This window comes from Cupriavidus sp. 05T42 (genome assembly GCF_056396345.1).
This window is the reverse complement of sequence record NZ_JBFTLH010000001.1, coordinates 403,701-461,371: the sequence shown is the minus strand read 5'-3', so window position 1 is coordinate 461,371 and position 57,671 is coordinate 403,701. Positions and strand designations below refer to the sequence as shown.

The 57,671-nt window shown below is 65.4% G+C and carries 51 protein-coding genes and 1 pseudogene (2 of these 52 cut by a window edge); 23 read left to right on the top strand and 29 right to left on the bottom strand.

Annotated elements, in window-relative coordinates:
- Positions 1-949, bottom strand: the 5' portion of a protein-coding gene (locus AC1EJR_RS02010; RefSeq protein ID WP_477113603.1) for a cytochrome P450. It extends 185 nt beyond the left edge of the window; only the first 949 of its 1,134 coding nucleotides appear in the window; the start codon lies at positions 947-949; its stop codon lies beyond the left edge, outside the window.
- Between the two features lie 268 nt (positions 950-1,217).
- Here AC1EJR_RS02010 and paoA point away from each other — a divergent pair, with 268 nt between their 5' ends.
- From paoA to paoC, 3 genes are read left to right on the top strand one after another with little or no spacing between them, the layout of a single operon-like run.
- Positions 1,218-1,880, top strand: coding sequence for an aldehyde dehydrogenase iron-sulfur subunit PaoA (gene paoA, locus AC1EJR_RS02005; RefSeq protein ID WP_092293538.1), 663 nt, complete (start codon positions 1,218-1,220; stop codon positions 1,878-1,880).
- Positions 1,877-2,827 carry an FAD binding domain-containing protein gene (locus AC1EJR_RS02000; RefSeq protein WP_454758033.1) on the top strand — a complete coding sequence of 317 codons (951 nt, stop codon included), beginning with the start codon at positions 1,877-1,879 and terminating at the stop codon, positions 2,825-2,827. Before paoA ends, AC1EJR_RS02000 begins: the two co-directional genes overlap by 4 nt.
- 16 nt (positions 2,828-2,843) lie before the next feature.
- A complete protein-coding gene (paoC, locus tag AC1EJR_RS01995; protein ID WP_477113602.1) occupies positions 2,844-5,051 on the top strand; it encodes an aldehyde oxidoreductase molybdenum-binding subunit PaoC in 2,208 nt (735 codons plus the stop codon).
- Positions 5,052-5,081: 30 nt separating this feature from the next.
- Here the strand turns inward: paoC and AC1EJR_RS01990 are convergent, their stop codons facing one another.
- Complete coding sequence (locus tag AC1EJR_RS01990) at positions 5,082-5,273, bottom strand: hypothetical protein (RefSeq protein ID WP_441591345.1); 192 nt, start codon at positions 5,271-5,273, stop codon at positions 5,082-5,084.
- A gap of 485 nt (positions 5,274-5,758) precedes the next feature.
- Here AC1EJR_RS01990 and AC1EJR_RS01985 point away from each other — a divergent pair, with 485 nt between their 5' ends.
- The 3 genes from AC1EJR_RS01985 to AC1EJR_RS01975 all read left to right on the top strand — a co-directional run bounded on the left by AC1EJR_RS01985 (position 5,759) and on the right by AC1EJR_RS01975 (position 10,635).
- Positions 5,759-8,824: an autotransporter outer membrane beta-barrel domain-containing protein gene (locus AC1EJR_RS01985; RefSeq protein ID WP_477146859.1), complete on the top strand. Its 3,066-nt coding sequence runs from the start codon at positions 5,759-5,761 to the stop codon at positions 8,822-8,824.
- A gap of 143 nt (positions 8,825-8,967) precedes the next feature.
- Positions 8,968-9,909 (top strand): hypothetical protein, encoded by a 942-nt coding sequence (locus AC1EJR_RS01980; RefSeq protein WP_143093876.1) that lies wholly within the window; start codon positions 8,968-8,970, stop codon positions 9,907-9,909.
- 78 nt (positions 9,910-9,987) lie between these two features.
- Entirely contained in the window at positions 9,988-10,635 is a 648-nt protein-coding gene (locus AC1EJR_RS01975; RefSeq protein ID WP_477146858.1) for a response regulator, read from the top strand.
- On the opposite strand, the gene AC1EJR_RS01970 is transcribed toward AC1EJR_RS01975, so the two are convergent.
- The gene (locus AC1EJR_RS01970) at positions 10,632-11,531 is read right to left on the bottom strand and encodes a LysR family transcriptional regulator (protein ID WP_092293549.1); all 900 of its coding nucleotides are present in this window, start codon (positions 11,529-11,531) and stop codon (positions 10,632-10,634) included. The two genes, AC1EJR_RS01975 and AC1EJR_RS01970, sit on opposite strands and share 4 nt — an antisense overlap.
- A gap of 93 nt (positions 11,532-11,624) precedes the next feature.
- Between AC1EJR_RS01970 and AC1EJR_RS01965 the strand changes: the two genes are divergently transcribed.
- Both AC1EJR_RS01965 and AC1EJR_RS01960 read left to right on the top strand, forming a co-directional pair.
- Entirely contained in the window at positions 11,625-12,839 is a 1,215-nt protein-coding gene (locus AC1EJR_RS01965) for a CaiB/BaiF CoA transferase family protein (protein ID WP_477113599.1), read from the top strand.
- Positions 12,840-12,875: 36 nt separating this feature from the next.
- Positions 12,876-13,874, top strand: a complete 999-nt coding sequence (locus AC1EJR_RS01960) for a Bug family tripartite tricarboxylate transporter substrate binding protein (RefSeq protein WP_092293553.1) — start codon at positions 12,876-12,878, stop codon at positions 13,872-13,874.
- 6 nt (positions 13,875-13,880) lie between these two features.
- On the opposite strand, the gene AC1EJR_RS01955 is transcribed toward AC1EJR_RS01960, so the two are convergent.
- Positions 13,881-14,849 carry a 5'-nucleotidase gene (locus AC1EJR_RS01955; protein WP_092293555.1) on the bottom strand — a complete coding sequence of 323 codons (969 nt, stop codon included), beginning with the start codon at positions 14,847-14,849 and terminating at the stop codon, positions 13,881-13,883.
- Positions 14,850-14,927: 78 nt separating this feature from the next.
- Positions 14,928-15,899 carry an AraC family transcriptional regulator gene (locus AC1EJR_RS01950; RefSeq protein WP_477105125.1) on the bottom strand — a complete coding sequence of 324 codons (972 nt, stop codon included), beginning with the start codon at positions 15,897-15,899 and terminating at the stop codon, positions 14,928-14,930.
- Between the two features lie 94 nt (positions 15,900-15,993).
- Between AC1EJR_RS01950 and AC1EJR_RS01945 the strand changes: the two genes are divergently transcribed.
- On the top strand, positions 15,994-16,827 hold the full coding sequence (locus AC1EJR_RS01945; protein ID WP_477113598.1) for an oxidoreductase: 834 nt from the start codon (positions 15,994-15,996) through the stop codon (positions 16,825-16,827).
- A 15-nt stretch (positions 16,828-16,842) separates the two neighbouring features.
- Here the strand turns inward: AC1EJR_RS01945 and AC1EJR_RS01940 are convergent, their stop codons facing one another.
- Together AC1EJR_RS01940 and AC1EJR_RS01935 are read right to left on the bottom strand one after the other, a co-directional pair.
- Positions 16,843-19,518 (bottom strand): excinuclease ABC subunit UvrA, encoded by a 2,676-nt coding sequence (locus tag AC1EJR_RS01940; RefSeq protein ID WP_477146857.1) that lies wholly within the window; start codon positions 19,516-19,518, stop codon positions 16,843-16,845.
- Positions 19,519-19,697: 179 nt separating this feature from the next.
- The gene (locus AC1EJR_RS01935; RefSeq protein WP_092293563.1) at positions 19,698-20,606 is read right to left on the bottom strand and encodes a LysR family transcriptional regulator; all 909 of its coding nucleotides are present in this window, start codon (positions 20,604-20,606) and stop codon (positions 19,698-19,700) included.
- A gap of 170 nt (positions 20,607-20,776) precedes the next feature.
- On the opposite strand from AC1EJR_RS01935, the gene AC1EJR_RS01930 reads away from it, so the two are divergent.
- Together AC1EJR_RS01930 and AC1EJR_RS01925 are read left to right on the top strand one after the other, a co-directional pair.
- Complete coding sequence (locus AC1EJR_RS01930; protein WP_477146856.1) at positions 20,777-21,454, top strand: hydrolase; 678 nt, start codon at positions 20,777-20,779, stop codon at positions 21,452-21,454.
- Positions 21,455-21,513: 59 nt separating this feature from the next.
- Positions 21,514-22,926 carry an alginate export family protein gene (locus AC1EJR_RS01925; protein ID WP_477146855.1) on the top strand — a complete coding sequence of 471 codons (1,413 nt, stop codon included), beginning with the start codon at positions 21,514-21,516 and terminating at the stop codon, positions 22,924-22,926.
- A gap of 277 nt (positions 22,927-23,203) precedes the next feature.
- Here AC1EJR_RS01925 and AC1EJR_RS01920 read toward each other — a convergent pair whose 3' ends face one another.
- The 11 genes from AC1EJR_RS01920 to AC1EJR_RS01870 all read right to left on the bottom strand — a co-directional run bounded on the left by AC1EJR_RS01920 (position 23,204) and on the right by AC1EJR_RS01870 (position 32,812).
- A complete protein-coding gene (locus AC1EJR_RS01920; RefSeq protein WP_477113596.1) occupies positions 23,204-23,947 on the bottom strand; it encodes a sulfite exporter TauE/SafE family protein in 744 nt (247 codons plus the stop codon).
- A gap of 14 nt (positions 23,948-23,961) precedes the next feature.
- Positions 23,962-25,056, bottom strand: coding sequence for a Bug family tripartite tricarboxylate transporter substrate binding protein (locus AC1EJR_RS01915; protein WP_092293571.1), 1,095 nt, complete (start codon positions 25,054-25,056; stop codon positions 23,962-23,964).
- A gap of 64 nt (positions 25,057-25,120) precedes the next feature.
- Positions 25,121-26,035 carry a LysR family transcriptional regulator gene (locus AC1EJR_RS01910; RefSeq protein WP_092293573.1) on the bottom strand — a complete coding sequence of 305 codons (915 nt, stop codon included), beginning with the start codon at positions 26,033-26,035 and terminating at the stop codon, positions 25,121-25,123.
- Between the two features lie 8 nt (positions 26,036-26,043).
- The gene (locus tag AC1EJR_RS01905) at positions 26,044-26,877 is read right to left on the bottom strand and encodes an amidohydrolase family protein (RefSeq protein WP_092293575.1); all 834 of its coding nucleotides are present in this window, start codon (positions 26,875-26,877) and stop codon (positions 26,044-26,046) included.
- A 35-nt stretch (positions 26,878-26,912) separates the two neighbouring features.
- Positions 26,913-27,596, bottom strand: a complete 684-nt coding sequence (locus AC1EJR_RS01900) for a fumarate hydratase C-terminal domain-containing protein (protein ID WP_441644952.1) — start codon at positions 27,594-27,596, stop codon at positions 26,913-26,915.
- Positions 27,590-28,525, bottom strand: a complete 936-nt coding sequence (locus AC1EJR_RS01895; protein WP_441591337.1) for a fumarate hydratase — start codon at positions 28,523-28,525, stop codon at positions 27,590-27,592. Before AC1EJR_RS01895 ends, AC1EJR_RS01900 begins: the two co-directional genes overlap by 7 nt.
- Before the next feature lie 12 nt (positions 28,526-28,537).
- The gene (locus AC1EJR_RS01890; RefSeq protein WP_477146854.1) at positions 28,538-30,286 is read right to left on the bottom strand and encodes an L-aspartate oxidase; all 1,749 of its coding nucleotides are present in this window, start codon (positions 30,284-30,286) and stop codon (positions 28,538-28,540) included.
- A gap of 1 nt (position 30,287) precedes the next feature.
- Entirely contained in the window at positions 30,288-30,635 is a 348-nt protein-coding gene (locus AC1EJR_RS01885) for a succinate dehydrogenase/fumarate reductase transmembrane subunit (protein ID WP_092293583.1), read from the bottom strand.
- On the bottom strand, positions 30,632-30,967 hold the full coding sequence (locus tag AC1EJR_RS01880) for a succinate dehydrogenase (protein WP_477113595.1): 336 nt from the start codon (positions 30,965-30,967) through the stop codon (positions 30,632-30,634). Before AC1EJR_RS01880 ends, AC1EJR_RS01885 begins: the two co-directional genes overlap by 4 nt.
- A gap of 2 nt (positions 30,968-30,969) precedes the next feature.
- Positions 30,970-31,704 carry a succinate dehydrogenase/fumarate reductase iron-sulfur subunit gene (locus AC1EJR_RS01875; protein ID WP_477146862.1) on the bottom strand — a complete coding sequence of 245 codons (735 nt, stop codon included), beginning with the start codon at positions 31,702-31,704 and terminating at the stop codon, positions 30,970-30,972.
- Positions 31,705-31,846: 142 nt separating this feature from the next.
- Positions 31,847-32,812 (bottom strand): LysR substrate-binding domain-containing protein, encoded by a 966-nt coding sequence (locus AC1EJR_RS01870; protein WP_477146853.1) that lies wholly within the window; start codon positions 32,810-32,812, stop codon positions 31,847-31,849.
- A gap of 188 nt (positions 32,813-33,000) precedes the next feature.
- On the opposite strand from AC1EJR_RS01870, the gene AC1EJR_RS01865 reads away from it, so the two are divergent.
- Positions 33,001-34,515 carry a CoA-acylating methylmalonate-semialdehyde dehydrogenase gene (locus tag AC1EJR_RS01865; protein ID WP_092293591.1) on the top strand — a complete coding sequence of 505 codons (1,515 nt, stop codon included), beginning with the start codon at positions 33,001-33,003 and terminating at the stop codon, positions 34,513-34,515.
- A 316-nt stretch (positions 34,516-34,831) separates the two neighbouring features.
- Here the strand turns inward: AC1EJR_RS01865 and AC1EJR_RS01860 are convergent, their stop codons facing one another.
- Entirely contained in the window at positions 34,832-35,698 is an 867-nt protein-coding gene (locus AC1EJR_RS01860) for a LysR substrate-binding domain-containing protein (protein ID WP_477113594.1), read from the bottom strand.
- Between the two features lie 125 nt (positions 35,699-35,823).
- Here AC1EJR_RS01860 and AC1EJR_RS01855 point away from each other — a divergent pair, with 125 nt between their 5' ends.
- The 7 genes from AC1EJR_RS01855 (at position 35,824) to AC1EJR_RS01825 (ending at position 44,801) form a co-directional block, all read left to right on the top strand.
- A complete protein-coding gene (locus tag AC1EJR_RS01855) occupies positions 35,824-36,411 on the top strand; it encodes a cysteine dioxygenase family protein (protein WP_477146852.1) in 588 nt (195 codons plus the stop codon).
- Positions 36,412-36,524: 113 nt separating this feature from the next.
- On the top strand, positions 36,525-38,138 hold the full coding sequence (locus AC1EJR_RS01850; RefSeq protein WP_477146851.1) for a rhodanese-like domain-containing protein: 1,614 nt from the start codon (positions 36,525-36,527) through the stop codon (positions 38,136-38,138).
- Between the two features lie 70 nt (positions 38,139-38,208).
- The gene (locus tag AC1EJR_RS01845; protein WP_477146850.1) at positions 38,209-39,210 is read left to right on the top strand and encodes a Bug family tripartite tricarboxylate transporter substrate binding protein; all 1,002 of its coding nucleotides are present in this window, start codon (positions 38,209-38,211) and stop codon (positions 39,208-39,210) included.
- Positions 39,211-39,290: 80 nt separating this feature from the next.
- Complete coding sequence (gene metC, locus AC1EJR_RS01840) at positions 39,291-40,514, top strand: cystathionine beta-lyase (protein ID WP_092293601.1); 1,224 nt, start codon at positions 39,291-39,293, stop codon at positions 40,512-40,514.
- Positions 40,498-41,523: a M14 family metallopeptidase gene (locus tag AC1EJR_RS01835; RefSeq protein ID WP_477146849.1), complete on the top strand. Its 1,026-nt coding sequence runs from the start codon at positions 40,498-40,500 to the stop codon at positions 41,521-41,523. Before metC ends, AC1EJR_RS01835 begins: the two co-directional genes overlap by 17 nt.
- Positions 41,524-41,581: 58 nt before the next feature.
- Entirely contained in the window at positions 41,582-42,550 is a 969-nt protein-coding gene (locus AC1EJR_RS01830; protein WP_441591329.1) for a Bug family tripartite tricarboxylate transporter substrate binding protein, read from the top strand.
- A 4-nt stretch (positions 42,551-42,554) separates the two neighbouring features.
- Entirely contained in the window at positions 42,555-44,801 is a 2,247-nt protein-coding gene (locus AC1EJR_RS01825; protein WP_477113592.1) for a molybdopterin-dependent oxidoreductase, read from the top strand.
- 67 nt (positions 44,802-44,868) lie between these two features.
- On the opposite strand, the pseudogene AC1EJR_RS01820 reads toward AC1EJR_RS01825, so the two are convergent.
- Together AC1EJR_RS01820 and AC1EJR_RS01815 are read right to left on the bottom strand one after the other, a co-directional pair.
- Positions 44,869-45,081: pseudogene (locus AC1EJR_RS01820) on the bottom strand (cupin domain-containing protein); the annotation flags it as partial.
- A 132-nt stretch (positions 45,082-45,213) separates the two neighbouring features.
- Positions 45,214-46,197, bottom strand: coding sequence for a LacI family DNA-binding transcriptional regulator (locus AC1EJR_RS01815; RefSeq protein WP_477113591.1), 984 nt, complete (start codon positions 46,195-46,197; stop codon positions 45,214-45,216).
- A 185-nt stretch (positions 46,198-46,382) separates the two neighbouring features.
- Between AC1EJR_RS01815 and AC1EJR_RS01810 the strand changes: the two genes are divergently transcribed.
- Positions 46,383-47,261 carry an isocitrate lyase/PEP mutase family protein gene (locus AC1EJR_RS01810; protein WP_477113590.1) on the top strand — a complete coding sequence of 293 codons (879 nt, stop codon included), beginning with the start codon at positions 46,383-46,385 and terminating at the stop codon, positions 47,259-47,261.
- 26 nt (positions 47,262-47,287) lie between these two features.
- A complete protein-coding gene (locus tag AC1EJR_RS01805) occupies positions 47,288-48,262 on the top strand; it encodes a Bug family tripartite tricarboxylate transporter substrate binding protein (RefSeq protein ID WP_477146848.1) in 975 nt (324 codons plus the stop codon).
- An 84-nt stretch (positions 48,263-48,346) separates the two neighbouring features.
- On the opposite strand, the gene AC1EJR_RS01800 is transcribed toward AC1EJR_RS01805, so the two are convergent.
- Entirely contained in the window at positions 48,347-48,766 is a 420-nt protein-coding gene (locus AC1EJR_RS01800; protein ID WP_255370773.1) for a hypothetical protein, read from the bottom strand.
- Positions 48,767-48,932: 166 nt separating this feature from the next.
- On the opposite strand from AC1EJR_RS01800, the gene AC1EJR_RS01795 reads away from it, so the two are divergent.
- The gene (locus AC1EJR_RS01795) at positions 48,933-49,334 is read left to right on the top strand and encodes a hypothetical protein (protein WP_441591325.1); all 402 of its coding nucleotides are present in this window, start codon (positions 48,933-48,935) and stop codon (positions 49,332-49,334) included.
- A 150-nt stretch (positions 49,335-49,484) separates the two neighbouring features.
- Here the strand turns inward: AC1EJR_RS01795 and AC1EJR_RS01790 are convergent, their stop codons facing one another.
- Positions 49,485-50,609 (bottom strand): porin, encoded by a 1,125-nt coding sequence (locus AC1EJR_RS01790; RefSeq protein ID WP_477146847.1) that lies wholly within the window; start codon positions 50,607-50,609, stop codon positions 49,485-49,487.
- A gap of 208 nt (positions 50,610-50,817) precedes the next feature.
- On the opposite strand from AC1EJR_RS01790, the gene AC1EJR_RS01785 reads away from it, so the two are divergent.
- Positions 50,818-51,453: a MarR family winged helix-turn-helix transcriptional regulator gene (locus tag AC1EJR_RS01785; RefSeq protein ID WP_092293617.1), complete on the top strand. Its 636-nt coding sequence runs from the start codon at positions 50,818-50,820 to the stop codon at positions 51,451-51,453.
- On the opposite strand, the gene AC1EJR_RS01780 is transcribed toward AC1EJR_RS01785, so the two are convergent.
- The 6 genes in view from AC1EJR_RS01780 to AC1EJR_RS01755 are tightly spaced (at most 33 nt apart) and all read right to left on the bottom strand, a layout consistent with a single transcriptional unit that may run on beyond the window.
- Positions 51,439-52,380 (bottom strand): hydroxymethylglutaryl-CoA lyase, encoded by a 942-nt coding sequence (locus tag AC1EJR_RS01780; RefSeq protein ID WP_477146846.1) that lies wholly within the window; start codon positions 52,378-52,380, stop codon positions 51,439-51,441. The two genes, AC1EJR_RS01785 and AC1EJR_RS01780, sit on opposite strands and share 15 nt — an antisense overlap.
- A 20-nt stretch (positions 52,381-52,400) precedes the next feature.
- Complete coding sequence (locus tag AC1EJR_RS01775) at positions 52,401-54,023, bottom strand: AMP-binding protein (RefSeq protein WP_454758051.1); 1,623 nt, start codon at positions 54,021-54,023, stop codon at positions 52,401-52,403.
- Positions 54,020-54,790, bottom strand: coding sequence for an enoyl-CoA hydratase/isomerase family protein (locus tag AC1EJR_RS01770; protein WP_477110627.1), 771 nt, complete (start codon positions 54,788-54,790; stop codon positions 54,020-54,022). The genes AC1EJR_RS01775 and AC1EJR_RS01770 overlap by 4 nt, the downstream gene beginning before the upstream one ends.
- A gap of 33 nt (positions 54,791-54,823) precedes the next feature.
- Complete coding sequence (locus AC1EJR_RS01765; protein ID WP_477113588.1) at positions 54,824-56,023, bottom strand: CaiB/BaiF CoA transferase family protein; 1,200 nt, start codon at positions 56,021-56,023, stop codon at positions 54,824-54,826.
- Positions 56,024-56,029: 6 nt separating this feature from the next.
- Entirely contained in the window at positions 56,030-56,761 is a 732-nt protein-coding gene (locus AC1EJR_RS01760; protein ID WP_092293628.1) for an enoyl-CoA hydratase/isomerase family protein, read from the bottom strand.
- Between the two features lie 12 nt (positions 56,762-56,773).
- Positions 56,774-57,671: the 3' portion of an NAD(P)H-dependent flavin oxidoreductase gene (locus AC1EJR_RS01755; RefSeq protein WP_477146845.1), read on the bottom strand. It continues 59 nt past the right edge of the window; the window shows 898 of its 957 coding nt (coding positions 60-957); its start codon lies off the right edge, out of view; the stop codon is at positions 56,774-56,776.

The following is a 57,671-nucleotide window of genomic DNA, read 5'->3' as shown; positions in this document are numbered from 1 at the left end:
CGGGGCGCGCCCCCGCCGGGTCGTGCGATGCGGCGGCCAGCAGCACCAGCACGGCATCGCCAGCCTTCAGGGATTCGCCGCAGAGCGTGGCGTCCGCCGCCAGGAAGCGGCGTGTGTTCTGCACCGGCGGATCGCTACGGGCAACGTCCGCGACCAGTTGATCGAGATCGCCCGATGCTTCGCCCAACCGCCCCAGCCGCACCAGCGTATTCCCAACCAGCCCGGCCGTGGCCTCGCACGCCTGGATCATCAGGCCGATGGCGTTGGCCAGCAGCGTGGCGGGGTCGATATCGGCGTCGATAGCGGTGTCGATAGCGGCCTGCGACATCGCCGCGAGCAAGCCGCCGGGGGCGGCATGCTCCCCCGCCCAGCGCGTCAGCCATTGCGCGGCCACGGCGCCCGCCTCCACATCGGCAGGCCGGGCGAGCGGTGACATGGCCGCGGCGAACGTCGCCACGAAGCCAGCCACCCGCGTGGACACATGGCCGGCTTCGTCCCGCTCCAGCGGCAGCCCGAGCAGGTCCGCCACGCAGAGCACGGGCAGCGTGAACATCCAGCGATTGGCCTCGTGGGCGTCGTCCGCCTCCACGCGCGGCAGGTGTGCGGCCAGCGCGCGGGCGCGGGTGCGGGCGTCCGGAAGGTCGATGCCGGCCATCGCCCGCATGACCACGGCCTTGAGCGCCGCATGGGGCGCGCCGTCGGTCATGCGCACCAGCCGGCTGAACAGGGCGCCCGCCGGGGTGCCGGCCAGCGCGGGCGGCACCGGCTGGGCCACCGGGCGGACCCGGCAGTCGGGATGGGCGAGGACCTCGGCGGCCGCGTCGGCGCTGGCGGCCACCCACAGGCCCAGCGCGGCATCGTGGTGGAACGGCCGCGTGGCGGCCAGGTGCCGGTAGTACGGATAGGGGTCGGGATCGGTAACGGCGGCAATCGGATCGGCAACGTACATGGGGGCGGCTCCGTGGCGAATGGATGCAGTGTGCGTCACGCCGTGCCGCCGATGCTTCATGGCGACGTGAAACGTCGAATGCCGGCGGGCAGGCCGGGCGAGGGCGCAGGCGGGCGCGGGCGGGCTCGGGCATGTTTTGTGCGCCGCTCTGCCCGCACTGGCAGCCGCCCCGCTCGGCCGGCCCGCGCCGTGTAATAACTGCGCGCAACCGTCGCTACATTGCAATTTCTGGCGTCCCCGCCCACGGACGATAACAAGGACCCCACCCATGGAAGACTTCCGCGACCATCAGCCTCTCAAGCTATCGCGGCGCGAACTGCTCAAGGCGAGCGCGGTCACGGTGACCGCCGCCGCCGTGCCGGGCGCCGCCACCGGCCAGCCCGCCGCCGCGCCCTCCCCCGCCACCACGCGCCCGCCCATCTCCCACAAGGTGTCGCTGATCGTCAACGGCCAGCGGCGCGACCTCGACCTCGACACCCGCACCACGCTGCTGGACGCCCTGCGCGAACACCTGCACCTGACCGGCACCAAGAAAGGCTGCGACCACGGCCAGTGCGGCGCGTGCACGGTCATCGTCGATGGGCGCCGGCTGAACTCCTGCCTGACGCTCGCCGTGATGCACCACGAGGCCAAGATCACGACGATCGAGGGTCTGGGCACGCCCGAGCGCATGCATCCGATGCAGGTGGCCTTCGTGAAGCATGACGGCTACCAGTGCGGCTATTGCACGCCCGGCCAGATCTGTTCCGCCGTGGCCGTGCTCGACGAGATCCAGGCCGGCATCCCGAGCCACGTCAGCGCGGACCTCAACGCGCGCCCGCCCCTGAGCGCCGAGGAGATCCGCGAGCGGATGAGCGGCAACATCTGCCGCTGCGGCGCCTATTCCAACATCCTCGACGCCATTGGCGACGTCGCCGGGAGAAAAGCATGATCCCCTTTACCTACGAACGCGCCCAGTCGCCGGCGCAGGCCGCCGCGTCCGCCACGCGCATCCCGGGCAGCCGCTTCATCGCGGGCGGCACCAATCTGCTCGATCTGATGAAACTCGGCATCGAGACCCCGCTGCACCTGATCGACGTGAACGGCCTGGCGCTGGACAAGATCGAGGCCACCTCCCAGGGCGGGCTGCGCATCGGCGCGCTGGTCCGCAACACCGACCTCGCCGCCGACCCGCGCGTGCGGCGCGACTACGGCGTGCTGGCGCGCGCGCTGCTGGCCGGCGCCTCCGGGCAGCTGCGCAACCGCGCCACCACGGCGGGCAACCTGCTGCAACGCACGCGCTGCCCCTATTTCTACGATACCGACCAGCCCTGCAACAAGCGCGTGCCGGGCAGCGGCTGCGCGGCCATCGGCGGCGTGACGCGGCAGCATGCGGTCATCGGCGCCAGCAATGCGTGCATCGCCACGCATCCGAGCGACATGGCCGTGGCGATGCGCGTGCTCGACGCCTCGGTGGAGACTGTCAACCCGAAGGGCGCCGTGCGCGTCATCCCGATCCTCGATTTCCACAAGCTGCCGGGCAACACGCCGCATATCGAGACCGCGCTGGAGCCGGGCGAGCTGATCACCGCCGTGACGCTGCCCCCGCCCATCGGCGGCGCGCAGTTGTACCGGAAGGTGCGCGACCGGGCCTCGTACGCGTTCGCGCTGGTGTCCGTGGCCGCCATCGTGCAGCGCGACGGCACCGGCCGCGTGGCCGTGGGCGGCGTGGCGCACCGGCCGTGGCGCCTGGAAGCCGCCGAGACCGAGTTGCCGCGCGGCGCCCAGGCCGTGACCCAGCGCCTGTTCGCGGACGCCCGGCCCACCCGCGACAACGCCTTCAAGGTGCCGCTGTTCCAGCGCACCCTCGCCGCCGTGCTGGCGCAGGCCCGCACCTGACCGGAGGAGACGGACGATGAAATTCGACACCCCCGCCACCACCAATCCGATCGACCAGCTTCGCGTGGTCGGCAAACCCACGGACCGTATCGACGGTCCCCACAAGGCCACCGGCACGGCGCCCTACGCCTACGAGCGGCACGACGTGGCGCGCAACCAGGCCTACGGCTATGTGCTGGGCGCCGGCATCGGACGCGGCCGCATCGTGTCGATGGACACCGCCACCGCGCGCCGCGCGCCCGGCGTGCTGGCCATCGTCACAGCCGCGAATGCCGGCAAGCTCGGCAAGGGCCAGCGCAATACCGCGAAGCTGCTCGGCGGCCCGGAGATCCAGCACTATCACCAGGCCGTGGCGCTGGTGGTAGCGGAGACCTTCGAGCAGGCCCGCGCGGCGGCGCAGATGATCCGCGTGCGCTATACCGCCGAGAAAGGCGCGTTCGACCTGGCCGCCGCGCGCGATACGGCCGTCGCGCCGAAGGGCGATGACTTTTCGGGCAAGCCGGAGACGGCCGTCGGCGACTTCGCCGGCAGCTTTGCGGCAGCGCCGGTGCAGCTGGACGCCACCTACACCACGCCCGACCAGTCGCACGCGATGATGGAGCCGCACGCCTCCATCGCCGCCTGGAACGGCGACAAGCTCACGTTGTGGACGGCCAACCAGATGATCGCCTGGGGCCGCGAAGACCTGGCGGCCACGCTCGGCATCCCCAAGGAGAACGTGCGCGTGATCTCGCCCTATATCGGCGGCGGCTTCGGCGGCAAGCTGTTCGTGCGGGCCGAGGCGCTGCTCGCGGCGCTGGGCGCGCGCGCGGCCAAGCGGCCCGTGAAGGTGGCGCTGACGCGGCCCCTGATGTTCAACAACACCACGCACCGGCCAGCGACGATCCAGCGCATCCGCATCGGCACCACGCGGGACGGCAAGATCACGGCCATCGCCCATGAAAGCTGGTCGGGCGACCTGCCCGGCGGCGGGCCCGAGACCGCCGTGCAGCAGACGCGCCTGCTCTACGCCGGCGCCAACCGGATGACCGCGCTGCGACTAGCCACGCTGGACCTGCCCGAAGGCAACGCCATGCGCGCGCCGGGCGAGGCGCCGGGCATGATGGCGCTGGAGATCGCCATCGACGAGATCGCCGAGAAGGTCGGCATCGACCCCGTGCAGTTCCGCATCCTCAACGACACGCAGGTCGATCCGGAGAAGCCGGCGCGGCCGTTCTCGCAGCGGCAGTTCGTCCAATGCCTGCGGCTGGGCGCCGAGCGCTTCGGCTGGCAGGCGCGCAATCCCAAACCCGGTGCGACCAAGGCGGGGCAATGGCTGGTCGGCATGGGCGTGGCGTCGGCCTTCCGGAACAACCTCGTCATGAAGTCCGGCGCGCGCGTGGGGGTGGACAAGGGCGGCCGGGTCATCGTGGAGACCGATATGACCGATATCGGCACGGGCAGCTATACGGTCATCGCCCAGACGGCGGCCGAGATGCTGGGCGTGCCGATCGAACAGGTGGTGGTGCGGCTGGGCGATTCGTCGTTCCCGGTGTCGGCGGGGTCCGGCGGGCAGTGGGGCGCCAACAGTTCGACGTCAGGCGTCTATGCCGCCTGCGTGAAGCTGCGCCAACTGCTGGCCGAGCGTGCCGGCCTGAGCGGCACGGACGCGGTGTTCGAGGGTGGCCAGATTCGCGCCGGGGGCCGCAGCGTGCCGCTGGCACAGGCGGCGGGGGACGGCGTGACCGCCGAGGACACCCTGGAATTCGGCGATCTCGACAAGAAGTACCAGCAATCGACCTTCGGCGCGCATTTCGTCGAGGTGGGCGTGGACATGGCAACCGCCGAGATCCGCGTGCGCCGCATGCTGGCCGTCTGCGCGGCGGGGCGGATCCTGAATCCGAAGTCGGCACGCAGCCAGGTGATCGGCGCCATGACGATGGGCGTGGGCGCCGCCTTGATGGAGGAACTTGCCATCGACAAGCGCGTGGGCTTTTTCGTCAATCACGACCTCGCCGGCTACGAGGTGCCCGTGCACGCCGATATTCCCCACCAGGACGTGATTTTCCTGGACGAGGTGGATCCCATTTCCTCGCCGATGAAAGCGAAGGGCGTGGGAGAACTCGGCATTTGCGGGGTGGGCGCGGCGGTGGCCAATGCCATCTACCACGCCACCGGCGTGCGGGTGCGCGACTACCCGATCACGCTGGACAAACTCCTGGCGGGGATGCCGGCGATGGCCTGATTCGTCGCCATATGCCCGTCCACCCGTCCGTCAGGCCTTGCGCGACGGACGGGCATTGCGCAGTGCCGAAGGCCGCACTTCCTGCAGCGATCGCAGCGAGCGCTGTGCGTCCTCCACCGCTTCGAGCCCCTCCCGCAGCCGCGTGCAGGCGTAGCCAAGGCGCGCCTGCACCTCGGTATCCAGTGAAGACAGACGCTCCAGGGCGTCCAGTTCCGTCTGCAAGTGGCCAATCATTCTTCGTAATTGCGCCGTGCTATGAGATGCGAGTGACTGGATGGCCATTCGTAATCCCCTGTGGCTAAGGATGCAAAATGAGAAGGGCAGTGCCCATCCTAATACCCTAGGGCGAGCCACCCAGAATTCCAGCGCTGTTACATATATGTTGGGAGCGCTCCCCGGGTAATCCGGCATTGCGCTGGGAGTGAGCAGCCCCTTTCGCTGTCAAGCCTGCTGGCTCTGTATTTCTTGCATGGTCGACCGGCACATGGATAATAAATGACAATCGCGAGATTGCGTTATGTCGATCGGGAAAATAAATATCAGACTCCGCAGGAAAATAAATCCCCCGTCCTGACGATAATCCACTTTCTCAACCCTCTCGCATCACATACACTGCCCTTCAAATCCACCCGATAATCCTCTGATAATCCAATATCACCCATTATCAAACATATTGGATTCAGTTTCCGATCCATGGGAAATTGCCGATGCCCGTTCCGTCCCGAGTTCGCATCGCTGTACTCCTGTTGTTCGCCACCGCCTTCCGGCCCCTTCATGCGACTGACCTGACKAGTTCGGAGGTGGGCTACAAGCTGAGCCGGGCCGACAATCCGTTCGTCGTGGTACCCGGCGCGATCATCGACACGCGTGGGAACGGCGCCGTTGCCATCGACGCATCGGGCAGCTCCGGCTGGGCACTGACCAACAACGGCACCGTCTATGGCGGCTACAACGCGGTGCACCTCCCCCTGGGCACCTTGACCAACTTCGGCGTGCTGGCGAGCCCCGGCACCACCGCGGTGGCGATGTTCGCTGGCGGCACCGTGGTGAACCACGCCGGCGCGGTGATCGCCGGCAAGCTCGACGGCATCTACCTCGGGCAGTCCGGCAGCATCGTGATCAATGCCGGCGACATCGCCGGCGACGTGTTCGACTACTCCAGCACGCAGGCCGCCATCCATTTCGCCGAGAGCGGCACCGTGGTCAATCTGGCGACGGGCCGCATCGTCGGGCATGCGCACGGCATCCTGGCCACGCCTGCCCTCACCCTCGACAACGCCGGCTTGATTGCGTCGGACGAGGGCGCAGCCATCGACCTGCACTCGGGCCCCAGCGCGCCGGCCTCCATCGTCAACAGCGGCACGATCAACGGGCGCAGCGGCGTGGCCATCGCCTTCGGCCCGGCGGACGACCGGCTCGAGATCACCGGCACCTCGCGGATCACCGGCGTCGTGGACGGTGGCGCGGCGGGCAGCGCCGGCAACATGCTGGTGCTCGGCGGCGCCGACGCTGGCAGCTTCGACCTCTCCGCGCTCGGCCCCGCCGCGCAGTACCGGAACTTCGGCATCCTCCAGAAGCAGGGCGCCAGCATCTGGACGCTGACGGGCGCGAACCTCGACGAGCAGGCGTGGCAGGTCGGCGGCGGCGRCTTCGTGGTGGCCGGGCAGCTCACCGGCAGCCTGACCGCCCAGCCCGGCGTCACCGGCCTCTATATAGAAGTGGCGCCGGGCGGAGCGCTCCAGTCGCCGACAACCAGCGCCATCACCCTCAACGGCGGGAGCCAGATCGTCAATGCCGGCACGATCACGGCCAGCGGCGCGGGCGTCCCGGCCATCCGGATCGGTGGCGCGGATGGTCCCGCCAGCGTAGTCAACCAGCCGGGGGCGACGATTGCCGGCAGCCAGGGGCCGGCCATCGTGGCGGGCGCCAACGTCGCCATCGTCAACGCGGGCACGCTGAGCGGCAGCGGCGTCGCCGTGCAGTTCACCGGGGCAAATAGCACGTTGACGCTCGATACCGGCAGCGCCTTATCGGGCGACCTCGACGGTGGCAACGGCGCCGGCAACGCCCTGATTCTGCAGGGCAGCGGCAGCCTGCCCGGCCGCGCCTATAGCTTCCCCAATTTTTATATGCGCGGCACGGACTGGTTGCTCGACGGCACCGMGGAGATCGGGACATCGGCCACGGTCGAGACCGGCACCCTGCGCGTGAACGGCACGCTCGCCAGCCCGGCCGTGGCGGTGTCGCCCGGCGCGGCGCTGGCCGGCACGGGCACGGTACAGGGCGCCGTCAGCGTGCAGGGCATCGTCGCGCCCGGGAACACCGTCTTGCCGACTACGCCGAGGGCGCCGCTGTCGGTCGGCACGCTGTCTGTCGTGGGCAGCTACAGCCACGCGGCCGGCGCCGTGTATCAGGTGGATGTCTCGCCCACCAGCAACGACCTGATCGACGTCACCGGCCCCGCCGCGCTGGCCGGCGGCATGGTGCAGGCCCGTCTGCGCGCGCTGTCGCTGCGTCCTGCCGATACGTACCGCATCCTGTCGGCCTCGGGCGGGCTGACCGGCACGTTCGCGGGCGTGACCACGCTCAATCCGTTCGCCACGCCGTCCCTGGCCTACGATGCCGGGAATGCCTACCTCGTGGTCGCACGCGGCTTCGCCCTGGCCGGCGGTACACCGAACGAGATCGCCGTGGAAACTGCCCTGGACCGCGACGCCTTCGCCGCAGGCACCAACAACGCGCCGAGCCGGGACTTCCTGTCGGTGGCGCTCGAACTGTTCAATCAGGAAGGTGCAGGAGCCTACGCGGCGATCGACCAGTTGAGCGCGGAAGCCTACGCCGCGCTGCCGAACGCCCACTACGCGGCGGCGCGGGCGGGCATGAACGCCATCGACACCCGGCTTGCGGACAACACCTGCACCGGCGCGGCACCGGCGGCGCGCTTCTGCGCATGGGCCACAGTGCTGGGCAACACCGGCCGCATCGGCGGGTATGACACGTGGCTGTCGCAGGACATCAACCTGGCGGGCGTCATGGCCGGGGTCGACTATCAATGGACGCCGGCGTTCACCGGCGGGATGGCATTCGGCTACCTCCACGGCAATACCTTCACCCACGGCCTGCCGGTGCACGGCCAGTTCGACAGCTATCAGGCCGTGCTCTATGGCCGCTACACGGCAGGCCGCTACTGGTTCCGGCAGGCACTGGGCTACGCGCGCAATATCGACGATATGCGTCGCGACATCACGTTCACCGAGGTGCCCCGCACGGCCACGGGCGGCGCGCACGGCAATCAGTTCTTCACCGCCCTGCGCACCGGCGTGGACCTGCCGCTGGCCCTGCCCGGCGTGCTGTCACCGTTTGCCGGCGCGGAGTTGCAGTCTGTGAAGTTGTCCGGCACGGTGGAATCCGGGGCGGACAGCGTCAACCTTGTGCTGCCTTCGCGCACGACGCATTCGGTCCGGTCGCTGCTCGGCACCGAGTKGCGCCATCTGTTCGACGGACCGGGCGGCGCGTGGCGTATCGACGCCGCGGCGGCCTGGGTCCACACCTTCGGCACGAACACGCTGGCTATCAATGCGCGCTACGCCGGCGCCCCCGCCACCGACTTCACGGTGCACGGCAGCGGCCAGAACCGCAATGCCGCTCAACTGCGGCTGGGCATGAGCGTCAGTCCCACGCCGCGTAGCCGATTGTCCATTCGCTACGACGGCGAACTCGGCACCCACGGCAGCACGCATGGCGGCGCGGTGGGCTTCTCCTATCACTGGTAGGTCCAGCGACTCGCAGATTATTCAAATCGATGTCGACGAAGGGGGTGGCCTGACAGCAGAGAGATTGCATTTTCAGGAAACAGCGATGGTGACATCACGGCTAAGCGGCTAACGTAGGCCAACGGTGTTCACACAGATCGCATATGCAAACAAATATTCCGCTGGAGGTTGAGACAGACCATCCGAGCCACCTCGGCACCCATCCCGCCGAGATGGAGGCTGCCCTGCTCAGGAATCGGTACTGCAAGACCATGGCCGAGTTCTTCGAAGCACCGGCCACCGTATCGCTATCGCGCGTGGCGCGGGCGATGTACCGACTGGGCCGGGTTCGCCAATGGCAGGCCATCAATGCCACCGCGCGCGGTGCGCCCGCGCCGAATACGGCCAGCCTGCGGTCCGGCGTGCTCGAAAGCCTGGCCGGCTCGCACGCCATGGTCGTGCACCGCAAGCACTGGTACGGCACCCACTATAACAAGACCGATCTGTCCGATCTGGCGCTCCAGGTGGCGATGCTGCTTGCGCTCGACTGGCGCGATCTGGCGGCGTTCGCGCTGCGGGAATGGTTTGGCGAGCACTCCGAACTCGACAATCTCTACCAGCCCACGCTCAGCGGCGTCACCGGCATGATCATCCGGGTGGCCGGGCAGGCGCTCGATGTCGAGGTGCCCGGGGCCGCGTTCCGCCCCACGGAATCGCCGCTTGCCGATATGGCCTTGCACTGGCGCGACAACGAAACCGCGTTCGTGGAACTGGCGCTACAACTGGCCGACCGCCATCTCGCGCAAAGCCACGGCCATTCGCCCACGGCACTCGCGGACTTCGACCAGCCCATCGAACAGGCCGTGCCGGTGGAACTGCTGATGCTGCTGCGCCTGCGCGGCTATGCGGCCACGCCGCGCTGGCTGGCCGTCCATCCGGCGCTGGCGCATCCGGCCGCGGTGCTGTGCACGGCGGCCTCCCCGGTGCCCTCGCAGCGCTGCGAACAGTTCGTCATGCAGATGGTCCGCCTCCTGCCCGAGTACCAGGCATTGCGCACGGCCCTCGCGGCGCAGCAGGCCAGCCTGCGCGCCAATCGTCCCCGATAGCTCTCCCCCTCACCCGCCGGCCGCCACGCGCCGGCGGGGCCTTGACCACGCCAGCATGACCTGTTCGGAGACAACGTTATGACCTTGATGGCCAATCGCATCGCCGTCGCAGACGACCACCCTCTCATCCTCAAGGCATTGCATGACTGCCTCGCCGCCACGCCTGGGTTCGAGGTGATCTGCGCATGCGCAAACGGCGGCGCGTTKATCCATGCGCTGGCCGATGCCGAAGTCGACATCATCGTGACAGACTTCGCCATGGGGCAGGCAGACCGCAGTGTCGACGGCTTCAACCTGCTGCGGCAGCTCATCGCGCGCCATCCCGACGCCCGCATCGTGGTGATCAGCGGCCAGATGAACCCGGGCATCGTGGCCCGTGCCATGCACCTCGGCGTGCGCGCGTTCGTCAGCAAGCAGGATGAACTCGACGAGGTGGTCCAGGCCTGCGTGCACGTGACCACCACGGACGAGTGCTTCTATTCCTCGACCATCCGCACGCTGCTGAACGCCTCCGGCGCCATGAAGAAGGCAGTCCACGACCTGACCCTGCGCGAGACGGAAGTGGTGCGCCTCTACGTCCAGGGCTTGCAGTTACAGGAGATCGCCACCCGGGTCGGGCGGTCGATCAGCACCGTCTCATCGCAGAAATCCACGGCCATGGACAAGCTCGGGGTCAAGAAGAACACCGACCTGATCCGCTACGCCTACGAACACGGTGTGATCTAGGCGCCGCGCCCTGCCGCGCGTTCCTGCAGGAACGCGATCAGCGTGGCCACGGCGCGCGTCTGGTAGCGCGCCGGCATGTAGAGCAGGTACATGGTGGTCCGGAGGAAAGATAAATCCTCCGGCGGCAGCGGCAGGCGCAGCAGCGCCCCCGTGGCGAGGTCCTGATCCACCATGTAGTGCGGCACCAGTCCCACCCCCAGCCCCTGGAGGATGGCATCGCGCAGGAAGAAGAAGTTCGCCGACATCAGCCTGGGCCGAATGTCGAGCTGCCGGCTTGCCGGGCCCGGCCTCCCCGCCGCGTGCAGCTTCTGGCCCGTCAGCTCCGAGGTGATCAGCGGCAGGTCCTTGAATTGCTCGAGGGTCTGCGGCATGCCGTAGGTGCGCACCAGATCCGGCGTCGCGCAGGCCACATATTCGACGTCGCCCAGGCTGCAGGCCACGGCGTTGGTGGGCGCGTCGCCCATCACGCGGACGGAGAAGTCCACCGCGCCCTTGATCAGGTCGTCGATGTCGTTGTCGAACACCACGTTCAGCGTGATGGCCGGATACAGGTTCATGAACGCGATGAACCACGCGGACATGGTGTGCTGGCCGAAGCCGCTCGGCACGCTGAGCCGGACCGTGCCGCTCAACCGCTTCCCCAGACTCTGGACCGACTCCTGCGCCGCCATCACTTCGTGGCGGATGGCCCGGGCATGCTCATACAACTGCCAGCCGAGTTCCGTCGGTTCCAGCTGCCGCGTGCTGCGTCGCAGCAATTCCGCGCCAATCTGCCGCTCGAAGTGGTTGAGGCGCTTGCTGACGTTGGCGCGGCTCATGCCGAGTTGCGCCGCGGCGCGGCTGAGATTGCCGGCCTCGATGATGTCCACGAGCAGGGACAGCCCGTTCAGGTCCATTGTCAACTTTCCGTAGTCATATGCGTTGCGGATTGGTAGCAATTGTCAAGCATACGGAACATATAGACAATGCGCTGACAGGAGACACAGACAATGGAATTACAGAATCAGGCCGCGCCGTTGCCGTTGGCAGGCGTGCGCATCCTTGACCTCTCGCGCGTACTGGCCGGGCCGATGTGTGCGATGGCGCTGGCAGACCTCGGCGCCGATGTCATCAAGGTCGAGCACCCCGCGCGCGGCGACGACACCCGAGACTGGGGCGTGCGGATCGGCACGCGCAATACCTCCTATTTCAATAGCGCCAACCGCAACAAGCGCTCGGTCACCCTGGACTTGCAGAGCGAAGAGGGCGTGCAGCTGGCGCGCCAGCTGGCCGCGCGCAGCGACGTGGTGATCCAGAACTTCAAGGTCGGTGGCGCCGAAAAGCTGGGCCTTGGCTACGAACAGCTCAGCGCGGACAATGCGGGCCTCGTCTATTGCTCGATCTCCGGCTACGCGCGCTTCACGCCGGAGGCCGAGCGTCCCGGCTACGACCTCGTGGTGCAGGGCGAAGCCGGCGTAATGGCCACCAACGGCGAGGCCGGGCAAGGTCCGCTGAAGTTTGGCGTCGCGGCCGTGGACATGTTCACCGGCATGTACGCCGGGCAGGCGATCCTGGCGGCGCTGTTCGCGCGCCACACCACCGGACGCGGACGCCATGTGCAGATGGCCCTCTATGACTGCGGGCTGATGATCACGTCGTACTACGGCATGGAAGCGCTGCTCAAGGCCGGCGATCCGCCGAAGTTCGGCAACGCCCATCCGTCCATCGTTCCTTACGGCGTCTTCGAGGCCGCCGACGGCCCGCTCGTGATMACCGTGGGTAACAACGGCCAGTTCCAGCGATTCTGCCGCGAAGTCATCGGTCGTCCCGAATGGGCGGAAGATCCGCAATTTGCGACGAACACGACGCGCTCGGCCCATCGCGACACCCTACTGGCCGCGCTGCGCGAGACCCTGCGGCGCTTCACCCGGGCCGAATTGCTGCAACGGCTGACCGCCGCGCAGATTCCGTGCGGCGAGGTGCTGGGCATGCTCGACGCGCTACAGTCCCAACGCACCGCCGACGCGGGGCTGCTGCACCATTTCCACGACACCGAGGCCGGCGCGCAGGCCGTGCTGGCCCCGCCCTATGCGATGGATGGCCAACGCCTGCCCGTGCGGCGCCCGCCGCCCCATATGGGCGAGCACACCACGGAAATCTTCAAGGAAGTGCTACAACTCGACGACAACGCTATCGCGGGCCTGCGATCCCGAGGCGTGATCTGATCCCGATATTTCGATTCAAAACTGGAGACAAAACCCATGACCAAGCTGCGACTCAGCCGCCGCCAGATCCTCAAGGCCGGCGCCGCGGCCTCCCTGGCATCGATGATGCCCGCCGTGCTCGCCAAGACCGGCTGGCCGGAGAAGTTCATCAAGATGACCGTCGCGTTCCCGGCGGGCGGCCCCACGGACACCGCCGCCCGGATCGTGGCCCAGAAGCTGTCGGAGCGGCTCGGGCAGCAGGTCATCATCGAGAACAAGCCGGGTGCGTCGGGTTCCATCGGCACGGCCAGCTTTATCAAGAGCCCGGCCGATGGCTACAGCCTGTCGATGTTCGGCATGCCGGCCCTGCTGGCACCGCTGATGTACAAGAACAACGCCTATGACGTGAAGAAGGACTTCCTGTCCGTGGCCACGGTCTATGTGCTGCCGATGGCCATCGTCATCAATCCCGCCGTGGTGCCCGGCGTGGAGACCCTGCCGGACCTGATCCGCTTCGCCAAGGCCAGCAAGACGCCGCTGAACTACACCAGCTCGGGCACCGGCAGCTTCGGGCACCTGGCCATGGAGCAGCTCAAGGACCTGGGCGGCTTCGACATGCAGCACGTGCCGTACCGCGGCAGTGCGCCGGCCGTTGCGGACCTGCTGGGCGGACAGGTGGGCATCATGTTCGCCGACGTAGTGGCCGCCCTGCCCCACATCCGCGCCGGCAAGCTCAAGGCGATCGCCCTGAGTTCGCCCAATGCCAAGGTACTGCTGACCGGCGTGAAGACGGTGTCCGAACAGGGCTTCCCGGGCTTCGACTTCGACTCCTGGGGCGGCCTGATCGCGCCGCTGGAGACGCCGCAGGCCATTGTGGACCGCATTGCCCGCGAGACCCGCGACATCGTCACCAGCGACAAGGAACTGCAGCAGAAGCTGGTAAGTGCCGGCGCCATCGCCTCGTTCCAGGACGGCAAGCAGATGCAGGCACGCCTGAACAAGGACTACGACCGCTGGAGCGCCATCGTCAAGGCGAAAAACATCACTGCCATGTAAGGCGAATTAAGCTGGCATCGCCCCGCCATCCACGGCCTCCGGGGAAAGCTGCTCGGCGTTTCGGATCCCGAACGGGATATGGACGCATGGCAGGGTCCCGGCGGCCGGTTCCAGATGCAGGCGCTGGTCGTCGAAAAAAATGTGCGGCTGGAGCACTTCCAGGACGAGCCGCTTCTCCACCCCGCCCAGAAAGAACGCCTCGTTGACCGAGATGCCCCAGTGGCGCATGGTGTTGACCACGCGTTCATGCGCCGGCGCGTTGCGCGCGGTGACGATCGCCACGCTCAACTTCTGCTTGTACTGCGGGTCCCGCTGCACGCGCTCGCTCTCGAGCGCCTGGATCACCGCCAGTTTCTTCAGGAACGGCGCCAGGGGTCCCGGATTGTGGGGGATGTCGATGTGTTTCTGCTCGTGCTGAAGGAATGCGTCGAGCTGGCCGTTGTGGAAAACGGCCTCGGCCGCATCGTCGGCAATCACCCCGTCAAAGTCGAAGGCCAGCCGTAGCTCGTCAGACTCCGTATCGGCGGGCAAGGTGCCAGCCAGAACCTGGCCGGCCGCATGCCCAGCCAGGATCGCCTGGCGGACATCGGTCTGATTTGCGGAAAGGAACAGGCTGATGTTCAGGGCTTCGATATAGCGCTGCGGCGCGCCGCCCTGCAGAAACAGGGCACGACTGATATCCAGCCCATGAGCCTTGATCGACTCCATCACCCGCATGCCGGTGTCGGGATCATTCCTGGAGAGCAGGATCACCTCCACCAGCGGATCACCCGGACGCAGTTCGTTGAGCGATAGCAGTCGTCGAATGAAGGGAAATGCCACGCCCGGGCGCAACGGCACGTGCTGGTGCTTGCGTTGGTAGTCGCGGTAGGCTTCCTCGCCGTCGCCGCGGAAAATCTTGTCGGACTCGTCGAGATCGAACAGCGCACTCGACGCGAGCCCCAGTACCAGCCGGTTGGTCAGATCGTAAGGCATAGGTGATTGTTGCTCGCAAGGGGTCAGGCCCCGCCGTGAAATCGAAAGATGCTAAGTCTATCCGGACAGCAAGCGCCATCAGTGCGAGGAGACGTACTCAGCGTCATGGAACACCGGGGGGACCGCAAACCCTTCTCGCATTCGCTTCGCCTCCGCCGCCGGGGTCAAGCCAAAAAGTCTTCTAAATTCTCTGCTGAATTGTGATGGACTTGTGTAGCCCACGGCACGGCCAGCCGCTTCTGCGGTCAGATCTTGACGCACCATTAGCAGGCGAGCCTGATGCAGGCGCGTCGACTTTAGATACTGCATGGGTGACGTCTGCGTGATCGCCTTGAAATGGCTGTGGAAGGTAGGAATACTCATGCCGGCTTCCAGTGCGAGTTGCGACAGGTCGAGCGGTTCCGCGTAGTCGGCGTGAATGCGGCGCAGCGCCCGGCCAATCTTTCCATACTGACCTTTCATCGCAAGCGCCTCTCGCATGGCGCTTCCCTGCTCCCCGGTGAGTACCCGGAAATACAGTTCTCGCAGCAGACCGGGACCCAACACGGCTGCCTCGAGCGGTCGGTTCATCGCCTCCAGGAAGCGCAATACCGATGCGCGCATGTCCGCATCCATTGGACTTGACATCATGGCCTGCGGTGGCTGCGCGCGCTCGGCCACCGACTGCCGGTCGATTTGCAGCATCAACTCGGCGGCGACCGCAAAATCCAGGTGCAAATACATCGCGAGAAGGGGATGCGCCGGCGTCGCGTCCGTCTCCATATCGAATGGAACGGGAACTGAGACGGCGAGGTAGTGCTGCGCGTCGTAGACATAGCGCTTGTCACCGAAGTAACCACGCTTGCGGCCCTGGCAAACGATGACAATTCCCGGATCGTAAAGAACCGGAGTACGCGACAAGGCGCGATCGGAGCGCAGTATTCGGACCCCGGGGAGCGCCGTGAGGTTGTATCCCTCGTTGTGCGCCAATGCGCCGAGCAGATCGACCAATCGTCGTTGCCCACCGTCTGACGAAGACGGATGATTACCCGTATCACTCTTCGAATACATAGTTTTAGGCAAGAAAAACAGGAGATTGGCGCTTATATCACTGACTTCTGCAGAATAACATGCGCTCTCCAGTCTACCGAACGGAGAAGCTCAAATGGCATCCAGCAAACGCTTGCTCATTACCGGCGTCAGCAGCGGCTTTGGTCGTGCGCTCGCTCAAGAGGCGCTAGCGGCCGGCCACCGCGTGGTCGGCACGGTGAGAAGCGCGCAAACGAAGCAAGACTTCGAAGCGCTATCCATCGACAGGGCTTTCGCCCGCATACTCGACGTGACCGAATTCGACGCCATCGACGGCGTCGTTGCGGAGATCGAATCGAACGTCGGCCCCATCGATGTCCTCGTCAACAACGCGGGCTACGGGCATGAGGGCATTCTGGAAGAGTCGCCTTTGTCCGAAATGCGCCGACAGTTCGACGTGAACGTGTTCGGCGCAGTCGCCATGGTGAAGGCCGTGCTGCCTTTCATGCGTGAACGCCGGCGCGGTCATGTTCTTAACATTACGTCTATGGGCGGCTACATCACGATGCCCGGTATTGCTTACTACTGTGGGAGCAAGTTTGCTCTGGAAGGCATCTCGGACGCGCTTGCCAAGGAACTGCAGCCCTTCGGTATTGCGGTTACCGCTGTCGCGCCGGGCTCGTTTCGCACCGACTGGGCGGGTCGATCGATGACCCGCACGCCACGCTCAATCCCCGACTACGACGCTATCTTCGAACCGGTTCGCGAGGCACGTATCGAGAAGAGCGGAAAGCAGTTGGGAGATCCCGCAAAGGCAGCGCGTGCGATGCTCGCCGTGATCGATGCAGATCAGCCGCCCGCGCATCTTCTGCTTGGTAGCGACGCACTCCAACTCGTGCGAAGCAAGCTGTCTGCTGCAGCAAGCGAACTCTGCGCCTGGGAACACGTCACAGTGTCGACCGACGGTTGAGCGGCCTTGAACGGGTCAACTCAATTCCTTTGCCAGATATTCGCCAGTGCGGCTCGTCGCCACGCTGGTGATATCKGTGGGGCGGCCGCTAGCCACGACGCGGCCGCCCTGCTCTCCGGCGCCCGGACCCATGTCGATCACCCAATCCGCCTGGGCCACGACACGCATGTCGTGCTCGACAACGACCACGGTATTGCCCGCATCCACCAGCTCCTGTAGTTGCAGGAGCAGGCGGTCCACATCGGCCGGATGCAGTCCGTTGGTGGGTTCGTCCAGCACGTAGAGCGTGTCGCCGCGCTGGGCGCGCTGCAGTTCGGTGGCCAGTTTGATCCGCTGTGCCTCGCCACCCGACAGCTCGGTGGCCGGCTGCCCCAATCGAAGGTATCCCAATCCGATGTCCTGCAACGCCTTCAGCGATCGCATCACCGAAGGCTCATCCGCAAAGACTTCGCATGCCGCATCGACGGTCAGGTCGAGGATCTCGGCAATATTCCGGCCTTGCCAGGTGATTTCCAGCGTCTGCGCCTGATAGCGCGTGCCGTGGCAGGCGGTACACGGCGCATACACACTCGGCAGGAACAGCAGCTCCACGCTGACGAAGCCCTCGCCTTCACATGTGGGGCAACGGCCTTGGGCGACGTTGAAGGAAAATCGTCCCGGCGTATAGCGCCGCTTGCGCGCGGCGGGGGTGTCGGCAAACAGCTTGCGGACATGATCGAACAGCCCGGTATAGGTAGCGAGGTTCGATCGCGGGGTGCGGCCAATGGGCTTCTGGTCGACGCGCACCAGACGGCGCACCGCCTCCAGGTCGCCCGCCACGCGCCCACTTGTCGGCATATCCGTCACCGCGAACAGTGGATCGCGCTCCTCGTCGGCATCGCTATCGTTGGCGCGGCCAAGATGCCGGTTCACCAACTCCGGCAGGGCCTGGCTGATCAGGCTCGACTTCCCCGATCCCGAGACGCCCGTCACCGCCACGAAGCACCCCAGTGGTATCGCCGCATCGATCTTGTGGAGATTGTTGCGAGCGACATGCACGAGCTTGAGCCACCCAGCGGGTTCGCGGGGTTCTCGCAGCGGCACCTGTTGCTCGCCAAACAGATACGCTGCGGTACGCGATGCCTGCACCGCGGCAAGCCCGTCGAGCGGCCCGCTGTAGAGCACGTGGCCGCCGCCCTCGCCAGCGGCCGGCCCCACGTCTACGATCCAGTCCGCGTGACGCATGGTCTGTGCGTCATGTTCGACCACGAACAGCGAGTTGCCGGCGGCCTTCAATCGTCGCAACGCCACCAGCAGCGCTTCGCCATCGGCGGGATGCAGCCCGGCCGAGGGCTCGTCGAGCACATAGACCACGCCGAACAGTTGGGAAGATAGCTGCGTGGCCAGCCGCAGCCGTTGCAATTCGCCCGATGACAGCGTCGGCGTGCTGCGGTCCAGCGACAGATACCCGAGCCCGAGATCGATGAGCGTGGAAACCCGCTCCATCAGCTCTTCCGCGATGCGCTGCGCGGCCAGCCGCTTTTCGTCGGAGAGGTTGGGCGTGCGTCGCACGTCGGGCGCCGCCTTGTGTGCGGATCCCCCTGCCGCCACGCGCCGCGCCGTGGCGGCGCGCATCGCCTTCGTGCTCAGCACCGCGCCGGAGATTGCCTCGGGGCTCGCCCACTCGCCGTGCGCAATCGGCCGCATGATCTCCGCCACGCGGGCAAGCGGAAGGTTCGCGAACGTGCCGATGTCCATGCCCGCAAACGTCACCGATAGCGCTTCCTTCTTGAGCCGCTTGCCGTGACAGGCCGGGCATTCGCGTCCAATCATGTATTGCGAAACGCGCTTCTTCATCAGCGCGCTCTGCGTCGTGGCGAAGGTCTGCAGAACATAGCGACGGGCGCCCGTGAACGTGCCCTGATAGCTCGGCTCCATCTTGCGCTTGAGCGCGGCGCGCACCTCCTTGGGCGTGAATCCTGCGTACACCGGCACCGTGGGCTGTTCTTCGGTGAACAGGATCCAGTCACGGTCCTTCTTCGGCAGCTCGCGCCACGGCTTGTCCACGTCGTAACCGAGCGTCACCAGGATGTCGCGCAGGTTCTGCCCGTGCCATGCGGGCGGCCACGCCGCGATGGCGCGCTCGCGTATCGACAAGGTATCGTCGGGCACCATCKACTGCTCGGTCACATCATAGATGCGCCCCAGACCATGGCACGTGGGGCAGGCGCCCTCCACCGTGTTGGGCGAGAAGTCCTCGGCGTACAGCATCGGCTGCCGGGACGGATAAGTGCCCGCGCGCGAATAGAGCATGCGGACAAGACTCCCCAGCGTGGCGACGCTTCCAACCGTGGAACGTGCATTCGGCGTACCGCGTTGCTGCTGGAGCGCGACGGCGGGCGGCAGCCCTTCGATCGCATCCACCTCCGGCACGCCAACCTGCTCGATCAGCCGTCTGGCATAGGGGGCCACCGACTCGAAGTAGCGCCGCTGCGCTTCCGCGTAAAGCGTACCGAATGCCAGGGAGGACTTGCCGGACCCCGAGACCCCGGTAAATACGACCAGCGCGTTGCGTGGGATATCGACATCGACGTTCTTGAGGTTGTGCTCACGGGCCCCGCGCACGCGGACGAAGTTGTCCGCCGCGTGACCGGACGCGGCCGGAAACGTGTCGTCGGGTGTCAGTGGGTGCCGGCGGTATTCATCCTTCATGCGATTTGTCTGTCTGAAAGCGGCGCCCTTGCAGAAATTTCCGACTGAATCTTCATCTTTCCTGCGGATCCGAGGGGGCGCTTGGCGATGGTCTCAACAAGGCAGGAAACATGCCAAATCGGATTGGAGTGAAGAGACCGCCGCAAAGACGCCTACTCGACATCTACTGCGGCCTGCCCCTACTCCTCGTCCATTTCGGCAAATCTCTCGACCAAAAACTCGATCAATGCGCGTACGGCTGGCAAAACGCCGCGCCGGGACGGGAATACGACGTGAAGCAGTTCGGCGCGAGGTGCCCAGTCCGGCAGGAGCCGTACCAGCTGCCCCGCGTTCAACTGCTCACGTACCATCATCACCGGCAGCTGGCCGATACCGACACCTGCCAGTGCTGCGGCTCGCAGTGCAATCATGTCGCCTGTCACCAGGCGCGGGCGATGTCGCACCACCGCCTGCGCCCCATCCGGACCAAACAGCGTCCAGGCGTATTCCGCCTGCGTTGCGCCCAGTGCAAGGCTTGGCAGGTCGGCGAGATCAGCCGGCGCGCGTGGCAGCTCGCGCTGCCCTTCTACCAGGGCGCTACTGGCCACCAGACATTGCCTGCGTTCCGCCAGCACGCGGATGACAAGGTCGCTGTCTTGCAATGGCGCCGGCCTGACGCGGATGGAAACATCCACAGCATCGCCGACCGGATCCACGCGCCGATTGGTCGCTTCCAGATGCACGATCACCTGCGGGTGCGCGGCCATGAACCTGGCCAGCATGTCGCCGACGTGCGCGTGCAGCAATGCCACCGGACAGGTCACCCTGACGGTACCGCGCGGCTCGGCGCGCGTCAGCTCCACGGCTTCCTGTGCAGCCTCGGCCTCCATCAGCATCGCCTTGCAATGCTCGTAGTAGGTGCGGCCAATCTCGGTCATGGTGAAGCGGCGCGTCGAGCGCTGGATCAGCCGAACGCCGAGTCGTTCCTCCAGGACGGCGATGCGCCGGCTAAGCCGGGACTTGGGCATTCCCAGTGCGCGGCCAGCCGGCGCGAATCCGCCGTGCTCAACCGCCTGCACATAGAAGTAGAGGTCATTTAGGTCCTGCACGCCACTTCCTTCTCCCTTCATCGTTCACCAGATAGGACTATGACGTCCAATCTAGCACTCTAGTGCGTCCCGCGTCCCAATCCTATGCTTTCTCCATCCGACGAATGGTCGCTAGCGGCCAGACCTTCCACACGGTGCGATGCCACCGCCCCTTACCCAGGAGACCCATCATGTCCCAACCCGCCAACTTCAACGGCAAGCGACCTGTCATCGACCCGGACGACTCGGCGATGCTGCTGATCGATCATCAGAGCGGTCTCTTCCAGACCGTAGGCGATATGCCCATGCCGGAACTGCGCCAGCGCGCCGCCGCCMTGGCAAAGATGGCGACGCTGTGCAAGCTGCCGGTCATTACTACGGCTTCCGTGCCACAAGGGCCCAATGGCCCGCTGATTCCGGAGATTCACGAGAACGCACCGCACGCGAAGTACGTCGCGCGCAAAGGCGAAATCAATGCATGGGACAACCCCGAATTCGTCGCCGCCGTGGAAGCGACGGGCAAGAAAACCCTGATCATCGCCGGCACCATCACGAGTGTGTGCATGGCGTTCCCGTCCATCAGCGCCGTGGCTGACGGGTACCGGGTTTTCGCCGTAGTGGATGCTTCCGGCACCTACTCGAAGATGGCGCAGGAAATCACGCTGGCCCGCGTGGTGCAGGCCGGTGTGGTACCGATGGATACCGCCGGCGTGGCCTCCGAGCTGCAACGCACGTGGCATCGCGATGACGCGCAGCAATGGGCGGAGATCTACACGAAGATCTTCCCGGCCTACCAGTTGCTGATCGAAAGCTACGCGAAGGCGCAAGACGTGCAGAAGAAGGGCGAGGCGCTGGACTCCGCGCGCTAAGCGTCGGAACCGGCATGGGCCTGGCGGCCCTGCCGGTTCCTTGATCGCAGGGGTGGTCAATGTCACGCATGTCGATAAGAGCGTCCGCGCCGCCGGTGGTACTGGCCTGCGTTCTCGCGGGCATGTCGTCCAATGGATGCGCCCAGCCGTCACCGCCCCCATACAATTTTCTTCGCTACGACGAGGATTACAGCTATCTGCGAGATCCGGCGCGCCGTAGCGACCCCTGGGACGCGATCAAGTATCGGCCGCTCGGTTCACCGGACATCTATCTGAGCCTGGGCGGAGAGATTCGAGAGCGCTTCGAATCCTACTCGGCGCCGAACTTCGGCGTGCCGGGCCCGTCGGCGGACGGCTACCTGTTGCATCGCCTCCTCCTCCATGCCGACGTGCATGCTGGCGACTATCTGCGCGCATTCGTGCAACTCGGCAATCATCTGGCGCCGGGCAAGGAGGTCGCCATACCGCCTTACGAAGACCGGGTGGACGTGCAACAGGCGTTTGTCGATGTGCATGTGCCGAAGGCAGGCAGCACGATGGACACCGCCTTGCTGCGGGTCGGGCGTCAGGAGATGGCATTCGGCGCGCAACGGCTGGTGTCGGTGCGGGATGCGCCAAACGTCCGGCGCGCCTTCGATGGTGTCCGCGTGGGTGGTGCTACAAACAGCGGTGTGAAGATCGATGCGTTTGCCACGCGGCCGGTGCTGCTGAAGGCGGGCGATTTCGACGATCGGCCCAATCAGTCGCAGGCCTTTTGGGGCGTCTACTCGACCTTCCCCAAAACCTTTGTGCCGTCATCGGGCATCGACGTCTACTACCTTGGCTTCGAGAACAACCACGCGCTGTACAGCATCGGAACCGGCGTGGAGCGACGGCATTCCGTTGGTGGGCGGGTCTTTGGCACGCACGGTCAGTGGGACTGGGATTGGGAAGCCCTGGGACAGTTTGGCAGTTTTGGCGCGCAGGACTTGCTTGCCTGGGGCTTCTCCACCGACACCGGCTATGGATTTTCCGTCGCCGACTGGAAGGCGCGTGCGGGCATCAAGGCCACCATCGGCAGTGGTGATACCAATCCGCGCGACGGAAAGCTGGGCACGTATGGCGGCCTGTTTCCAAAACTGGCGTACTTCAATCAGGCAGGACTACTGGGTGCATCGAATGTCATGGACCTACAGCCGTCCCTGACGCTAAAGCCGATTCCGCGACTCAAGCTGACCCTGTCCTGGGACTTTATCTGGCGACAGACGACCAACGATGCCGTCTACACGAGCGTGGCCACGCCCATTCCCGGCACGGCGGGTCGCGCCGGGCGCTACACGGGCAGCCAACTTGCCTTTGACGTGTACTKGCAGGTGGACCGGCACATTGTCATGAATGCCGGCCTGGTGCATGTCGACGTGGCAAAAGTCCTCAGCGCCGTGGGCGGCCACAATACAAACTTCGTCTACCTGTCGGCGGCGTACACGTTCTGAACCGTCTGATGGCCCCGCTGCGGGGTCAATGCGACTTTGCCTTGTGTTCCAGATGATCGAAAGCGACGTCCTCCACGCGGGAGACCTTGTTTGCCAGTCGGAACTGGAACCAGAAGAGGGCAACTACCGCCAACATCGCAAGGCCGCCAAGTGCAAATCTGAGCCACATCTTTATCCTCGATTGATATCGTACGGTGACAAATCAAGCGTATGCGGACTCAGATACAAGCTGCATCAAGATGGCGTCGAGCGCGATAAAAATCCTGTTAAGTTTGTCTCAATGCATCAACAAGCCGCGACAGAGCACCGAAACGCCGCTGATGCAGAGAAGGACCAAGAGCGCGCGACGCACCGCGTCGGGCGAGATCCGACGACGCAGGCGAGAACCTATCGCCAGGCCGACGAGGCCGAATGGCAGGGCGAACACGGCACTGCGCAGCAGATCACTCTGAAACAGCAATCCGCTGTATGCAAATGCTGTCAGGCGCACCAGCGCACTCACCATGATGACAGCCGCGATGGTCGAGCGAAACTCGTCGATCCGCGGAAGTCGCCGGGACAGGTACATGGTGTAGACCGGACCTCCGGTGCCGAACAATGCGCTGAACACACCGCCCACGACGCCGGCCGGCACTGACCACCCCCTCGCCGCCTCTTCCTCCCGATGCGCGCCGCCAAGGAGCGTCCGCCCCGTCATGATGAGCACAAAGAGTCCCAACCCGACAAGCAGCCAGCGGGACTCGACCTTGGCCAGTACGCTCGTACCGAGCGCCACGCCCACCATCATGAACGGGATCAGGCGGGACAGCTCTTGACGAGACACAGCGCTCCAGTTGCGCAGGCCAACCATTGTGGTCGTCACAAGATCGAGCAGAAGCAGCAGCGGCACCACGAACTGCAGCGGGATGAACTGCACCAGGATCGGCACGGCGACCATCGCCGCACCGAAGCCGGTGAGTCCGAACACCGTGTAGGCGCCAACCACTGTTGCCCCGAGGGCTGCGTAATGTTCAGTGCCCATGCCCTGTGCCCGTCCTAGTTGGCGGAGATCTTTCGCTTTGTCACCAGCGGCTTCCAGCGCCCCGATTCCTGGGCAATCTCCTCGGGAAGACGACCTTTCGGCGTGATCGTCCTGGCCATGCCTTGCGCGGCCAGATAGCGCTGCATGCCCGGTTCTGCAGCGGCGCGCTCCAGGTCGGCATACATTTTCGCCGTCAACGCCTTTGGCGTGCCGGCCGGCGCCATCAGCGCGAACCAGCCATAGAACGTAAAGCCCTCCAGCCCCGCCTCCGCGACAGTCGGCACGTCAGGAAGCAGCGCGGACCGTTCGTTGCCCGTCACGGCAAGCGCGCGAAGGCGGCCGCCCTTGAGGAGCGGGGAGATGGCATTGATGTTCCCCACTGTCATGTCTACCGTGCCCGCCATCAGGTCCGCATAGGCCGGTCCTTCGCCCTTGTACGGCACATGCACGACGTCGATGCCGGCAGCGTCGGCAAACGCTTCACTGGCGATATGCACCTGGCTACCGTTGCCTGCCGACGCGAAGGTCAATTTGCCCGGGTTGGCCTTTGCATAAGCGATGAGCTCGGTCATCGTTTTCGCCGGAATCTTCGTGTTGACCGTTACCACCATCGGCCCACTGGCGATCTTGCTGATCATCTCGAAGCTTTCAGCCGAGTAGGGAAGCTTCTGATAGATGAACGGGTTGACCGTGAACATGCTGCCGGAGGCGAGCAGCAGCGTGTAGCCATCCGGCACGGATTTGGCTACGGCTTCCGCGCCCACGGCACCGCCTGCACCCGGGCGGTTGTCCACGACAACGGGCTGCTTCCATTGCTTGCCCAGTTCCACGGCCACCGCACGTGCAAGCAGATCGGTCGCGCCGCCCGCGGCAAACGGCACTACCAGACGAATCGGCTTGCCCGGCCATTCCTCCGCGTGAGCCGGCACCATGGCTAGCGGAGCAATCGCAAACGCAAACATGGCTGCCGCGGTCGATGTGTTGTATCGCCTGGCGTCCGCATCGCCGCACAGCTCTTTCACAACGGGATGCTGACGTATCCGGCTCAACCCGTGCCGCCCTCGTCCAAACCAATGCCAGATGGCCTTGCCAGTGCTTGCTGCGTTCATCGTTGTCTCCTTTGTGTGGCGTCGCTTTCGTATGCGACTTTCGTATACGTCCTTACCGCATGCGTCAGCCCTTCTGCACCAGCTTCGGGCGGCCGTCGTCCGGTGTGCTGGCGGGTGTCGTGACAGCGGTCAATGCGTCCAGCAGCAACCTCGACAGATGCGCACGGGGGTTGTCGCGCGGCACCAGAATCCCGATGCGACGCATCAGCGGCGGCGAGCCGAACGGAATGGTGCGAATGGACGCCGGAAATTCGTTCTCGACGCCACGGGCCGGCACCACTGACGACCCCAGGCCGTTGGCCACCATCGCGATGACGCCTTCGAGCGTGTCGATCTCCATGGTCGAGCGGACGGCGATCTGTCGTCGCACCATTTCTTCCTGAACGAGCAGGCCGACGCGCGCCGTGCGATTGAATCGCACATAAGGCGTGGTTTCCAGCACACCCTTGTCCGAATCGCCGCGCGTAGTGGCGTGGGTGATCACGACAAACTCTTCGTTGAAGAAAGGCATGAACTGCAGGTCCAGGCGTGGAACCTCCGGCTCGGTGACAACGGCGACATCGAGTTGCCGCCGGTGCACCGCCCGTTCCAGATCGTGTGTCAGGCCCGTGGTCAGGTGAATGTCGATGCGATGACCCTGCTGGTGCAGGCGCTTCAAGGCCAGCGGCAACACCCCGGAGACGCAGGTGTGAACCGAGCCGAGCTTGAGCACACCGCCAGCCGCATCGCGCTTGAGGGCCGCGCTCATGCTCTCCCAGTGGGTCAGCAGGTCTCGGGCGCGGTTTGTGAAGGCGAGGCCGGCATCCGTCAACACCGGCGGCCTGCGGCTACGATCGAAGATCGTGATGCCCAACTCTTCTTCGAGCGAGCGCATTTGCATGCTGACGGCCGATACCGTCAGGCCGATAGCATTGCCGGCCTCCGCGAAGCTGCCCCGGTCGGCGATGGCTACCAGCGTGTAGAGCGTCTTGACGTCCATGTCGAACTCTAGATGCCCAGCAGGCGGCGGGCGTTGCCACCCATCACCTTTTCGAGGTTCTCGGGACGGATCGGCAATGTTTCGAACCACTGCTTGTAGTCCCGTACCGGGCAGAATGGGAACGAGCTTGCGTACAGCATGCGGTCTGCGAGGAAGGAATCCGCGGCCTTGACGTATTCCTCCCAGCCTGGCATCCGCGAGAAGTACATGTCCGGCGAAAGGTACATATTCGGGCGGCGGAACGCGATATGCAGGATCTCGGTCACCCAGGGCCAGCCGCCGTGCGCAACGACGACCTTCAGCTTAGGGAAGTCCGCCAGCACGCGATCAGTGCGCACGGGGTCGGAGTAGCTCAAGTCCGGGCCGGCTGTTCCGCCTACCATCATGATCACCGGCACCTCCAGATCCTCGCAGTGCGCGTAGATCGGATAGAGGCGTCGATCGTCCGCGTACATGGGAACCGGGTAGGAGCCGGGCTCGATATTGATGGCCTTGAACCCGTGGGCGACCGCGTCCGAAATGGTCTTGCACGCCGCCACGCGGTTCGTCGGATCGATCGAGGCGGCACCGATGAAGCGCTCCGGATAGTCGCCCACGATGCGTGCGACGTCTTCATTGGAGACGCTTCCCAGCGTGCCGGCAAGGCGACCGACCACCACGCCCTTGTCGACCCCGCCTTCGTCCATCTCCTTGAGCAGCAGTTCCATGGACTGTCGTTGCGCTGCGGGGGAAGGCTCGAAGCCAACCGTCCGGGTAAAGCCGTCGCGCCGCTCGCCGGCCGAGTACATCAACGTGTCGAGAAAGCCGCCGACCGGCGGGCGGAGTCTGAAATCAATGATCATGTCGTCTTCCTGGCTGGTTGGATGCGGGAATGGCCTTACATCACCTCGTTCTTGCGATCGTCGGTCTCGCCGTACCTGTGCAGCGCCGGCGGCTTGAGGCCGGCGTAGAGCTTGTCGATCCCGGCGTTGATGACCTCCGCGTGCTGCGCAAACAGCGAATTGCCTTCCAGGTCGCTCTCGACGATAAACGGACCGAAGTTCTCGACGTCGAACATCCACATCGCCTGTGCAATGCCGAGTTCATCCAGCCAGAACACGTCCTGCACACGCTTGATGCCGCGCCCAAGCAGCGCGCCCGTGCCATAGCCGACGGTTGTGAGGTAGATCGCCCCGCCGGGCGCCAGCACGCGCTTGTAGTCGTCGGCGGGCATGCCACCCTTGCCGATAAAGATGCGGCACCCCGTCTTCTCCATCCACTTGGGAATCCATTTGGAGAAGCGGAAGCTTGCCGTCGCGGTCACCGCGCCTACGTTGTAGCCGCCGTCCTCGTTGGGCGCCGCAGCCGGTGAACAGTGGAAGTTCACGTTGCTGAGCCCGCGCAGTTCCACCGGTGCCTCCAGGCCCTCATCGAGCACCTTCTTGTAGATGCCTTCCCGGGCGGTATAGACCAGGCCGGTCAAGTAGACGGCCGAGCCCAGCTCAAGTCTTGCGAGGTCTTCCGTCGTGGCTGGCAGATTGATGTGGAAGACCTTCAGTTCATCGTCTTGGGGGCTTACCATTCGACCGTCTCCCTGCGCAGGTATGGGGTGAACCACTGGGGGTCCGTGCGATATTCGATGTTGCCGTCCGGGTGAATCCGGGCCGTTGCCCGCCGCGACGACAGGCAGAACGTGTGGAGGCTGATCGGCATCCCGCCCGTGTGGGTGTGGCCTACCTCGATATGGCAGTCCACCACCATCGACGAGCCCACGAAGCCCATGGCACCCATGCCGATCGAGTTGCCCAGCGTCATCAGTTCGCGCTCGAGTTCGGCGATCTTGGGATCGGGATTGCGGTCGCCCACCACGCGCAGGCAGGCCGCCTGCTTGCCAAGCTGCATGCAGGTATCCTTCGAGCCGCCCAGGCCGATGCCGACGATGGCCGGCTGGCATGCCAGCCCGCGCTTGCCGAAGGCAATCAGCGTATCGAGCACGAATCGCTTGATGCCGTCGATGCCGTCGCCGGGGAACAGCATCCGGTAGTCGGTGCCGAACAGCCCGCCCTTGTGCACGGTCGTGATGTCGACCCAGTCGGCGTCGGGCTCGAACGACCACTCGATCTCCGGCGCATTGATGCCGACGTTATTGTTGTTGTCCGTGCGCCAAAGCGGGTGCACGCGATTGGGCCGCAGCGGCACCGCCAGCGTGGCATCGGCCGTGGCCTTGCGCAGCGCGCGCTCGACCGCGACGAAGCCGCGCTGCACCGAAGCGTTGTTGCCAACCTTGACGTAGTACCGTGGCAGCCCGGTATCGGCACACATGGGGCGCCGGTCCTGGTCCGCCGCTTCCCAGTTGTCCTGCATGGCGTGGATCACGAAGCGCGGCAGCTTGCCGGTCTCGGTCTTCTGCAACGCCTGGATGCCTTGCTTGTAGTCCTTGGGGATCTCGATCGCCGCGCGTTTCATGATCTCGAACGCGGCTTCCTCGACCCGATCGATGGAGATGGTCATCGTAGCGGTCCTCTATGCAGCAACTTTTGGGGGTTGACCGGCCTCACCGGTAATCAGGGACGTGCCTGGCGTCACGATGTCGAACTTCACCGGCACCATATCCAGACGAATATCGTCGCCGTCCGCGGTCACTCGGGTGTAGCGGCTGCCGTGCAAATCGCCGGGCTCCGGGAAGTCCTCGCGGAAGTGGGCGCCCCGGCTGTTCTCGCGCGCCAATGCGGAAACGGTGATCACGCGGGACATGTCCACGAGGCTCTGCAGATTGAGCCAGTCATGCCAGGTGACGTTGTAGCGGCGGTCGCCATCCGGAACGCCCATGGCCAGCAGCGCCGCGTTGTGCGAAGCGATGGAATCCAGTCCCCGGCGCATCGCCGCCTCGTGGCGCAGTACACCGACGTCGTCCCACATCGTCTGGGCGAGCGTATCGCGCAACTCGTGAATGGCGCCGGGAGCCCTCGAGAACGGATACTCGGCACGCTCGATACCGCGCAGGATGACGCGCTTGTCCGGCTCCTTCCAATGCTGCACGCCGGTGGCATACGCAGCCATCGAATCGCCGGCGATGCCGCCGAATACCGTCGAGTTCGCCACGCCATTGCCGCCCAGGCGATTGGCGCCGTGCACGCCGCCGCAATCCTCCCCGGCCGCAAACAGTCCCGGCGAAGCCGTGCTGCAATCCACATCKAACTCCACGCCGCCCATCAGATAGTGAGCGGTGGGCACCACCTCCACGCGACCACCGGCCAGGTCAAAGCCACAATCCTTGCAGCGGTTGACCATGCCGGGGAACGTCTTGGCCACCTTCTCAGGTCCAAGGTGGCTCATCTGGATGTAGATCCCACCCATCGGGCCGGTGCGGCCGGCGCGCATTTCGGCGTAGATGCCCCGGCTGACCACGTCGCGCGTCGCGCGCTCGCCGCGTGCGTCATAGTTGGTCATGAAACGGTCGCCGTTGCCATTGACCAGCCAACCGCCGGCACCGCGCAGGCCCTCTTCGAGCACCGTGCCGGTCATGCGGGTATCCGGGCCTCCCAGCAGTCCCGTCGGGTGGAACTGCACCATCTCCATGTCGCGCAGGCTCAGCCCGTAGCGCATGGCCATCGCCAGGCCGTCGCAGGTCTTGTCGCCGGATGGCGTGTGGTAGCGGTACATCGTCGGGCCCGCCCCCGTGGCCAGCAGCACCGCCTTGGCCTGTACGAAGCGGTAGGTGCCGCGCCGCATGTCGATGAACAGCACGCCGGCGATGCCGGAGCCATCCGCGGCCGGGATCAGCTCGATGGCGCGGTGCTCCTCCAGCTCTTCCACATCCAGGGCCCGCACCTGTTCCATCAGGCGATTGATGATCTCGATGCCGGTCAGGTCCGCCTTGTGGACGGTGCGGTCAAAGCTCTGGCCCGCGAAAGCCTTCTGGTGCAGCGTGCCGTCGGGGTTGCGGTCAAAGAAGCAGCCGATCTCGTTCTCGAGTTCCCGCACGCGCTCGACCGCGCCTTCGACCAGCCGCCAGGCCAGATCCTGGCGCGGCAGCCATTTGCCGCCCTCGATGGTGTCCATGAAATGGCGTTCGACCGAATCGCCTGTGGACAGCGCCACGTTGTATCCGCCCTGCACCATCCGCGTGCAACCGCACTTGCCGAGCAGGCCCTTCACCGCCACGGAAACCTTGAGCGCAGGATTGGCCTTCTTGGCATGCAGGGCGGCAAACAGCCCTGCCCCGCCCGTGCCAAGAATCAGGATGTCCGTCTTGTGGTTCTCGATCTGCATTTCAAATAACCCCCAGGGCAAAGATCACGCCGACGCACAGCGACAGCACACCACCCCAACTGATCCACGACAGGCGCGCGTCTCGGGTGGTACTCCATGGCAGGAGTTCAAGCGCCAGCAGTCGCAGGCCAAAGCACATGTGGATGGACAACAGCAGCACCAGGCCCCATTCGCCGAACTTGACGGCGCCCATGTCGGCGAATTTCAGGAACGCGTCCATACGCGCCTGTTGCTCCAGCGCGAGTCCAAGGACATAGAAGTGCGCGGGCAGGAAGACGCCAAGCGCCAGCCCCGACAGGCGGTGACCAAGGAAGGCCCAGTAGGCGCGGTGGTTTCTCGGAGACTTCATGACAGCAGGCCTCCCACTGCGGCAACCGCGCGCAGGCCCATCGACAGCAGCAACAGGCCGAAGAGGAAGCAGCACACCGATGCGGCGCCGCGGCTCAGGCGCGCCCATTCGATCAGGATGTTGCGCAGCCCGATCGGCACGTGCACCGCCACGCTGATCACGAACAGGGAATAGAACGGAATCCAGAAAAGACTGCCCTGCGTGCGCGCGAGAATCTCGGCGGCGGTCAGGCCGCCTCGCACTGCATAGAGGATGATCCCCAGATGTACCAGCACGAACGGCGCCATGGCCATCGCGCTGAGGCGCTGAAGGGCGAACAGACGCTGCTCCATGATCAGTCCCCTCCCTTCAGGAATTGCAGCAGGGCATTCTTCTTCAGGCCGGCAATGCTTCCCGTCGGGCTCAGGCTGACCGGGCAGTGCGTCATGCAATTGCCCTGCGTATGGCAGGAATTGCAGCCGCTGCCGGAAGTCGCCTTCTTCAGCACGTCCTTGGGGTCCGCATGACGTTCGTCGTTGAAGAGGGTCCATGCGCGATTCAACGCGGCGGGACCGAGGTACTCCTTGTCCCATGCCACCACGTCGCAGGACGCATAGCAAACGCCGCAGTTGATGCATTCGATGGCAGCGTCGGCCATCTTTCGCTTCTTGCTGGTCGGGGATAYCGCGGCCGGGGGCTCATGGCGCGTCGCGGTGCCCACGAAGGTGCTGCCGGCCTTCTTCCATTTGTCGAAGAACTCCGACATGTCGACCACGAGGTCCTTGATGCGCGGCATGTTGCGCAACGGCTCGATGACGATCACGCCATCCTCTTCTACGCGGCTGACGTGGGTGCGGCATGTCCAGCGCGGCTTGCCGTTCACCGTCATCGCGCAGGATCCGCATACCCCAACCCGGCACGCGAAGCGGTAGGACAGGGTTGGTTCGATACGYCGCTGCACTTCGGTCACCACGTCGAGAACGGTCTGGTTCTCGCGCCATGGCACCTCATAGGTCGTGAAATTGCCGTCCTCGGTGCCGCGGGCAATACGTACCTTCAGCGTGCGTTGCGCGGGCTTTGTCGCCTCCATCACTTTTCCCCTGAGTCTTTTGTGGGTGGGTGTTGAAGCGAGTTTAAGTAATCGATATTTCTGAATCAATATTAAATAACTTGATATTTTTTGAACTAAAAGGCCAAAAGCGCCTTGTAGTCGACGTATTGCGCGACGCGCGTCAGATCAGGGTTGGGGGCGTTGAGGTAAACCCTTGCGCGAAGGACTCTCGCAAGTACTCCACGAAGACTTGCGAGACCCGCGAGGCATGCGCGGAGTAGGGGCGGATGGCGTAGAGCCAATCCCCGAAGGCACCCGCTGAACGCCATTCCGGCAGGACCTCGACGAGCCGTCCGGTTTCCAGCGCCGATTGGGCGCTGAAGTCCGGAAGCAGCGCGATGCCCAGGCCTTCGATTGCGGCATCGCGCAAGGCTTCGCTGTTATTCACGGACAAGGGACCCGTCACCGGCACCGTCACGGGATCGGCATGTCGGACATTGCGCTCCGCCACCGCAGGAACAAAGGTCCATGTGGCCGCGCCCTGCAGCCGTGGATAGTGAAGGCATGCATGGCCCATCAAGGCTTGCGGCGTCTCCGGCGTCCCCCTGCTCCGCAGGTACGCACGGCTTGCCACCAGCACCGAGCGCGTGGCCGCGAGGGTCCATGCGACGTGGGTCTCCGGCKGGGTCGATGTATGCCTGACGGCGATGTCAAAGCCCTCCTGCGCCAGCGGCCGCAATCGATCCGACATATCCAACTCAAGCTGGATCTGCGGATAACGGCGCAGGAAATCGGGCAGACGAGGTATCAGTTGTTGCCTGGCAAAAGCCACTGGCGCCGTCACGCGAAGAAACCCCCTGGGTGCGCCCGCCAGGTCGCGCACCTGGGCGTAGCCCGTTGCGATCTGCTCGAACGCGCCACGCATGGACTCGACCATTTGCCGCCCCGCATCCGTCAACGAAGCGCTGCGGGTAGTCCGCTGCACCAGGGTAATGCCGGCGGCCTTCTCKAGATCCGTAATGTGCTGGCTCATCGAGGCCTTGCTGACGCCAAGGCGTGCGGCAGCTTTGCTGAAACTGCCTTGCTGATGCAGCACCACAAGCCAATGCAGGTGCTCCCAAAGGTCCTCCACGTGGTCCTTGCGCATCCAGACACTCCTTAATCGGCACTTTTTTGATGGGAATTTTCGTATCTATAACATGGCAGTGGCTAAATTTCCTGAACAATATGTTCGGCGGTGGGTGACTACCCCGCGGGAGCGGCCATCCATACACTCCAGTCATCGATCACGCGGCGGGTATGTCGATCCCCGCCCGACACTGACAGGAGATGACCATGACTGCGCCCTATACCCACCCCGCCGAGGTGATTCACTTTGTTTCCGGCGAACCGTATCAAGGCAACGGCGAGCGGTCGCAGGCCGTGTTCAATCCTGCTACTGGCGCGGTCGCGCGCCAGGTTCGACTGGGCACGGCGCAGGACGTCGATGTAGCCGTCGCATCCGCCGCCGCAGCGTTTCCAAAGTGGGCCGATACCCCGCCGATTCGCCGGGCGCGCGTCATGTTCAAGTTCCTCGAACTGATGAACCGGCACAAGGACGAACTTGCCGCGATCATTACCGCCGAGCACGGCAAGGTGCTCAGCGATGCGGCCGGTGAAGTCAGCCGCGGCATCGACATCATCGAATTTGCATGCGGTGTTCCCCAACTGCTCAAGGGCGACTTCACCGACCAGGTCTCCACCGGCATGGACAACTGGACGCTGCGCCAGCCGCTGGGCGTTGTGGCAGGCATCACGCCGTTCAATTTCCCTTGCATGGTGCCGTGCTGGATGTTCCCGGTCGCCATCGCCACCGGCAACTGCTTCATCCTGAAGCCAAGCGAGCGCGATCCTTCGGCATCGCTCTTCATGGCCCGCCTGCTCAAGGAAGCCGGACTGCCCGATGGCGTTTTCAACGTCGTGCAAGGTGACAAGACGGTGGTCGACGCCCTGCTCCATCACCGGGAGGTCAAGGCGGTGAGCTTCGTCGGCTCGACGCCGATTGCGAACTACATCTACGAGACGGGCGCGCGGCTCGGCAAGCGGGTGCAGGCCCTGGGCGGTGCAAAGAACCACATGGTGGTCATGCCCGACGCCGATATCGACCAGGCCGTCGATGGACTGATCGGTGCCGCATACGGCTCGGCGGGCGAGCGCTGCATGGCCATCTCCGTGGCCGTGCTCGTCGGCGACGTGGCGGACAAGATCATGCCGAAGCTGGAAGCGCGCGCACGGGAACTCATCATCAAGAACGGCATGGAAGCTGACGCCGAGATGGGCCCCGTCGTGACCGGCCAGGCGCTCGAACGCATCGAGAACTATGTGGCGCTCGGCGTGCAGGAAGGCGCGAAGCTTGTTGTCGATGGCCGCAACTACAAGGTGCCCGGCCATGAGCAGGGGTTCTTTACCGGCGGAACGCTGTTCGACAACGTCACTCCCGAAATGCGTATCTACAAGGAAGAGATCTTCGGCCCCGTGCTGTCGTGTGTGCGCGTAGACGATTTCGCGCAAGCGGTAAAGCTGGTCAACGAGCACGAGTTCGGCAACGGCGTGGCCTGCTACACGCGGGATGGGCAAGTGGCGCGCGAATTCGCCCGTCGTATCGAAGTTGGCATGGTCGGCATCAACGTGCCGATCCCCGTGCCGATGGCGTGGCACGGCTTCGGCGGCTGGAAGCGCTCGCTGTTTGGCGACATGCACGCCTATGGCGAGGAAGGCGTCCGGTTCTACACCCGGCAGAAGAGCATCATGCAACGCTGGCCCAACGACACCGCGCGCGGCGCCGAGTTCGCCATGCCCACTGCAAACTGATGTCGTCTGCCTAAACGATCGCATCGTCCATGTCTATCCAGGCGGGACGATGCGCTCCCCATCGAAAAACCGGCACATTGGCCTGCGTCTACTTCCACTCCCCCTTCTCCTTTTCCTCCCCCTTCTCCGACCCCGCTCACGCGTGGCTGCTCGCGCAGGTGCGCGCCATGGTGCCTAGCGACTGATTGTTCGGCTGAAAGCAAAACGAAAGCCATCGACAGATAACGATAGGCAATCTTATTCGTTGGCATCCCGCACACCCGCGCCTACGATGGCGCCTTCTTAAGTGTTGCACGGCTGAAATCGCGCGCTCCGGTCACGCGCTGACCAATCCGCGCTGCAGCGCTGTTTTAAGCATCGAGAAGACATGACGCGCGACGGGATTGACCGCATTGGGACGTGCCCAAAGGTAATAGGTGACATCGGGCAACCGCGGCAGGCCGTCGGCTTCGCCGAGGATGCGCATGTCCGCCGCCAGCAGGTCGATGCTGCGTGCGGTGATGCCCAGCCCGCCGCGCAGCGCCGCCTTGATGCCGATCAGGCTGGGCGCCAGATACGCAATGCGCCAGGGCACGCCGGCCTGCGTCAGCGCTTCGAGCGACAGCTTGCGAAACAGGCTCGGCTCGTCGGCCAGAATCAACGGCACCGCCGTACCACGCTCGTAGACGAAATCCGCCGAGCAGACCCAGATCGTCGGGGTGGTCCGCAGCACGATGCCGTCGAGCGTGTTGTCTTCGCGCGTGGAAACCGTCAGGTCGATCTCGCCGCGTCGCAGGGAATCCATCAGGAATGGGCTTCGCCCCACGTGGATCTCCAGCCGCAGGGCGGGAGAGGATCGCGCGATGTGCGACAGCAGCCCCGGCAGGATGGTGTCGGTCACGTCATGCGGCGCGCCGATGCGGAGGGAGCCAGTCAGGTCGCCCTCGCGCAACATGCGCAGGGCTTCGTCGTTGATCGTCAGCAACTGCCGCGCGTACTCCAGCAGCTTCTTGCCATGACGCGTCAGGTGCTTGCCACGCCCCTGGCGTTCGAACAGCGGCAGCCCGATCTGCTCTTCCAGCCGCTGCATCTGCTGGGTCACGGCCGATTGGGTGCGCTGCACGGTTTCGGCGGCAGCGCCAAAGGTCTCGTGGTCGGCGATGGCCACCAGGGTGCGAAGCAAGTCCAGGTCAAGATTACGCATTCATTAGACCTGCTAATGGATTTTCGTTGCGCATTAAGTGGTTTTCAGGACAGGTGTTCATTACAGTGAAACACGACACACCGTTCTACCCGTCAAAAACAACGATTGCAAGGATTGATCGCAACATGTCCATCGCACAACAGCGCCAGGCAGCCGTCGGAGACACCATTGAATCCATTAGGAACATCGTAGACAGGGGCGGCGTGACTCGCGCCAGTCTGGCCGATGTCCTGACCCATGTGGAAGACCTGGCCGCGCACACCGAATTCTGGGMCGAGGCCGATTACCCGCCCCCGGAGCCCGGCGAGCGCCAGGCGCGCTACCTCATCGCCGAGGATCCGGACAAGACCTACGCGCTTTACCTGAACGTCATGCGCCCCGGCAAGCGCATTCCGCCGCACAACCACACCACGTGGGCCTGCGTGGCCGGCGTCAGCGGCGTGGAATTCAACGACGTCTACGCGCGCACGGACGATGGCAGCCAGCCAGGCGTGGGCACGCTCGAGCACTCGCGCACGGTAGAGGTGGGGCCGCGCCACGGCATCGCCCTGCTGCCGGATGACATTCACTCGGTCGAGATCCGCGGTGACGACGTCATCCGCCACCTGCATATGTACGGCCGCGCGCTGGAAACGCTGACCGACCGGCTGACGTTCGACCTCGAGACCGGACGCTGCCAGATCATGAACATGGGCGTACAGACCCGCCGGTAACCACAGCCGCCTGAGGGGGGCCTGCGCCAGACAAGGCCGCCCCCCGACTCCTGACACAGCACGCCGAATTTTCCTCTCTGCGGAGAGGACGGCCCCCTATCGCCCGGAATTTCATGAGCCATCCACACCACACCGCTATCGACGCCGCCACCCTGAAAGGCTGGCTGCACGATGCCGACGAAATCGCGCTGTTCGACGTGCGAGAGCACGGCCAATACGGCGAAGGCCATCCGTTCTACGCCGTGCCGCTGCCATTCAGCCGCCTGGAACTCGATGTCGGGCGACTGGCGCCGCGCACTGACGCGCGCATCGTGCTGGCCGACAATGGTGACGGCGTGGCGCAAGCCGCCGCCAGTGCGCTGGCGCGGCTCGGCTACACGGCGCTGTTCGTGCTCGACGGCGGCATGCCGGCATGGCAGGCCGCCGGCTACACCCTCTTCGCCGGGGTCAACCTGCCTTCGAAGACGTTCGGCGAACTGGCCGAGCATCACTACGGCACGCCGCGCGTCTCGGCGGCCGAGCTTGCCGCGATGCAGGCCGGCCCGAACGCCCCGGTTGTGCTCGATGGCCGCCCGATCAGCGAATTCCGCAAGATGAACATCCCGGGCGCCATCTGCTGCCCCAATGGCGAGCTGGCCTATCGCCTGCGCGATCTGGTGCCCGATCCCGCCACGCCGATCGTCATCAATTGCGCGGGACGCACGCGCAGCATCATCGGCGCACAGTCGCTGATCAACGTCGGTGTCAGCAACCCGGTCTACGCGCTCGAAAACGGCACGCAGGGCTGGTATCTGAACGACTTCACGCTCGAACACGGCGGCACGGCCCGGTATCCGGACAACGCCACCCCGCGCGACCTCGACGCCGCGCGCCATGCCGCACAGTMGCTGGCCGCGCGCTTCAACGTGCCGCACATCGCTGCGGCGCAGGCCATCGGCTGGCTGGCGGACCGGTCGCGCACCACCTACCTGTGCGACGTGCGCACAGCCGAGGAATTCGCTGCGCAGACCCTGCCCGGCGCGCAGCACACGCCGGGCGGCCAGCTGATGCAGGCCACCGACCAGTACGTCGGCGTACGCCGGGCGCGGTTGGTGCTGTTCGATGCGGAAGGCGTCCGTGCGACGGTGGTGGCGAGCTGGCTGCGCCAGATGGGCCACGACGCCGTGGTCCTCGATGGCGGGCTGCAGGCCGGGCTGGCGGCCGGCGTCAAGGCCGCGCAAGGGCCCACGCATGGAGCGATCTCGCCGGAGGCCGTCAGCGTTGCGGCACTGGCCGCCGGTCTCGTGGACCGGTCGATGCTGGCCATCGATCTGCGCGGCAGCATGAGCTTCCGCGCCGGCCATATCGCCGGGAGCCAGTGGACCACGCGCGCGCGGCTCGCGCATGACCTGCATGGCGTGCCGCACGACACCACACTGGTGCTCGTCGGTGATGCCGATGGCGACGATCCGGCCGACATCGCCGTGCGCGACCTCCATGCGCTCGGCTATCCCGATGTGCGGCGCCTGCAAGGCGGCCTGCACGCATGGCGCGCCGCTGGCCTGCCGACCCATCAGGGCGCCGACACGCTGCCCGATGCGCGCTGCATCKACTACCTGTTCTTCGTCCACGACCGCCACGACGGCAACAAGGCCGCCGCGCGCCAGTACCTGGCGTGGGAAACCGGCCTGATCGCGCAGCTGGACGCGCAGGAACTGGCCACATTCCACTTCCCGCCCATCGCCTGATTTCATCTCACCCCTGCACCGCCGCCCTAAACCTGCCATATAAGAACGAGGTCGCCCCATGTCACGCCCGATGTCATCCCGTCTTTCGCAGTACCTGGTTGCAGCACTCGCCGTCACCGCCGCTGCCACGACGAGCCTTGCGTCGGCACAGCAGCCGCTGGCCCCGGTGAATGGCTTCCCGACGCAGCCGCTGCGCATCGTGTCGCCCTTCCCTGCCGGCGGTGGCAACGACGCCGTTTCGCGCGTGGTGGCCACGCGCCTGTCGCAGGTGCTGGGCCAGAGCGCCGTCATCGACAACCGTGGCGGCGCAGGGGGCAACATCGGCACGCGCTATGCGGCGGAATCGAAGGCGGACGGCTATACGGTGCTGACCTCGCAAGTGTCGATCATGGCGGTGAACCCGACGCTCTATCGCTCGCCGGGCTTCGACCCCGTCAAGCAGTTCATCCCGGTCACGCAGATCAACGCGGCACCGCTGGCTATCGTGGTATCGGCCAACGCCCMGTGGAAGACCTTCGAGGAGCTGGCCACCCAGGCCAAGGCGCAGCCACAGAAGATMACTTACGCCACGCCCGGCAACGGCACGCTGTCGCATCTGGTGGGCGTGGTGCTGGACAAGGACAGCAACGTGTCGCTGCAGCATGTGCCGTACAAGGGCGCGGGGCCGGCCATCAACGACCTGCTTGGCGGACAGGTGGATGTGCTGATCACGTCGACCTCCTCGGTGGCGGGCTTCATCCAGACCGGCCGCATGCGGGCATTGGCCGTCACCAGCCCGCGCCGTCTCGGGGTATTCACCAAGGTGCCGACGCTTGAAGACCTGGGCTATCGCAATGCACGATTCGAGGACTGGTACGGCTTCTTCGTGCCGGCCGGCACGTCGCCGGAACGCGTGGCGCTGCTGAATCGCGCCATCGTGCAGGTGCTGCAGATGCCGGACGTGGTGAAGACAATCAACGAAGGCGGCAGCGACGTGGTGGGCAACACGCCGGAGGCCTTCGCGGCGCAGTTGAAGCTGGACATCTCGCGCTGGTCGCAGATCGTCAAGCTCTCCGGCGCGCACGTCGACTGACCCCCGATCCGGCATTAGCACAACAGGGCACGGTCCTTGCGACGTCCCGTACAACCATGAGCCATCCCCCCAGGCCAACCATGACACCATCGCTTCCTACCCGCCTTGCCCATGCCGGACGCACATATGCCGTGCAAGGCGGCCAGCCCGTGAACCCGCCGGTGGTGCGCGCCAGCACCGTCCTGTTCGATTCCGTGGCGCAGCAACGCGAAATGCGTGCGCGCCGCGATACCGAGCGGCTGTTCACCTACGGCGCGCGCGGCAATCCGACGAACTTCGCGCTGGAAGACATGGTGACCATGCTCGAGGGCGGCTATCGCACGCGGCTGTTTCCCTCGGGGCTGGCCGCTGCCGCGATGACCATCCTCGCCTACGTGCGGCCGGGACAACATGTGTTGCTGCCCGATTGCGTCTACGAGCCCGTGCGCAACCTGGCCAACGGCTTCCTCCGCCAGCACGGCATCGCCACTGATTTCTATGCGGCGGATGGGTCCGATCTCGACGCGAAGCTGCGGCCCGAAACGCGACTGGTCTATGTGGAAGCGCCCGGCTCGCTGGTCTATGAGATGTGCGACCTGCCGGCACTGGCCGCCCGTGCCCACGCCCATGGGGCGCTGGTTGCGGCGGACAACACCTGGGGTTCTGGCCTGCTGTACCGGCCGCTGGAACTCGGCGCCGATATCTCGCTGATGGCGGCCACCAAATATCTCGGCGGCCATTCCGACGTGATGATGGGCACCGTCTGCACCACCGAGGCGGCGTGGCCGGAACTGGCGACGATGGCCGATGCGTTCGGCATCACGGTGAGCCCGGACGACGCGTATCTGGTGCAACGCGGCATCCGCACGCTCGGCGCCCGTCTGGCACAGCATCAGCAGAGTGCCCTCGCAGTGGCCCACTGGCTGCTCGATCGCCCCGAAGTGGCCGACGTCTTCTGCCCTGCCCTGCCGCACGATCCCAACCATGCCCTCTGGCAACGCGACTGCCACGGCACCAACGGCCTGCTGTCGTTCACGTTGCGCTCGCAGGCACCGGTGGCGCCGGAGCGGTTTGTCGACAGTCTCAAGCTGTTCGGCATCGGCGCCTCGTGGGGCGGCTTCGAGAGCCTGGCCGTGCTGGCCGACATGCGCCGCGCGCGCAGCGTCACGGACTGGGCCGCCCATGGCACCGTGATCCGCCTGCACATCGGCCTGGAAGGCGTGCCCGACCTGCTGGCCGACCTCGACCAGGCCTTCGCCGCGATTGCCGATATAGCCGATCTACCCCTCACACATCAGGAGTCTTCCCATGCCCATCATCGGTGACTGGCTGCGCCAGCAATCCGGCCCGGCCCGCACCAGCGGGCAACTTCCCGTTGGCTCGATGGCCTCGGGGATGTCCGTCACGCTGCCCTATGTCGCGGTGCGCGGCGCACAACCGGGCCGCACGCTATGGCTGCACGGCCAGGTGCATGGCGACGAAATCAACGGCATGGTGGCCGCACTGCGCTTCGCGCGCAGCCTCGATCCCGCCACCCTGCGCGGCAATGTCGTGGTGACGCCCACGGGCAATCCGCAAGCGCTGGACGCGCGCCGCAAGCGCAATCCCTACGACGAACTCGATCTCGACCAGACATATCCGGGTAACGCCGGTGGACTCGTCTCGGAACGTCTCGCCCATGCCCTGATGAGCGAAATCCGTGGCGTGGCGGACGTGCTGATCAACCTCCATACGATGAACCCGCTGTTCGACGCGCGGCCCTACACGGTCTACAAGGTGCACCCGGACAGCCGCGTCACCGAGGCCGATGTACTGGCCGCAATGGCGCCGTTTCATCCGCATGTTGCCTGCCAGCAGGACGTCGGCGGCAAGGGCGAACTTCCCGGCAATATCGCTGGCGCGCTCGACTATCAGTGCCTGGCCGCCGGCGTCTGCGCGTTCATGCTCGAACTGGGCAGCGGCAGCCGCTTCGAGGCCGACAACATCGCAGTGGCGGAAACCGGCTTCCACACACTGGCCGTGCAGATGGGCATCCTCGATGCCACGCCGGACAGACCGGCCAAGCCGGCTGCCACCAGCCTGCGACGCGTCAAGCGGCGCGGCTGGATCACGGCCGACGAAGGGGGTCTGTTCCTTCCGGCTGCGCGCGCGGGCGATCTGGTCGCGGAAGGCGCATCGATTGGCGACACGCTGAAGCTCGACGCGTCGCTCACACCCGTGAAGCCGCTATCACGCGATKGCGTGCTGATCGGCCTGCGTAGCGATCCCGTCGTCCATACCGGCGAGCGCCTGGCGTTCGTGGCCTGGGAATGGGACACGGTGTCGATTTCCTGACTTGCAGCGTCCCGCCATGCGGCGAAGTGAAGTTTTACTGGTTGACCGGAGTTTGATCATGTTTGCACGCGCGTTGCGCCTTCTCGTTCCCTTCCTTGCCGTCACCGCGCCGCTCGCCGCCCATGCGGCCTGGCCCGATGCATCGAAGCCAATCCGCGTAGTGGTGGGCTTCCCGCCGGGCGGCGGCGCCGATGCGCTCGCGCGCGCCATTGCGCCCGCGCTGTCGGAGCACCTCAAAGCCAATGTCATCATCGACAACCGTCCCGGCGCGGGCGGACTGATCGCCACGGATCTGGTCGCGAAGTCCGCGCCGGACGGCTATACGCTGTACGTCGCCACGCCGGGCTCGTTCACGATCTGGCCGAACCTGCGCAAGCTGAACTACGACCCGCAGAAGGACTTCGCACCGATCAGCGTGCTGGTCACGATGCCCAACGTGCTGGTCACAGGCGCCGATGCGCCCTACAAGGACGTACACGGCATGCTCGCGGCCCTGCGCAGCGCCAATGGCAAGTTCTCGTACGCGTCGGGTGGCAACGGCACCATCGGCCAGATCGCGGCCGAGCAGTTCAAGATGCTGACGGGGCTGCAGATGCAGCATGTGCCGTACAAGGGCACCACGCCCGCGCTGACCGATGTGATGGGTGGCATCGTGCCGATCACGTTCTCGGATCCCTCGGCAAAGCCGCTGATCGCCTCGGGAAAGCTGCGTGCGCTGGCCGTGACCACCGCCACGCGCTCGCCGCAGTTCCCCGGCGTGCCGACCGTCGCGGAATCGGGCGTTCCCGGTTATGACGTCACCAACTGGTACGGGCTGGTGGCGCCCGCCGGCACGCCGGCCGAGGTCATCGCGCAGTTGAACAAGGCACTCGTGAAAGTGATGGCCGATCCGGACATCCGACAGCGTCTGGCGGTTTCCGGCATGGACGCCACGTCGGACACGCCGCAGCAGTTCGCCAAGCTGCTGAATACGGAGCGCGCCAAATGGGGCGACCTGATCCGCAAGGCTGGCATCCAGGGCGATTGAGACCGTGACGATTCGCCGCTACCCGCAACTGGCGCATTGGGGCGCCTTCACGGCAGTCGTGGAAGACGGCCGGTTGATCCGCTGCGAGCCATTCGCGGCGGATCCCAACCCCTCGCCGTTGCTCGAATCGATCGCGCCGATGGTCTACTCGCCCACCCGCATTCGCACGCCGATGGTGCGGCGCGGCTGGCTCGACAAGCGCGAGGCTGCCGATGGCCACGCACGCGGACGCGATGATTTCGTCGAAGTGTCGTGGGATGTGGCGCTCGATCTCGTCGCCAGCGAGATTACGCGGGTCCGCGACGCCCATGGTCCGTCCGGCGTGTTCGGTGGATCGTACGGCTGGTCGTCGGCAGGCCGGCTGCACCATGCGCGTTCACTGATCCGCCGGTTTCATTTCAGCGGCGGCGGCTGTGTCGATCAGGTCGGCAACTACAGCTGGGGCACGGCGCAGTTCCTGTTGCCGCATGTGATTGGCACTGACCGCCCGCTGACCGGCCGCGTGACCGCATGGCCCAGCCTGATCGCGAACACCGAGATCTTCATCGCCTTTGGCGGGTTGGCGCTCAAGAATGGCCAGGTCTCATCCGGCGGCGCGGCCGAGCACACGCAGGAAGGCTGGCTGCGCAAGCTGGCTGCCAGTGGCGCCACGGTCATCAACATCAGCCCCACCCGCGACGACTGCCCCGACTTTCTTGGCGCCGAATGGATTCCGATTCGCCCGAACACCGATGTTGCGCTGATGCTCGCGCTGGCCTACGAGTTGCGCCGCGCCGATGCGCACGACACGGCGTTCCTGCAGACGCACTGCAGCGGCTGGGCTGAACTCGAAGGCTATCTGCTCGGACACAGCGACGGCTCGCCAAAGACACCGGCCTGGGCCGCTGCCATCACTGGCATTCGCGCGGAGCGCATCGAACAACTGGCGACGCAGCTCGCGGGCAAGCGTAGCTACATCACCTGCAGCTTTGCCGTGCAACGCCAGCACCGCGGCGAGCAGCCGTACTGGATGGCCATTGCGCTGGCGGCCATGCTCGGCCAGATCGGCCTGCCCGGCGGCGGCTTCGGCTTCGGCCATGGGTCCATGAACGGCGTCGGCAATCCGCGCGTGGCCACACCGGGGCCGGAGATGCCGGTCGGGCGCAACCCGGCCCAGCTGGACATTCCCTGCGCGCGGCTCTCGGACATGCTGCTCCATCCGGGCACCCCCTATCGCTTCCGCGGCGACACCCGCCACTATCCCGATGTGAAGCTGATTCACTGGGCCGGCGGCAATCCGTTTCATCATCACCAGCAGCTGTCGCGGCTGCGTGAGGCGTGGGCGCGGCCACAGACCGTCATCGTCCAGGACATCTGCTGGACTGCCACGGCGCGCCATGCGGACATCGTGCTGCCCGTCACCACGGCGCTCGAGCGCAACGACATTGGCGGATCGTCGCGCGATCGATACGTGCTGGCGATGCATCAGGCCATTGCGCCGCTGCATCAGGCGCGCAGCGATCTCGACATCTTTACCGATCTGTCGGACCGACTGGGGTACCGCGAAGCCTTCACCGAGAACCGCGACGAGAAGGGTTGGCTCGCCGCCATCTACGCGCGATGCCGGGACGCCCAAGCGCAGGCCGGCATCGAACTCCCGGCATTCGAGCAGTTCTGGCGCACCGGCTACGTCGCGCTGCCGCCGCCGACGGAGGACTTCGTGCTGTTCGACGATTTCCGTCACGACCCCGCCGCGCATCCCTTGCGCACGCCGAGCGGCCGCATCGAACTCGCCAGCCCGACCCTCGGGACCCTGTCGGACGATTGCGGCACACATCCGAACTGGCAACCGCCCGTGGAATGGCTTGGCGCCCCGGCGGCCGACACGTATCCGCTGCATCTCGTTTCCGTCCAGCCCGCCGATCGGCTGCACAGCCAGCTCGATCCTGCGCCGCTGGCGCAAGCCGGGAAGATTGCGGGGGCGGAGCGGATTACGCTCCATCCCGGGGATGCGGCGGCGCGCGGATTGCATCCCGGCATGCGGGTGCGCGTGCACAACGCGCGGGGCGCGCTTTCCGCCGGACTGGCGATCAGCGACGGCGTCACGCGCGGCGTGGCCGTGATGGCCACCGGCGCCTGGTACGACCCCGATCCGGATGGCGTGGACCGCGCCGGCGCCGCAAATACCCTCACGCTGGACATCGGCACATCAGACCTGACGCAGGGACCCAATGCCATGAGCTGCCTGGTGGAGGTGTCGCGGGATAGCTGAAGCGGCGGCGCCTCGTCAGTCCTGGATACTTCGTTGCCGTCGGCATTCCAGGCCCCCAGTTGTCGTTGACCGTCAGTTCCTTGTCGGCCGAGTCGACGACGAACACAGCCAGCAGCTTCGCGGGCTTTGTCTTGCTTGCATTGCGGCTTACCGGATGACGTGAACCCGGCGTCTCGAAGAAGCTCTCCCCCGCCTTGTACACACGTTCCGGCTCGTCATTCACCTTGCTCGCAATGCTGCCCGAGACGACATATGCATAGATGAACGACGACTTGGCGTGGCGCAAGGCCGGTCGCCGCACAGGCGCGTTCGGTCGAGACGGCCTGGACGAGCCCTTGATCGTGGCGGCGCTGGACGCGCTGACCAGGGTGTGGGGCTAGCATCGGCGCACTGTTGCGGGATGCATTTCGCATCATGTGCTGCCGCGCGGCACGACCTCGAAGCCCAGGTCTTCCGTCATCGGTTGCGCGCGCTCGTCCTCCTGCCGGGACACGATCAGCTCCGCGCTACGGACGCCGATGCGATAACGAGGAAAACGCACCGTTGTGATGGGCGGCACCATTTGTTGCATGAGGTCGTTGTCGTCCGACCCCGCGATGGCAATATCCCCCGGCACGCGCAAACCTCGGCGCGTGCACTCGAGGATGGCGCCGGCCGCAAGCACGTCACCGGCCAGGAACAGGGCCTGTACCGAGGTGTCCCGGCGCATAAGTTCCGCTAGTGCATGGCTGCCGTTTTCCAGGCCCTCGCCCACTTCCAGCACCATCGCCGGATCGATCTCGATGCCCGCCGCGCGCAGTCCGTCGAAAAAGCCGTCGCGCCGCTCGCGCAAACGCTCGTTATCGCTGATGGGAAGACTGGCAAATCCAAACCTGCGATATCCCCGCGATAGCAGATGGTTCGCCATGGCCCGCCCCGCTTCCCGATTCGAGTAACTGACGGCCATATCGATCGGCTGCGTCGTCAGGTTGCCGGTTTCCACGCAGGGCACGCCGGCATCCTGGAGCAGGTGGCGGGCCGCTTCCGTATGCGTGGTGTTGTGCAGGATGAGGCCACATGGCCGCTGGGACAGGTAGGCCGAGATCAACGTTTCCTCGCGCTCCAGCGAATACCCGCTGTCCGAAATCATCAGGTGCAGGCCGTGGCGCTGCAGGACATCGGAGATGCCCTGGATCGTCTCCGCATACAGCGCGTTCCTGAGGCTGGGGACGATCAAGCCGACCAGGCTGGTGCGCCGCGAAGCCAGGCTGCCGGCCACGCGATTGGGTACATAACGCACCGCGCGGATGACGGACTGCACCTGCTCGAGGGTCTCGGGCTTCACGAGGTGCGGCGCGCTGAGGACACGCGAGACGGTCATCGGCGAGACGCCGGCCAGGCGTGCCACCTCCTTCATGGAGAGTTGCCCCGTCGGCTGGGGCTGCGTTGGGTCAACTGGGGCGGACATTGAGATAGTGGACGTTAGACCGCTTGCGGCTTTCGCAGTGTAGCAGCAAGGTTTATCGGGAAATCACTTATATGGTAGCGCTACCAACTCTTCCTATGATAGCGCTACCATTCCCTATACCACCGGAGCTTTCCATGAGTCGCAACCAGCGCTTCCGAGCCTTGTTCCAGGCCGGCGACCCCTTTGTCTGCATGGGTGCCTACGACGCGCTTACCGCGAAACTGGCCGAAGCGGCCGGCGCCAAGGCATTGTTTGTCAGCGGCTTCGTCGCGTGTGGCGTCGAGGCTGGCGAACCGGATATGGGGGCGCTGTCCCAGCGCGACATGTTCGAGCACATCCGCCGTGTTTGCCGTGCCACCACCCTCCCCGTCTTTGCCGACGCCGACACCGGTTATGGCGGCATGCTCGATGTGCAGCGCACCATCCGGCTCTGGGAGGAGGCCGGCGCCTCTTGCCTGCACCTGGAAGACCAGTCGCTCCCGAAGAAATGTGGCCACTTCGCGGGCAAACAGCTCATCAGCCGTCACGAGATGGTGCAGAAGCTGCGCGCCATGGTCGATGCACGGCAGGATCCCGATTTCTTCATCGTCGGGCGGACCGACGCCATCGCGGTCAATGGCCTGGATGACGCCATCGCGCGCCTGATCGCCTATGCGGAGGCCGGGGCAGACGGACTCTATGCCGATGCGGTCGAAAGCACGGAGCAAATGCGGGAGATCAGCCGCCAGCTCAAGCCGCTTGGCAAGCCGCTGTTGTTCAACATGGTCACGTCGGGCAAGAGCCCTCGTCTCACGCTGAAACAGATTGGGGAACTCGGCTTCGGGTTCGCACTGTGTCCCGTCGAGCCGCTGCTGGCGATGCACAAGGCCGTGAAGGACATGATGGAAACGTTCCTGCGCAGCGGCGGCGACGTGAGCGCCATCGCCCACATGCTCACGCCATTCGAGGAATACAACGATTTTGTTGGCTTGCACGAGGCAATCGCGCAAGAAGCTCGCTACACCGAGGGCTAAAGCCCCATCGACCGAGGAGACAATGTATGAAGAATGCCCTGATGCCAGCCGTGCTCGCGGGCGCGATGCTCGTCAACTTTGCTCCCGGCGTTGCGGCCCAGGAGTGGCAACCCACGAAGCCCATCCGGATGGTGATTCCGTCCACCCCCGGCGGTGGCACAGACTTTATCGGACGCACCCTCAGCGCCAGGCTATCCGAAGTCCCTGGGTGGCGGGTGGTGCCCGAAAACCGCCCGGGCGCGGCCGGCACCCTTGGGTTGGCCGAGGCCGCGCGCGCGCAGCCGGACGGATATGAGCTGGTCATTGGCCAKACCGCCAACGTCGCGCTGGCGCCCTGGTTGATGAAGCTGACGTTCGACCCGGTAAAAGACCTGACGCCGATCGCCTTTGCCGTGGAAGCGCCGATGGTGCTGCTCGTCAACGCTTCGTCGCCGTACAAGACCTGGGCCGAGCTTGCGACTGCCGCGAAAGCAAGCGGCAAGCCAGTTTCCTTCGCGACATCCGGCACCGGCAGCGTAGCGCACGTGGCCGGGGTGATGTTGCAGAACACGGCGGGCATCAAGCTTCAGCACGTGCCGTACAAGGGCTCGTCACCCGCCATTGCCGACCTGATGGGCGGGCATGTCGACCTCGCGGGAACGTCGGTGGCATCGGCCATCAGCCTTGTCCAGTCCGGCAAGGTGCGCGCGCTCGCCGTGACATCGCAGAAACGCAGCCAGGTCCTGCCAAACGTGCCGGCGCTGGCCGAACTCGGCTACCCGAATTTCCATCAGGTCGAGTGGTACGGCGTGTTCGCGCCACCAAACCTGCCGCCGGCGATTGCGGAACGCCTCAACAAGGAGATCAACAGGGTGCTGCAGGACCCGGACGTGCGCAACACCATTGTGGTCCAGGGCCAGGAACCGCGAACGGAAACCCGCGCGGCATTCGGCGCGTTGGTGCGGAACGACAGTACGAAAGCGAAGGAGATCGTCTCGCAAGCCGGCATCAAACTCGAATGAACACGGCACTGCCGTGGCCGCGCCCGGGCTTGGATCCGTTCATCGTGATGAACGGCGCAGGTAACACTACGAGCGGCCGTCCGGTCAATCCCTGCAGTAGCCTTCGCCCTGGCGAACCGTCAGACAGTTCTTCTTCCCGGCGAGCCATTTCATACCGGTCTCGGCGCCGTTGGTGGCGCGAATGACCTCCTTGGTCCCGTCGCGCTCGAATTCGATCGCGCCGTCGGCATACCGGCCCTCGAACTGGCGCGGGCCATCGAGGTTCTGCACGGTGACGTCGTACTTGCCATGGCCGCCGGCAAGCTCGAGTAACGTGCCTTCGGGGCCCGTCCACTTGCCGAGCCATTCATCGGTGCGCGGTGCGCTGGCCGTAGCTGGCGTGTCTGCCGTCTTCTGTGAAGACGCGTTGCGGTCCGAGCATCCTGCCACGGACACGATGGCGATCAGCAATGCGGCGAGGGATAGATGGGTTGTCTTCATCAGTCGATTGACGTGGGAATGCATGCGCGAATTCTCGCACGGCTGAAAACGAGATGATGCGCGTCTACCACTTGCGGGCGAGCCATCTGACACTGTATATTTATACAGTAGTCACGACACCCCGGAAAACTGGCCGCCCAAGCCCAGCCCGAGCGTCGTCTCCGCTTTCCCCCCACATCGAAAGGCAATCATGTTCGTGGACCGCACCGAAATCATCAACGCCGCCAAAACACTGCGCGCCAGCCAGGAAGAATCCAGGTACAGCAAGCTCGTCGCGCTCGCGAACAAGCAGCTCAAGGCTATGCAGGCAGCGATCCAGAAGGGCAAGGAAGAATTCGAGACCACTCTGGTACTCGATATCAACGAAGACAATCCGCAGGCAGTGGTGGAACCACGCGCGCAACGGCTGGCCGACGACCTCCGGGCACAGGGCTACACCGCAATGGTTACCACGTTTGCGGACGCCAGCACCGACCGCAAGGACTGGATGCCCAATATCACGATCGTCATCGGCCTGGGCGACATGGGCGCCGAAGCCGATAACGCGATCGCCGAAAGCACGGTGACCGAGGAAACCGAAGCAATGTCCTGACAGTTGCCGGGCGATGCAGGATGCCTGTTCCCTGCTGCTTCGATCCCAGTTCTTACGCCTGCATGCCTCCTGCTCTTCTCGGCTTGACGGGATAAAAAACGGCGCCAATCGATGGCGCCGTGAGTACTGCATGGTTCTGCGATTATCGGATCAGAACCGATGACGCATGCCGAGAAACACCCCAACGCTGTCGTCATGTCCGCCGTACGGGCCGTTCATGCTCGCGCTGACCTTGTTGTAGGTCGCCGCGAGGTAGGTGTCGGTMCGTTTGGAGAAGAAGTAGTCGCCAACGAGKAATGCGGACAGCTTGTGGCCGCTCCCTCCCGCCGCGTTGACGTTGTTGGCGGTATCGTAGATTGCGGCCGCCTTCACGACCACGGCTTGCGTGACCTGGTACGTGGTGCCGAACTGGAACACGTGGTCCGTTCTTGCGGCCGTGCCAGTGCCGATGTTGGTGATACCCGGGTTGGCGTAGAACTGCGCATTGGTGCCGTAGGTCGGCGCGAAGTCCTGGCTGGCGGATGGGGCGAACGCTGCATCCCGCCGCGTGTAAAGGTAGTAGCTGTGGAGCGTAACGGGACCCATCACGTATGACGCGCCAACGCCGGCGTTGGTCTGCTTGTTCCTGGCGGGATCTCGCGCCTGCTGGCCCACCAGACCCAGACCGAGCGGCCCGCGGGTATAGCCCACGCCCGCCGCATAGGTCGAACCCGCCGATGCACCGCCTGCAAGTTCGCCAGCCGAGTAGGCCGCCTCCACCTTCAGCGGTCCCACGACCTGCTGATATTTGAGCGAGTTGTCGAGCCGCGAGCCTTCCAGCAACTGCACCCAGACATCACTCGCGCCGGTATTGCCCCAGCCAATGGTGTCGAACGGGAGCAGGATATCGAACGGCACGCTGTACTGGCGGCCGAGCGTGATCTGCCCGTAGTCTGCATTGAGCCCGACCCAGGCCTGACGGCCGAACAACCGCCCGCCCTGCAGCGACACCCCGGCGTCCGGGCTAAACCCCGACTCCAGCCTGAAGACCGCAGAAGTACCGCCCCCAAGGTCCTCGCTGCCCAGAATCCCCCAACGCGATCCGTTGAAGAAGCCCGGCACGACGCCCACAGCGCCGCCACTGCCCGTGGCGCGCCCCGCCGCGTTCGTCGCAGCCACCTGATGCGATTGATAGGCAATCGCCGTATCGATCAGTCCGTATAGCGTGACCGATGTCTGAGCATGCGCGGCGCCCGCAACCGTCAGCATGATGCCAAATGTGGAAATCTTCTTCATGACGTCAGCCCACCCGTCGTGCTGGCCTTTGTCATGGCTCCCTTGCCGTCCATTCCGTCTCCTCCTCTTGTTTTACCGCCCTTGAATTGGTTTCCAATGTAAATTACATGATGGACATCGTCAACTATATGGGCGTGGCAATCTGTCGCTTGCCGTGGACAATGCAGTTAGAATCGTTGACAGATTCAACTAACGGGAGCCTTCGCCAATGAGCGCAACGAAACGCAACGCCGGTGCCGCGCCGCGGATCATTACCGACCTGCTTTCCTCACGTCTGCACAACCTGGCAGGCCTCTCCGCCGCGAGCGCATCGTTGCGCGTGCAGCGCAAGTTCGGGCTGACACTGCTGGAATGGCGATCGATTGGCATGCTCGGCGCGCACGCACCGCTTTCCTTGAAGGAGCTCGCACGACGCGCCGCATTGGACAAGAGCTATGCCAGCCGCACCGTATCGGGTCTAATCGAGCGCGGACTGATCGTCAGCGAGCGTAGCGATACCGATGCCCGCGCGGTGCTGCTGAGCCTGACCAAGGCCGGCGATGCGCTCTACCGAAAGGTGATCGTTGACGCCAACGCGCGTAACGAGCGGCTGCTGAGTCCGCTCAGCGCCGAGCAGCGCAAACAGTTGATGGAAATGCTGTCGATGCTCACCACCAGCGCGCGCGACGTGCTGGATGAAGAGCGGCGGGCCGCTGCGGGAGAGACCATCGACGAAGCGGAGACCCCGGCGCCGGCGGCTGACGCCGCCACGGAACAGGGTGGCGGCGCCGACCTCGATCTCGCCGAAATCCGCTCGCTGGTATCGCGCCTCAACCGGCTCGTGGGTGGCTCAGGCGGCGTGTAATACGGCGCGTAGCGGGTTCAGGCCGCTACGCAACACCCGGCTGTGCAACGGTCGACCGAGCACGGCTTCGCATTGCTTCGCAACCGCCAGCATGCCGTCCAGATCGATGCCGGTTCGGACGCCCATCGCGTCAAGCAGCGCCACCCAGTCCTCGGTGCACACGTTTCCGGTATGTCCGCCCCCGTACTGTACCTTGGCGGGATGACCGCCCACGCCGCCCATCGCGCAATCGAAGTGAGTCACCCCGGCTTCCAGCGCGGCAACATAGTTGACCAGGCCAGTGCCACGTGTGTCATGGAAATGCGCAATCGGGGTAACGTCCGGGAAGGCCTTCCGCATGGCGCGGAACAACGCACGCACGGTTAGGGGCGTCGCCATGCCGGTCGTGTCGCCGAGCGTCACGAACCTGACACCGGCATCGCGAAACCGCCCCACATCGCGCAGGACTTCCTGCGGATCGACATGGCCCTCGAACGGGCAGCCGAACGCGACCGAGATCGTGCCGATCATGCGGAAGCGCCCGCGCGCCGCATCAGCCATCGCGCGAATGTTCAGCCATTGATMGTCCCGGCTGCGCTTGAGGTTGCGCTCCGAGTGCGACGACGAGGCCGACACCAGCAGGCTCACCTCGGTGGCCCCGAAACCGGCCTCCAGGTCCGCGAGCGCGCGTTGCACCGCGTGGCCGTTAGCGCATGTCGCCTTGTACATCACGCCTTCTCGGCGTGGCAGCGTACGCAGTAGCTCGGTAGCATCCGCAAACTGCGGCACGACCTTCGGATTCGAGTACGACGTGGCCTCCACGCGGGGAAAGCCGATGGCCGCAAATCGATCGACGAGGGCCACCTTGGTTTCGGTGGACACAAAATCGGGCTCATGCTGCAACCCATCGCGGGCAAAGCACTCACAGAGGACGACTTCGGCAGTCATGGATGTCTCCGGCGCGGGATTCATGGGTTCGACGGGTGAAACAACGCGATGGCGTGCTCGCGCAGCTTGTTCTTCTGCACCTTGCCGCTGGCGGTCATGCCGATGCGCTCGAAGTCCGTCACGATGGCGGCGTAGCGCGGGGTACGGAAATTTGCCATGCGCGGCCTGGCCCATGCGAGCAACGTCTCGGCATCCAGCGTCGCGCCGGCCTTGAGCGTGACGAACGCGGCCGGCACTTCGCCCAGCCTCGCGTCGGGCACCCCCACCACCTGGGCTGAAGCCACGGCGGGATGGGACAGCAGGGCCTGTTCCACTTCGGCAGGCGCCACGTTCTCACCGCCGACACGGAACACGTCCTTGAGCCGGCCGACCAGCCGCAGGCGTCCATCGGTGCGCAACGCCCCAAGATCACCGGTGCGCAGCCAGCCGTCCGCGGTGAATACCTTGGCGTTCGCCTCGGGCTGCTTGTAGTAGCCCCGCATGACGCCCCAGCCCTTGACCTGGATCTCGCCCACCTCGTCGACGCCACAGACGACGCCCGACGCCTCATCGATGATCCGCACCGCCACGCCTTCATGCGGGAGCGCGAACCCACCCACGCGAAGCGCTGCATCGTCGCGCCAGTCATTGATCACGACGTTGGGCGACGCCTCCGACAGCCCATACGCCCAGCAAATCGTCTCGATGCCCATCTCGTCGATGATGCGCTGCATCGTGTCGGCGCCTGCCGCGGCCCATCCACCGCGCAGATGCAAACGCGAGCGGTCGAACGACGGGTGGGAGATCAGCATCTGGAACAACGTCTCATTGCCCGAGATGAACGTGCAGCGCTCCCGCTCCATCATCGCCAGCGCGGCGCCGGCATCGAACGTCGGCAGGGTGGCGATGCTCGCGCCCGCGCACAGCGCGCAAAGGAGGGACAGCGTGGAGCCGGCCACATGAAAGAACGGCCGACAGTTGAAATAGCAATCCGATGCTTCGATGCCAAGCCGCTGCCCGACAGCCGAGGCGTTGCGCAGCATATTGTCGTGCGTGAGCATCACGCCCTTCGGGTACGCCGTGGTGCCCGACGTGAACTGGATCAGCAGCAGGTCATCCGGCGTCACGGCGCGCATGGCTTTCGCGAGCGCTTCATCGCTCAGGGCATCGCCGGCGGCGAGAAATGCCTCCCAGCCGATCCCAGCGTGCGGCACATCGTTGCCGACCACCACCACGTCGCCGAGCAGTGGCAGCGCCTGCCCCGGCAGTTCATGGTCGACAGCGGGTTCCACCTCGCGGAGGAAACCCATGAAATCGATCTTCAGGAAGCGGTCCGCCAGGATCAGCAGCCGCACATCGGACTGGCGCAGGCAGTACTCGATTTCCGCAGCCTTGAAGCGGGTGTTGACCGGCACGGTCACGGCACCGATCAGCGCTGCGCCGTAGAAGCTCGCCACCCAATTCACATCGTTACCGCACAGCAGGCCGACGAATTCTCCGCGCTTCACGCCGCGCGCCAGCAGCGCCTTGGCAACGCGGCGCGATTGCGCTTCGAGGTCGCGCCACGTGGCGGCCCCGTCAGGCGTGACCAACGCGCGCCGCGCCCCACCCAAGCTGGCCTGCTGCGCCAACACTGCTGCCAATGTGCGAGGTTCCCACGTCATGCTCTACCTCCAAATCCACCAATTCCCGCCCGCCAGTCGGAGCGGGCCAGGTTCTCTTCGATTGCCAGAAGTTCTTCCGCCAGCGCACCGCGCGGGCCCAGCTCGATGCCGCGATCGATGCAGCGTTTGGCCAGGCGCATGCCCAGCGGCGGTGCCTTGGCGATGCTTGCCGCCATGGCGGCCACTTCGGCGTCCAGGCTCTCAGGCACGACAATGCGCGTGACGAGGCCGACGTCCTGCGCTTCCGCCGCCGTCAGGCGTCGTCCGGTGAACATCATGTCCTTGGCCAGCCGCTTGCCGACGATGCGCGCCAGTCGCTGGGTTGCACCCACGGTGCCCCACTGCGCCTCAGGCGTCCAGAAGGTGGCGTCGGGCGTGGCCACAGCCAGGTCGCAGGCGGCGGCAATCTCCACGCCAGAACCGGCCGCCGAACCGGCTACCACCGCGATCACTGGCATCGGCAGGCGTTCCAGCGCGTCGTAGGCAAAGAATCCACGCATGCGGCGGGCCAGCACCTGCGCTTCATCCATCGTCTTGCGCTCCTTGAGGTCGGCGCCGGCGCAGAACGCCGGACCGGCAGCGCGCACCAGCACCACGCGCACGTCCGGATCGGCGGCAGCCGCCGTGGCGGCAGCCTGCAACCCCTCGCACATGGCCAGGTTCAGCGCATTGCGGCTATCCGGCCGGTTCAGCGTGATGGTGGCAACGCCGCCTTCCACCGCGTAGAGCACGGCGGGGGCTGTGCCCGTTTCGTTCGATTCAGTCATGGTTATCTCGATACGCCTCGGTTTGGCTACGCCTTAGATGGCCTTGGCTTCGCGCAGGGCCTTCACGCGTTGGGCGTCCATGCCCAGCCAGTCGCGCAGCACGTCGCCCGTATGCTCGCCAAGCAGCGGGGGCCKTCCCACCTCGGGGTTGTCCCAGCCGTCGAAGCGCAGCGGCACTGGCAGCGCCTGAAACGTGCCGATGACAGGATGATCGAATTCCGCCACCATGCCCCGCGCTTGCACATGGGGATCGGACAGGACTTCATCCACCGACTTGATCGGGCCGGCGGGCACACCCGCGTTGTCCATGGCCTCGCACAGCGCGGCACCCTCACACGCCGCGATGGCCTCGGTCAGCCGCTGCATCACTTCATCGCGCCGGCGCACGCGGCCGGCGTTCGTCTGGAGTTCCGGATCGGCGCCCCATGTCTCGAGTTTCAGCACCTGGCAGAGCAGCACCCAGTGCTGGTCACTCGCCGTAATATGGAGCCAGCGGCCGCACGCAGCCTGGAAACTCGCCGATGGCACGCGGCCGGGGTGCTCCGTGCCCATGCGCGGCGGCACTTCGTGCAGCGTGAACCAACGCGCCGCCGCCAGCGTGAGCAGGCTGACCTGTGCGTCGAACATCGAAAGATCGATGTGACAGCCCTGCCCTGACGCACTGCGGCCTTGCAGCGCCGAGAGCACGGCGATGGCGGCCCACAGGCCGGACGTCAGGTCTGCCATCGGCAAGCCGGGCTTCACGGGCCCACCGCCGCGCTCGCCGGTCAGGCTCATCAGCCCGCCCATCGCCTGGAACACGGTGTCGTAGCCCTTGCGCGCGGCGTAGGGGCCGGTCTGCCCGAACCCGGTACAGGAAAGATAGACCAGCTTCGGATTGATCTCGCGCAGCGTCTCGGGGCCGAGTCCATAGCGCTTGAGCGTGCCGACCGGGAAGTTCTCGATCACCACATCGACCTTGGCCGCCAGATCCCGCACGATCTGTTGCCCCGCCTCATTGCGCAGGTTGATCGTGATCGACTGCTTGCTCCGATTGAACGCCATGAAGTAGGCGCTTTCGCTCCCCCCCTCGGCCTCCACCTGCGGTTCGAAACTGCGGGTCTCGTCACCGGCGCCGGGCTGCTCGACCTTGATCACCGTGGCACCGAGTTCCGCAAGGATCATCGAGGCGAACGGGCAGGCCAGCACCCGCGAGAGGTCGAGAATCGTGATGTGTTCGAGTGGCTTGTTCATGGCGCGCTACCGCTCCGTCCGCACAAAGCTGCGCATGCGCTTGTTGGCTTCGCGCCCGACCTCCAGACCCGCTTCCAGCGGCAGGTCCACCACGCGGTGGAACGTCTGCTTGGTGGTGGCCATGGCCGCACGACTGACCTCTGCCAGACGACTGGCCAGCGCCATGGTCTCCTCCATCAGCAGGTGGTCGTCATGCACGGCGTTGACCATGCCCAGCGCGACAGCGCGCTCCGCATCGATCGATTCGCCGGTGGCCACGAGGTGAAATGCCGCCTTGCGGCCAATCTGCCGCGTCAGATTGGGCAGGACGATCGCGGCCACGATGCCATGCTTCACTTCCGGATAGCCGATGCGGGCCGAGCGCGCGGCGAGGGCCAGATCGCATGCAATGGCCAGCCCTGCACCACCGCCCATCGCGAAGCCGTTGATGGCGGCAATCACCGGCTTGCTCATCCGCGAGACGCTGAGATGCAACTGCATCGTCAGCGCGGCGCGCTCTTCCACGCGCGACATCTGGTCCGAGGTCAGGTCCTTGAACTCGCCGATGTCGGCACCGGCGCAGAAGGCCGAGCCATTGCCCGTGAGCACGACGACGTGCACGGCATCATCGGCTTCGGCCGCCGCCAACGCCTCCACCAGCCCACGCGTCAGGGCATTGTTCAGCGCGTTGCGCTTTTCCGGGCGGTTCATGCGCAGCACGCGCACCTGGCCGACATCCTCAATCTGCAGTTCGCTCATGTCCCCACCTCTCTACTTCCATTGATTTGCCATACGCGCCATCGCTTCGCGCGTCTCTGCCGCAATGCGTTCGACCAACACGCCGGCGGGCACTAGCCCATCGATCAGCGCGGCGCTCTGGCCCGCCTCGACCTTGCCCTGCTCGACATCGCCATCCAGGGCGGCCATCTTGAGCGACCGGCTGCCGAACAGCGCCTCGAGCGCCTCGCGCGGCTGACCTGCCCGTTCCGCCGCCTCGTACTCGTCGGTGAACGCATTGCGCACCGCACGAATCGGCAGGCCACGCCAGCCCACGAGCGTGGTATCGCCCACCCCGGCCGCCAGCACCTTCTCCTTGTAGGCGTCGTGCAGCGAGGCCTCGGGGGTCAGGAGGAAGCKGGTGCCCATCTGCACGGCATCCGCGCCGAGGCAAAGCATGGCCGCAACGCCCGCGCCATCGGCAATCCCGCCGCCGGCCACGATCGGCAAGTCAACGGCACGCGCAATCAATCGCACCAGCACCAGCGTGCTCGTACCGCTGGGCGGCGGATGTCCACCCGCCTCGCCGCCCACCACGACCAGCCCATCGACGCCGGCGGACGCCGCCTTGCGCGCATGGTCGGGATGCGCCACCACGTGTAGCCACTTGACCCCGGCGGCCTTGAAGCGGTCGATGTGTTCGCGCGGACTGCCTTGTGACGCGATGAGGATCGGCACGCCTTCGTCCAGCACGATCTGCAGATGCTCGGCCGCCCGTTTGTTGTACAGGGCGACGTTGACCGCGAACGGCGCATCGGTGATCTCGCGCACTTCGCGAATCGCACGGCGCAGGTCGTCGGGCCGCATCGGGCCAGCCGCGATCACGCCCAGGCCGCCGGCCTTCGACACCGCCCCGACGAGCGGAGAACTCGACGACGCCCAGCTCATGCCC

Coding starts and splice junctions, on each gene's coding strand:
- AC1EJR_RS01950 (WP_477105125.1), bottom strand. CDS start 15,899: ATGTATTCGAAGAGTGATACGGGTAATCATCCGTCTTCGTCAGACGGT.
- AC1EJR_RS01830 (WP_441591329.1), top strand. CDS start 41,582: ATGTTTGCACGCGCGTTGCGCCTTCTCGTTCCCTTCCTTGCCGTCACC.
- paoA (WP_092293538.1), top strand. CDS start 1,218: ATGGAAGACTTCCGCGACCATCAGCCTCTCAAGCTATCGCGGCGCGAA.
- metC (WP_092293601.1), top strand. CDS start 39,291: ATGACACCATCGCTTCCTACCCGCCTTGCCCATGCCGGACGCACATAT.
- AC1EJR_RS01860 (WP_477113594.1), bottom strand. CDS start 35,698: ATGCGTAATCTTGACCTGGACTTGCTTCGCACCCTGGTGGCCATCGCC.
- paoC (WP_477113602.1), top strand. CDS start 2,844: ATGAAATTCGACACCCCCGCCACCACCAATCCGATCGACCAGCTTCGC.
- AC1EJR_RS01960 (WP_092293553.1), top strand. CDS start 12,876: ATGACCAAGCTGCGACTCAGCCGCCGCCAGATCCTCAAGGCCGGCGCC.
- AC1EJR_RS01905 (WP_092293575.1), bottom strand. CDS start 26,877: ATGATCATTGATTTCAGACTCCGCCCGCCGGTCGGCGGCTTTCTCGAC.
- AC1EJR_RS01880 (WP_477113595.1), bottom strand. CDS start 30,967: ATGGAGCAGCGTCTGTTCGCCCTTCAGCGCCTCAGCGCGATGGCCATG.
- AC1EJR_RS01955 (WP_092293555.1), bottom strand. CDS start 14,849: ATGCCTTACGATCTGACCAACCGGCTGGTACTGGGGCTCGCGTCGAGT.
- AC1EJR_RS01900 (WP_441644952.1), bottom strand. CDS start 27,596: ATGGTAAGCCCCCAAGACGATGAACTGAAGGTCTTCCACATCAATCTG.
- AC1EJR_RS01800 (WP_255370773.1), bottom strand. CDS start 48,766: ATGCATTCCCACGTCAATCGACTGATGAAGACAACCCATCTATCCCTC.
- AC1EJR_RS01970 (WP_092293549.1), bottom strand. CDS start 11,531: ATGGACCTGAACGGGCTGTCCCTGCTCGTGGACATCATCGAGGCCGGC.
- AC1EJR_RS01920 (WP_477113596.1), bottom strand. CDS start 23,947: ATGGGCACTGAACATTACGCAGCCCTCGGGGCAACAGTGGTTGGCGCC.
- AC1EJR_RS01915 (WP_092293571.1), bottom strand. CDS start 25,056: ATGAACGCAGCAAGCACTGGCAAGGCCATCTGGCATTGGTTTGGACGA.
- AC1EJR_RS01865 (WP_092293591.1), top strand. CDS start 33,001: ATGACTGCGCCCTATACCCACCCCGCCGAGGTGATTCACTTTGTTTCC.
- AC1EJR_RS01895 (WP_441591337.1), bottom strand. CDS start 28,525: ATGACCATCTCCATCGATCGGGTCGAGGAAGCCGCGTTCGAGATCATG.
- AC1EJR_RS01775 (WP_454758051.1), bottom strand. CDS start 54,023: ATGACGTGGGAACCTCGCACATTGGCAGCAGTGTTGGCGCAGCAGGCC.
- AC1EJR_RS02000 (WP_454758033.1), top strand. CDS start 1,877: ATGATCCCCTTTACCTACGAACGCGCCCAGTCGCCGGCGCAGGCCGCC.
- AC1EJR_RS01980 (WP_143093876.1), top strand. CDS start 8,968: ATGCAAACAAATATTCCGCTGGAGGTTGAGACAGACCATCCGAGCCAC.
- AC1EJR_RS01785 (WP_092293617.1), top strand. CDS start 50,818: ATGAGCGCAACGAAACGCAACGCCGGTGCCGCGCCGCGGATCATTACC.
- AC1EJR_RS01760 (WP_092293628.1), bottom strand. CDS start 56,761: ATGAGCGAACTGCAGATTGAGGATGTCGGCCAGGTGCGCGTGCTGCGC.
- AC1EJR_RS01815 (WP_477113591.1), bottom strand. CDS start 46,197: ATGAAGGAGGTGGCACGCCTGGCCGGCGTCTCGCCGATGACCGTCTCG.
- AC1EJR_RS01945 (WP_477113598.1), top strand. CDS start 15,994: ATGGCATCCAGCAAACGCTTGCTCATTACCGGCGTCAGCAGCGGCTTT.
- AC1EJR_RS01885 (WP_092293583.1), bottom strand. CDS start 30,635: ATGAAGTCTCCGAGAAACCACCGCGCCTACTGGGCCTTCCTTGGTCAC.
- AC1EJR_RS01795 (WP_441591325.1), top strand. CDS start 48,933: ATGTTCGTGGACCGCACCGAAATCATCAACGCCGCCAAAACACTGCGC.
- AC1EJR_RS01810 (WP_477113590.1), top strand. CDS start 46,383: ATGAGTCGCAACCAGCGCTTCCGAGCCTTGTTCCAGGCCGGCGACCCC.
- AC1EJR_RS01770 (WP_477110627.1), bottom strand. CDS start 54,790: ATGACTGAATCGAACGAAACGGGCACAGCCCCCGCCGTGCTCTACGCG.
- AC1EJR_RS01910 (WP_092293573.1), bottom strand. CDS start 26,035: ATGGACGTCAAGACGCTCTACACGCTGGTAGCCATCGCCGACCGGGGC.